General features: G+C 56.6%; 44 protein-coding genes and 2 pseudogenes (1 of these 46 cut by a window edge). 25 read left to right on the top strand and 21 right to left on the bottom strand.

Going from position 1 to position 57,671, the window contains the following annotated elements; all coding sequences use genetic code 11:
• Nucleotides 1-132 precede the first annotated feature (132 nt).
• Genes J3485_RS19635 through J3485_RS19655 form a run of 5 tightly spaced genes read left to right on the top strand, consistent with a single transcriptional unit; the run spans nt 133 to nt 6,141 of the window.
• Entirely contained in the window at nt 133-978 is an 846-nt protein-coding gene (locus tag J3485_RS19635; RefSeq protein ID WP_206956019.1) for a VirB8 family type IV secretion system protein, read from the top strand.
• Nucleotides 975-2,078: a TrbG/VirB9 family P-type conjugative transfer protein gene (locus J3485_RS19640; protein ID WP_206956020.1), complete on the top strand. Its 1,104-nt coding sequence runs from the start codon at nt 975-977 to the stop codon at nt 2,076-2,078. Before J3485_RS19635 ends, J3485_RS19640 begins: the two co-directional genes overlap by 4 nt.
• A gap of 6 nt (nt 2,079-2,084) precedes the next feature.
• A complete protein-coding gene (gene virB10, locus J3485_RS19645; protein ID WP_206956021.1) occupies nt 2,085-3,191 on the top strand; it encodes a type IV secretion system protein VirB10 in 1,107 nt (368 codons plus the stop codon).
• Nucleotides 3,133-4,272, top strand: a complete 1,140-nt coding sequence (virB11, locus tag J3485_RS19650; RefSeq protein WP_309477057.1) for a P-type DNA transfer ATPase VirB11 — start codon at nt 3,133-3,135, stop codon at nt 4,270-4,272. The genes virB10 and virB11 overlap by 59 nt, the downstream gene beginning before the upstream one ends.
• 18 nt (nt 4,273-4,290) lie before the next feature.
• Complete coding sequence (locus J3485_RS19655) at nt 4,291-6,141, top strand: type IV secretory system conjugative DNA transfer family protein (RefSeq protein WP_242538856.1); 1,851 nt, start codon at nt 4,291-4,293, stop codon at nt 6,139-6,141.
• Between the two features lie 41 nt (nt 6,142-6,182).
• Here J3485_RS19655 and J3485_RS19660 read toward each other — a convergent pair whose 3' ends face one another.
• A complete protein-coding gene (locus tag J3485_RS19660) occupies nt 6,183-6,818 on the bottom strand; it encodes a lytic transglycosylase domain-containing protein (RefSeq protein WP_206956022.1) in 636 nt (211 codons plus the stop codon).
• 2,176 nt (nt 6,819-8,994) lie between these two features.
• Between J3485_RS19660 and J3485_RS29040 the strand changes: the two genes are divergently transcribed.
• Nucleotides 8,995-10,569 carry a hypothetical protein gene (locus J3485_RS29040; RefSeq protein ID WP_242538857.1) on the top strand — a complete coding sequence of 525 codons (1,575 nt, stop codon included), beginning with the start codon at nt 8,995-8,997 and terminating at the stop codon, nt 10,567-10,569.
• An 811-nt stretch (nt 10,570-11,380) separates the two neighbouring features.
• On the opposite strand, the gene J3485_RS29585 is transcribed toward J3485_RS29040, so the two are convergent.
• From J3485_RS29585 to tnpA, 12 genes are all read right to left on the bottom strand, one after another.
• On the bottom strand, nt 11,381-11,731 hold the full coding sequence (locus J3485_RS29585) for an ankyrin repeat domain-containing protein (RefSeq protein WP_206956023.1): 351 nt from the start codon (nt 11,729-11,731) through the stop codon (nt 11,381-11,383).
• A gap of 158 nt (nt 11,732-11,889) precedes the next feature.
• The gene (locus tag J3485_RS19675; RefSeq protein WP_206956024.1) at nt 11,890-12,852 is read right to left on the bottom strand and encodes a DMT family transporter; all 963 of its coding nucleotides are present in this window, start codon (nt 12,850-12,852) and stop codon (nt 11,890-11,892) included.
• Complete coding sequence (locus tag J3485_RS19680; RefSeq protein WP_242538858.1) at nt 12,849-13,580, bottom strand: HAD family hydrolase; 732 nt, start codon at nt 13,578-13,580, stop codon at nt 12,849-12,851. The genes J3485_RS19675 and J3485_RS19680 overlap by 4 nt, the downstream gene beginning before the upstream one ends.
• On the bottom strand, nt 13,577-14,704 hold the full coding sequence (locus tag J3485_RS19685; protein ID WP_206956025.1) for a hypothetical protein: 1,128 nt from the start codon (nt 14,702-14,704) through the stop codon (nt 13,577-13,579). Before J3485_RS19685 ends, J3485_RS19680 begins: the two co-directional genes overlap by 4 nt.
• 25 nt (nt 14,705-14,729) lie before the next feature.
• Nucleotides 14,730-15,902, bottom strand: coding sequence for a transaldolase family protein (locus tag J3485_RS19690; RefSeq protein ID WP_206956026.1), 1,173 nt, complete (start codon nt 15,900-15,902; stop codon nt 14,730-14,732).
• A 748-nt stretch (nt 15,903-16,650) separates the two neighbouring features.
• Nucleotides 16,651-17,610 (bottom strand): Csu type fimbrial protein, encoded by a 960-nt coding sequence (locus tag J3485_RS19695; RefSeq protein ID WP_206956027.1) that lies wholly within the window; start codon nt 17,608-17,610, stop codon nt 16,651-16,653.
• Nucleotides 17,607-19,946, bottom strand: a complete 2,340-nt coding sequence (locus tag J3485_RS19700) for a fimbria/pilus outer membrane usher protein (RefSeq protein WP_309477058.1) — start codon at nt 19,944-19,946, stop codon at nt 17,607-17,609. The genes J3485_RS19695 and J3485_RS19700 overlap by 4 nt, the downstream gene beginning before the upstream one ends.
• 98 nt (nt 19,947-20,044) lie before the next feature.
• Entirely contained in the window at nt 20,045-20,779 is a 735-nt protein-coding gene (locus J3485_RS19705; RefSeq protein ID WP_206956028.1) for a fimbrial biogenesis chaperone, read from the bottom strand.
• Between the two features lie 17 nt (nt 20,780-20,796).
• Complete coding sequence (locus J3485_RS19710; RefSeq protein WP_206956029.1) at nt 20,797-21,321, bottom strand: Csu type fimbrial protein; 525 nt, start codon at nt 21,319-21,321, stop codon at nt 20,797-20,799.
• 1,490 nt (nt 21,322-22,811) lie between these two features.
• On the bottom strand, nt 22,812-24,365 hold the full coding sequence (gene tnpC / locus J3485_RS19715) for an IS66 family transposase (protein WP_206955942.1): 1,554 nt from the start codon (nt 24,363-24,365) through the stop codon (nt 22,812-22,814).
• A gap of 30 nt (nt 24,366-24,395) precedes the next feature.
• Complete coding sequence (gene tnpB, locus J3485_RS19720; RefSeq protein WP_206951009.1) at nt 24,396-24,740, bottom strand: IS66 family insertion sequence element accessory protein TnpB; 345 nt, start codon at nt 24,738-24,740, stop codon at nt 24,396-24,398.
• A complete protein-coding gene (gene tnpA / locus J3485_RS19725; protein ID WP_309477054.1) occupies nt 24,737-25,165 on the bottom strand; it encodes an IS66-like element accessory protein TnpA in 429 nt (142 codons plus the stop codon). Before tnpA ends, tnpB begins: the two co-directional genes overlap by 4 nt.
• Here tnpA and J3485_RS19730 point away from each other — a divergent pair.
• Nucleotides 25,152-25,544, top strand: a complete 393-nt coding sequence (locus tag J3485_RS19730; RefSeq protein ID WP_206956030.1) for a hypothetical protein — start codon at nt 25,152-25,154, stop codon at nt 25,542-25,544. The genes tnpA and J3485_RS19730 overlap by 14 nt on opposite strands.
• Before the next feature lie 422 nt (nt 25,545-25,966).
• Here the strand turns inward: J3485_RS19730 and J3485_RS19735 are convergent, their stop codons facing one another.
• Nucleotides 25,967-26,536: a recombinase family protein gene (locus J3485_RS19735; RefSeq protein WP_206956031.1), complete on the bottom strand. Its 570-nt coding sequence runs from the start codon at nt 26,534-26,536 to the stop codon at nt 25,967-25,969.
• A gap of 529 nt (nt 26,537-27,065) precedes the next feature.
• Here J3485_RS19735 and J3485_RS19740 point away from each other — a divergent pair.
• The 11 genes from J3485_RS19740 (at nt 27,066) to J3485_RS19790 (ending at nt 40,444) form a co-directional block, all read left to right on the top strand.
• On the top strand, nt 27,066-28,208 hold the full coding sequence (locus tag J3485_RS19740) for an EAL domain-containing protein (protein WP_206956032.1): 1,143 nt from the start codon (nt 27,066-27,068) through the stop codon (nt 28,206-28,208).
• Nucleotides 28,209-28,324: 116 nt separating this feature from the next.
• Nucleotides 28,325-28,747 (top strand): ESPR domain-containing protein, encoded by a 423-nt coding sequence (locus J3485_RS19745; RefSeq protein ID WP_206956033.1) that lies wholly within the window; start codon nt 28,325-28,327, stop codon nt 28,745-28,747.
• 313 nt (nt 28,748-29,060) lie between these two features.
• Entirely contained in the window at nt 29,061-30,203 is a 1,143-nt protein-coding gene (locus J3485_RS19750; RefSeq protein ID WP_206956034.1) for a DUF2827 domain-containing protein, read from the top strand.
• The gene (locus J3485_RS19755; protein WP_206956035.1) at nt 30,200-31,321 is read left to right on the top strand and encodes a DUF2827 domain-containing protein; all 1,122 of its coding nucleotides are present in this window, start codon (nt 30,200-30,202) and stop codon (nt 31,319-31,321) included. The genes J3485_RS19750 and J3485_RS19755 overlap by 4 nt, the downstream gene beginning before the upstream one ends.
• A 20-nt stretch (nt 31,322-31,341) precedes the next feature.
• On the top strand, nt 31,342-31,938 hold the full coding sequence (locus tag J3485_RS19760; RefSeq protein ID WP_206956036.1) for a hypothetical protein: 597 nt from the start codon (nt 31,342-31,344) through the stop codon (nt 31,936-31,938).
• Nucleotides 31,935-33,086 carry a DUF2827 domain-containing protein gene (locus J3485_RS19765; RefSeq protein ID WP_206956037.1) on the top strand — a complete coding sequence of 384 codons (1,152 nt, stop codon included), beginning with the start codon at nt 31,935-31,937 and terminating at the stop codon, nt 33,084-33,086. The genes J3485_RS19760 and J3485_RS19765 overlap by 4 nt, the downstream gene beginning before the upstream one ends.
• A 78-nt stretch (nt 33,087-33,164) precedes the next feature.
• Nucleotides 33,165-33,494: a hypothetical protein gene (locus J3485_RS19770; protein WP_206956038.1), complete on the top strand. Its 330-nt coding sequence runs from the start codon at nt 33,165-33,167 to the stop codon at nt 33,492-33,494.
• A 62-nt stretch (nt 33,495-33,556) separates the two neighbouring features.
• Nucleotides 33,557-34,282 (top strand): hypothetical protein, encoded by a 726-nt coding sequence (locus tag J3485_RS19775; protein WP_206956039.1) that lies wholly within the window; start codon nt 33,557-33,559, stop codon nt 34,280-34,282.
• Between the two features lie 90 nt (nt 34,283-34,372).
• Nucleotides 34,373-36,022: a tetratricopeptide repeat-containing glycosyltransferase family protein gene (locus J3485_RS19780; RefSeq protein WP_206956040.1), complete on the top strand. Its 1,650-nt coding sequence runs from the start codon at nt 34,373-34,375 to the stop codon at nt 36,020-36,022.
• 67 nt (nt 36,023-36,089) lie between these two features.
• On the top strand, nt 36,090-38,528 hold the full coding sequence (locus tag J3485_RS19785) for an AfsR/SARP family transcriptional regulator (protein ID WP_206956041.1): 2,439 nt from the start codon (nt 36,090-36,092) through the stop codon (nt 38,526-38,528).
• Between the two features lie 65 nt (nt 38,529-38,593).
• A complete protein-coding gene (locus tag J3485_RS19790) occupies nt 38,594-40,444 on the top strand; it encodes an OmpA family protein (RefSeq protein ID WP_206956042.1) in 1,851 nt (616 codons plus the stop codon).
• 27 nt (nt 40,445-40,471) lie between these two features.
• Here J3485_RS19790 and J3485_RS19795 read toward each other — a convergent pair whose 3' ends face one another.
• On the bottom strand, nt 40,472-41,692 hold the full coding sequence (locus tag J3485_RS19795) for a glycosyltransferase family protein (protein WP_206956043.1): 1,221 nt from the start codon (nt 41,690-41,692) through the stop codon (nt 40,472-40,474).
• Nucleotides 41,693-42,049: 357 nt separating this feature from the next.
• Between J3485_RS19795 and J3485_RS19800 the strand changes: the two genes are divergently transcribed.
• The 7 genes and pseudogenes from J3485_RS19800 to J3485_RS19825 form a co-directional block, all read left to right on the top strand.
• Nucleotides 42,050-42,592 carry an NAD-dependent epimerase/dehydratase family protein gene (locus J3485_RS19800; protein ID WP_206956044.1) on the top strand — a complete coding sequence of 181 codons (543 nt, stop codon included), beginning with the start codon at nt 42,050-42,052 and terminating at the stop codon, nt 42,590-42,592.
• A 58-nt stretch (nt 42,593-42,650) separates the two neighbouring features.
• A complete protein-coding gene (locus J3485_RS19805) occupies nt 42,651-44,000 on the top strand; it encodes an IS4 family transposase (protein ID WP_206954153.1) in 1,350 nt (449 codons plus the stop codon).
• Between the two features lie 14 nt (nt 44,001-44,014).
• A complete protein-coding gene (locus J3485_RS19810) occupies nt 44,015-44,425 on the top strand; it encodes a Rossmann-fold NAD(P)-binding domain-containing protein (protein WP_206956045.1) in 411 nt (136 codons plus the stop codon).
• Nucleotides 44,422-45,669 (top strand): methyltransferase domain-containing protein, encoded by a 1,248-nt coding sequence (locus tag J3485_RS29455; protein ID WP_309477059.1) that lies wholly within the window; start codon nt 44,422-44,424, stop codon nt 45,667-45,669. Before J3485_RS19810 ends, J3485_RS29455 begins: the two co-directional genes overlap by 4 nt.
• Before the next feature lie 10 nt (nt 45,670-45,679).
• On the top strand, nt 45,680-46,525 hold the full coding sequence (locus tag J3485_RS19820; RefSeq protein ID WP_206956047.1) for a glycosyltransferase family 2 protein: 846 nt from the start codon (nt 45,680-45,682) through the stop codon (nt 46,523-46,525).
• 197 nt (nt 46,526-46,722) lie between these two features.
• Nucleotides 46,723-46,854 (top strand): annotated as a pseudogene (locus J3485_RS29045) (IS21 family transposase); the annotation flags it as partial.
• A 796-nt stretch (nt 46,855-47,650) separates the two neighbouring features.
• Nucleotides 47,651-47,909 (top strand): annotated as a pseudogene (locus J3485_RS19825) (transposase); the annotation flags it as partial.
• A gap of 287 nt (nt 47,910-48,196) precedes the next feature.
• Here J3485_RS19825 and J3485_RS29590 read toward each other — a convergent pair.
• From J3485_RS29590 to J3485_RS19855, 6 genes are all read right to left on the bottom strand, one after another.
• Entirely contained in the window at nt 48,197-48,433 is a 237-nt protein-coding gene (locus tag J3485_RS29590; protein ID WP_206956048.1) for a transposase, read from the bottom strand.
• 1,055 nt (nt 48,434-49,488) lie between these two features.
• The gene (locus tag J3485_RS29595) at nt 49,489-49,854 is read right to left on the bottom strand and encodes a hypothetical protein (protein ID WP_374192490.1); all 366 of its coding nucleotides are present in this window, start codon (nt 49,852-49,854) and stop codon (nt 49,489-49,491) included.
• Between the two features lie 75 nt (nt 49,855-49,929).
• The gene (locus tag J3485_RS19840) at nt 49,930-50,460 is read right to left on the bottom strand and encodes a GNAT family N-acetyltransferase (protein ID WP_206956049.1); all 531 of its coding nucleotides are present in this window, start codon (nt 50,458-50,460) and stop codon (nt 49,930-49,932) included.
• Nucleotides 50,461-50,852: 392 nt separating this feature from the next.
• Complete coding sequence (locus J3485_RS19845) at nt 50,853-52,115, bottom strand: hypothetical protein (protein ID WP_206956050.1); 1,263 nt, start codon at nt 52,113-52,115, stop codon at nt 50,853-50,855.
• 62 nt (nt 52,116-52,177) lie between these two features.
• Nucleotides 52,178-53,437 (bottom strand): ATP-grasp domain-containing protein, encoded by a 1,260-nt coding sequence (locus tag J3485_RS19850; protein ID WP_206956051.1) that lies wholly within the window; start codon nt 53,435-53,437, stop codon nt 52,178-52,180.
• 1,818 nt (nt 53,438-55,255) lie between these two features.
• Nucleotides 55,256-57,671: the 3' portion of a DEAD/DEAH box helicase gene (locus J3485_RS19855; protein ID WP_206956052.1), read on the bottom strand. It continues 935 nt past the right edge of the window; 2,416 of the gene's 3,351 nt are visible here — the last part of the coding sequence; its start codon lies off the right edge, out of view — the gene reads right to left on this strand; its stop codon occupies nt 55,256-55,258.

The raw sequence follows: 57,671 nt of genomic DNA on the forward strand, positions 1-57,671 counted from the left end.
AATGTTAAGAGCTATCTCGATTTTTCTGTGTATCAGCATGCTGGCGGCCTGCGCTTCGCCGAAGCCCCTCTTGCCTGATGGCCAGAGCCGCGTGCCGGTCAACCAGACGATTCCAACCACCGGGATGGGTTCATGATGGGTAAGACCACTTCGGATGATGCAGCAGGCGTGGCTACGAGTGACGCGACGTATTACGGTGAGGCGCGTAGCTGGGAAGATTCGCGCGTGCTGATGATCGAGCGTTCCGAGCGCCGTGCGTGGCGGGTTGCGGCGGCGTCCGTGGTGGTGGCCGTGGCCGCGGTCATCGCACTTGCGCTACTTACTCCGCTCAAAAGTGCCGTGCCTTTTTTGGTTTACGTCGATCGCTTCAGCGGCGATACACAGGTGCACGAAGCGATGGATGCACGTGTGCAGTTCAGTGAAATCATCGATAAGCATTGGCTGTTGCAGTACGTGACTTCGCGGGAACGCTATTACTGGAACCTGCTGCAGTCGGATTACGATCGTACGATGGCGCTGAGCGATAGCGTGCCTGCGCGCGAATATGGCCGCCAATTTGATGGCCCAAACGCTTTATACAAGAAGCTCGGGCGAATGCAAGAGTACGCCGTGAGGATCATTTCGATTACGGTGATGCCTCATGCGCCAGGTGCGCCTGGTTTGGCAACAGTGCGCTTCGAGAAAACCCTGCGCGCCCTGGATAGCGATCAACCGGGCGAAACCCAACACTATGTGGCGACGATCACGTACGTTTACCGCCCTGCGCCGCTCAGTTCGGAGAAAACGCTGATTTTGAATCCGCTTGGATTTACCGTGACGGCTTATCGTGTCGCTCCTGAACTGGCGGAGGTGTTACCTTCCGGTCCGGCACTCCCACCTAGCTCGTCGGATGCAACACCCGGAACAGCGCCTGGCGCAATGATGTCGACAATGGCTGCGCACGGCATGGCAGCGACACAAGGCGGAGGCGCACGATGAAGCGGTTTCATGCATTTTGTTCTTCTGCTGTTTGCTTGATGCTGGTTGCCTCCGGGGTTGCCCGCGCGGCTGACCAGGATTCGCGGTTGCGAATGGTGCCGTTCGATGATGAACGTGTCGTGCCGGTATATGTGGAAGAAGGCTATGCCGTGCAGATTGTTTTAGGTAGCAATGAGCATATCGAGGCAGCTGGTACAGGTGCGGATTCACACTGCGACGATCCCAACGCGGCATGGTGTGTCGTGGCGCATCGGGGTGATCATGATGTCTATATCAACGCGCATCGCGGCGCTACGAGAACGAACTTGTTCGTGCAAACGAATTTGCACAACTACAGTTTCGATTTGATGACTGGCTGGTCCGGCCGGCATGTTTATCGCGTGCAGTTCACCTATCCAGACGAGATCTTAAAACAGGCCGCTGCGCTTCGGGCCGCGCAACGAGCTCAGGATGATCGCAAGCTGTTGCAGGACCGTCTCGCGCAACCACCCGCGGTACGCAACTGGAACTACACCATGCAAGTCATGCCCGGCAGTGATGGCATCGCGCCGACCATGATGTACGACGATGGGCGCTTTACGTACCTCAAATTTCCGAATAATCGGGAGATCCCATCGATCTATATGGTCTCCGCTGACAACAGCGAGAGCATGGTGCAATGGCATGTTGAAAATGACGTCATGATTGTTCACCGCGTTGCGAAGCGCTTTGTGTTGCGCGATGGCTCCGCCGTTGTTGGATTGTGGAACGAAGCCTATGACATGGATGGCGTGCCGCCGCACGATGGGGTGACGGTGCCGGGCGTGGATCGTGTGATCAAGGAACATGTGAGCATGCCGGATAGCACATCCGGTTCGCAGAGCGTGTCAAGTGCGCCCGTGGCTGCAGCTCAAACCGCAACGGACGCCGCCGCGACAGGTACAAATGCGGTTGCAGATGCGATAGCGAAGGCAAATGCCATCGCAAAGGCAATCGCAAATTCGGCGGCAGCGGCAGGACGTACCGCGGCTACGCCTCTTGCGCCGCTAACTCCTTTGCTTCCCGCTCCGTCGGGCAACGTTGGAGTGCCTACGCAGCGCAATGACGATTCGGACAACTAAACGATCATGAACACTCCTGAATTCAACGGCCGTGGTTTACCTAGCGTGAATGAACGCCGTGTGCGCAGGGCTCGGCTGTTGCAGTGGCTCATGGTAATCGTGGTGTTTGCCGTAGTAGGCCTTGGCGTATTTTGGCTCATTCATAGTGTCCGCTCGACTTGGGGTAATCGAACTTCCGACGCTGATCAGGCAAATGCGATGGCGAATGCTTGGTCCAAGCGTATGTTCGAGTTGCCTGCCGTTACAGCGCCAGCGCCGCCCAAGCCGGTGGTGTCGCGGCCAGCGCCGATCGCCGCGGTGCCTGCCCCTGCACCCACCCCTACGAACAACCCCGGTGACAGAATGATGTTGACGGGAAGCGATGCAGAACGCGGTATTGCGCTTCCCTCGCTTGGCACCGGTGGCGGTAATTCCGTTGCATCGCAGATTTTCGGCAAGGGGGGGGGGAGTACGAGTTCCGCAGATAGTGGGCCACTCCAAGGGATGCTGGCAGGCACACGCACTGAGCGGGCGCGCGCCGGATTGCTGGGTGACCGCAATATGATCCTCGCCAAAGGTGCGACGTTCGACTGCATCTTGAATACGAAGATCGTATCGACGGTTCCGGGCATGGTCAGTTGCACCGTGGCACGTAACGTCTATTCCGACAATGGCAAAGTGGTACTCATCGAACGAGGATCGATGGTCACGGGCGAATACAAGTCGGATCTGCAAACGGGCCGTGAGCGTATCTTCGTGCTCTGGGATCGCCTAAAGACGGTAAACGGCGTCACCATCGATTTGGGTTCGCCGGCCACCGATTCGCTTGGTGAAGCGGGCGTCGGTGGGTATATCGACAATCATTGGTGGCAGCGCATTGGTGCGTCGGTTCTGCTGAGTCTCGTGGAAGACGCAGTTGCCTACAAGACGACTGAGGAAGCCTCGTCGGGTAATGGTAGTTCGGTCGTGATACTCCCCAATACGTCGCAGCAGACGCAAACGCTTGCAGGAAAGATACTGGATAGCACGATCAATATTCCCCCCACGTTGACGCGCAATCAAGGTGAGAGGTTAAGTGTGTTTGTTGCGCGGGATCTTGATTTTGGCAGTGTCTATGAGCTACGACCGGAGTGACAAGACGCTTGATGCGAGGCTTCCCGACGATGCGTCGGTAGGGCAATTGCTTGCACCGTTGCGCCCCTTTTTGGAAACGCCGGGCGTCACGGAGGTTTGTGTGAACGAGCCGTGCGTCGTGTTCGTCGAGTGCGATGCGCAATGGCAGCGCCACGACGTTTCGGAGCTTAGCTTCAAACATTGCTTGTCGCTGGCCGTAGCGATCGCCTCATACACGAATCAAGATATCTCGCCGGAGCGGCCGCTGTTATCGGCGACGCTGCCGGGCGGTCAGCGTATTCAGGTGGTGATTCCGCCGGCGAGTACTCGCGAACGGGTATCCATTACGATTCGGATGCCCTCGCGTGCCATCAAGAGCCTGGATGAGTTCGAAAGCGAGGGTATGTTTGAACGGCTCGCATGGCGCGGACGTGAACGCTACGCGTGTGCGGGTGAACGTGTAGCGCGCCTCGATGAAAGCGATCAGTGTTTGCTGCATTGCTTGGAAGACGGACGTTATCGCGCGTTTTTTCATGAGGCAGTGCGTGCGCGCAAGAATATCGCGATTGTGGGCGACACCGGTTCCGGCAAGACCACATTTATGAAGACGATCTGTCAAAGCATTCCGACGAATGACCGGCTCGTGACGATCGAAGACGTGCGCGAGCTTTTTCTGCCCAATCATCCCAACTGCGTGCATTTGCTGTACAGCAAGGACGGACAAGGGCTTGCGAATGTCACGCCCGCATCGCTCATTGCATGCACATTGCGGATGAAGCCGGATAGAGTGCTGCTTGCCGAACTGCGTGGCGCGGAGGCGTTCGATTTCCTGAAGCTGCTGACCACCGGGCATGCCGGCTCGATCACGAGTTATCACGCGCAGTCGTGTTCACTCGCCATCGAACGCTTTGTACTGATGGTGAGAGAGCATGCGCAGGCAAGCCGCAGTGATGACGCGGCGCTGTACCGCTTGCTCTACCTGACGGTTGACGTGATTGCCCATTTCGTACGCGAGGGCGGACGTCGATATGTTTCCGAGATTTATTTCGACCCGTTTAATAAGCTCGAGCAATCACGTGATGCGCTTCGAGAACGGGCGTGATGCGGTGGGAGGAGGTAGATGCGCACGTTGTTGAAGATCGTGGCCTGCGCGATCGGTACGTTGGTGGTAGTGGCCCCAGCCGGATTGTGGCTGGCTGGCGCGATCTATATGCTCGAAAGCAAGCTACCGATTCGCGGTAGCTCGGTAGTGAGTTGGTATGAGTATTGGTATTGGTACCGAGGCGATCCGATTCAGGCCTCGCACTTATATGCCGCGCTCGGGAAAGCTGTCTTTATCGTCATCATTCTGATTTTCTTCCTAATCTTGGCGGTGACTCGTCGCCGTCGCTCGCTGTATGGTGACGCACGCTTTGCTAACCGCTCGGAAATTCATCGGTCTGGACTTTTGGGCACACATGGCGTCATTGTTGGGAAGTATGGCGACCGCTATTTGACGCTTGGCGGTCAACAGTTCGTCATCGTGGCCGCTCCAACGCGCTCCGGGAAGGGGGTGGGTATCGTGGTGCCGAATCTGCTGAATTTTCCCGATTCGGTCGTGGTGCTCGATATCAAGCAGGAGAACTTCAACATTACCGCGGGCTACCGTGCCGCGCACGGGCAACCGGTGTTTCTGTTCAATCCGTTCGCATCGGACGGGCGAACGCATCGATATAACCCACTCACCTATATCAGCGATGATCCGCACTTGCGTATCCGCGACATTTTGACGATAGGTACGATTCTCTTTCCGCCCGAAGGCAAAGATGGATCGGGCAAGGATGCATTCTGGTACGACGCCGCACGCAATCTTTTTCTTGGACTGACGCTGCTCGTTTGCGAAACTCCGGAACTGCCACGGACGATGGGCGAAGTCATGCGGCAAGCGTCCGGCTATGGACGTAAGCTTCCTGATCACCTGAACGCGGTGATCCAAGGGCGCTGGGCGCAGGGCAGACCGTTATCGTCGTCGTGCGTCGACGCGCTATACCGGGTGTTGGACAATGCCGAAATCACTTTTGCGAGTATTGTGTCCACCTTCAATACGGCGCTTACGAACTGGGCCAATCCGATTTTCGATGCGGCTACGAGCGAAAGTGATTTCCTGCTGACCGACGTGCGACGCCGGCGTATGAGCATTTATCTGGGCATCACGCCGGATCATCTGCCCGATTCCGCTGCGCTAATCAACGTCTTTTTCTCTCAACTCGTCAATTTGAACCTACGCGAGCTCCCGCAGGCCAATCCTGAACTGCGCTATCAATGCCTTTTGATGATGGACGAATTCACTTCGATGGGCAAGGTCAATATTATTGCCAAAGCGATTGGGTTCATGGCGGGTTATAACATGCGGTTGATGCCGATCATCCAATCTGTGTCGCAGCTTACGGCTGTGTACGGTCAGCAAGATGCGCGCACGTTGATGACCAACCATGCGTTGCAGGTCATTTTTGCGCCGCGCGAGCAGCAAGATGCGAACGAGTATTCAGAAATGCTCGGCTATGTAACGCAAAAGAACACGAGCATTTCGCGCCCAGCGGGGTTTAGCTTTCAGAAGCAGGCTTCGCGCAACGATACGACGTCGGATCAGCGGCGCGCGTTGATGTTGCCACAGGAGCTGAAGGAGCTGGGACAGGATCGCGAAATCATTATGCTCGAGAACACCAAGCCGATCCTTGCTGAAAAGATCCGCTACTTCATGGATCCCGTCTTCAAGCAGCGCGTGCGTGCAGCGCCGTCGATTTCTTCTGTGAGTATGCAGGCACACGAAGCGGTGGTTGCCAATTGCCGTGCGTTGATGGCGCAATATGTGTTCAATCAACCGGCGCCGCAGCCGCAGACAGAACCCAACAATAACGCGGGGGGTGAGGCGCCAGTAGCCGTTTCGCCGCAACCGACGCCGCAGAATGCGCCGGTTCAGGGAGGAGGGTAGTTGCAAATCTCGAAGTAATGGCTGCTCGTCGAGCGCCGATGCTAAAACACCTGTGCATCGCGTGGATCACGTGTGGGCGCATCGTTTGCCGGGTTATGGTTCGTTTCGGTGCTATCGGTTGTGTTGTGTTGTGTTGTTGTATCGGATGATGCCTTCGATTGCTGTGGCGAGTTGACGGATGGTTGCGGTTGTAGCGCGGGCACGAGCGGAATCGGCATCGCGCTCGTATTGTTCGCGGCCGTGACCACTTTCTGCACGTATCCTTGCGTAAAACCATCGCGCTTATTGCCGCTGTAGTAGCAGGACAGTGCGATACGCAATGCTTGCTGAGGCTGCGGATTCGTATTGCGCGCGCCTTGGAAGCATGAGGCGAGGATCTTGGAACTCGCCCACAGGTTTGTACATGGCTCGAATCCGCCTTCAAGAGACAGGCCGTAATGCGCTAAGTTGGTTCGCTTGATTTGCGCGAGGCCGACACTGTAGGTATAGCCTTGCGCGTCGAGGGCGTGGGCGGTGGCTAGCGCTTCGGCCAAATTGCGCGGTTGCCTGACCAGTCTTGCATGCACGATCCCAATCGCGTAAGGATTGAAGCTGGATTCGACTCGCACGACCGCGGCCATCGTATGTGGATCGACGACGGGGGCGCATTGCTGTGCCAGTGTTAAAAAGTCGATCATGGTTCATTCCTTGCTGGTTGGAATTGCTGATCGAGCGGAGACGCAGGCGTAGTGTGTTTCGGCGAAGACGTAGGGGTGCTCTCGATGCGGGCGTTAAGGATGGGGGCGGTGGAGAACGTCATTGTCCTTGCAGCTGGGCAGGGGCATGGGGCGGGTACCTTGGGCTAAAGGGGGAGGATGCCCCGATAGCAGCGAGGGGCACGGGACTAGGGGGGCGCGTGCTATGGGGCGCTGGGCAAGCGCTCACTGTGATGTTGCCCTCTCTTAAAAGTTCCTGTCGGCGAGATGCGGCCGGGTTTCCAGCAGGCGGGCGAACGCGAACTGCGCCGTGCAGCCGATGGAGTTCGGCGTCCATACCTAGTTGCAATGCTCGGGCCCCTCGAGGGGACCATACAACACTGGGATTATCGGGTAGGCATACCCCGTACGCTTGTTCATCTCCCACCATATATCGATGAGTTGGACTCAGACGTGCTGGCGCTCGCGGGTGTGGTCTGCCGGCTGCATAGGGGGGGGCTTCTCGTGCAGCCGGTGCCTGCTGCGCTGAACCTGGGCTAGCTGAATGTGCAACAACGGCTGGCGATGGGGAAGCGGCGTCCGGCTCAGGGCCGGCTGATGCCGCTGGCGGTGGGGGGGCGGCGCTAGAAGCGGCTGCCACCGCCGGTGCTAGCGCTACCGCTACCGCAGCAACTGGTGCCGGCGCAGCAGGGCCAGCAGGCCTAACACCACCCGGAACCGGAGTCACAGCTCCCCAGATTAGAAGCAAGAGTAAGTATGCGCCTGCCGCATCGGTGGTCGCAGCTAAACCCGGAGCACCTTCTGCAAAAGCGGTAGCTGCACCAATGCCACCGCCAAATGCGTCGCCTCCTAAAGTTGCGGCAAGATAGGCGCCGAATGGGCGGCTCGCTTGCTCCCACGAAACCTTCCCACGACACAAAATATCCGATGGGCCGGGCTGGGGTGGCCGGAGCGGCAATTCGCTGTCTAGGCCGCGCGTAGGCAATCTGAGTCGATTGACCATCCGCGCCCGTATCGATAGCCCGCCGGCCTCGATGTCGTCCTCGCCCTCGAATATCGTTTTGGGATTCAAATAAGTCGGTTGTCCCGCGCGACGCCCATATCCAAATAGCACTCCGCCCGCGCCCGACGCGACCGGTCCGAGAACACATCCAGCTGCGGCGGAGGCCCATTGGCGCCCCAGCCACTCTCCGCCTGTCACTGCCGGGTGCTCAAAGGCGCCCGCAATGGCCGCACGGGCTACGAGCAGTGTTCCGGCGGGTAAGCCATAGCCCGCCAGCGCCGTAAACATGCGCCAGGGTGCCGAGGCAATTGCTGGTGTGGTTGCCAGTGCATATTTACCATTTGGGTCATTAAATAGCTCTGCCGCTCGCGCACCACCCCGCGCGGAGAGCCAGCTTGCAAGGCTATCTGCGGCGAACGTAGAGAGCTTCGAGCCAAGCCAAGCGGCCAAGGGCCCCCCCGCCGACGCACCAATTGCGCCTCCAACTGCACTAGCGCAGCCTCGTGCGACGCCGAACGCACCTGCGGCAGTAAAGCCAACTGCCCAATCGCGGACAGCCCCTTCGTCGCGCGATATCTGCTCAAAGCGGCGCTCGAACTCTTCGGTATGTAACCGTGCTAGGGCATATTCGGTAGCCAGGGCCGTTGCATAGAGCTGCCGCTTGTCGATTGGCAAAGCAGGGTCAAAGCGCCCATGCACTGCATCCAGCAGGGCGCGCCAACTTCGCACCTGTTCGTCCTGCCCATCCCGAACTGGGAACGGCGGGGAAGGATATCGCTCTGGTTGACTTGCGTACGGCATGTATGCATCTCGTGACACGGGCTCATGAATGTGCTGCATGGTGCGGCACAGAGCCTGGAAAAGGGTGGCAGTAGCGTTGTGGGATCGCTAGATTTCTGCTCTACGTTAGTTGCGGTGGCCTTTCCATTCCCATACCAATTGCGACAGGGCTTGCGAGTGCACGGGCCATTCACCTGCAGTGCTTTATCCCGCGAAGCTTTCGAACTTGTGAGCAAGCACTGGAAGCGACCTTGCCGGTGTGCTCCGCCATGTTCCGCACGATTGGTATCGTTACCGCGAGTAGGTCATCGGTATACCCCGTGCCGATATCGTTGGAAGCAAGGAGTAGGTCGGTTATTAAGGGGGATGCGTCCAATGCCCAGGTCGCGCGATGACGATAGAGCGCCGCTGATTCAGGGGGCGGGCAGAGCTTTGCCGGCGCGTTTTCCTGCTCCATCCTTTGTCCTTCCTCCGACCGGTAACGAAAACGTCGATGCTATTGCCGATTGCATCCTCAGCAAAGTCGGCGACTTCGATAAGTTCCTGCGTGCACAAGATCTGAAAGGCAAGGACGGGAAGCCTCAAGCGTTTACCGCGGAGCAAAAAGCGAAGCTGGAGAAGCAGTTCCAGGCGGCAATTATTGCAAGTGCGAGAGCCTTCCACGAGAAGGGCTGGACGCCCGCTCGTGTTGCCGAATTCGCGGATAAGGCGTGGCGCGCGGATGTGGGCGCGACGTTCTTGCAAAAGATGGTTGGTAACGCGGTTACCTATTGGCCAATGAGCGCAGCGGGTATTGCGGCGAGTGTCTTGCTCGCCCCTCTCGTCCCTCTTGCCCCGATTCTGGTGATCGGCGCAGGTGTATTGGTAGCGATGTGCGTTGCCTTTGGGTGGTCTGTGCGCGCTATGACAGCCGCTGGTAAGGTCGACGGGCACGTCAACAACGCCACGGATGGGCGAGGGCGATTCTGGCAGGTATGTCCCACCAAGGGGCTGGGAGAGGCGCTTGGCAAGGAGGTGCTTGCGGATCTGGCTGGACGGACTGGGCCGCGCGCGTTGGTGACGTGGCCGTTGCGAGGTCTCGAGTTCGCAGGGGTTGCTTCGGCGCTCTCTATCTTCATCAGTCCGATCGCGATGTTGATTGGGCCGCCCACCAACGCTTGCATGCAGGTGATCAGCCAGGTGCTGCGCGGTAAAGGTGGACAGCGTTCGGCGGCACCGCTGTTCGGCATCAGGATGGTGCCGGACAAGCTCGAAATCCGTACTGATCCAGATGCGATCGCGAGCGACGTTAACCGCAATATCGACCGGCTGGGTAAGCCTGTCGTAACGCGGTTCGGCAGCATGGTGAAGAAGATGTGGGGGGGGTACCGGGATGTATTTCCTGGGGCGTTGCATGATCAGATAAAGGCAGGCTTCACTCGGGCGCAATGCGTCGAGGGCGTTTTTGGATCCAGTGCGATCGGCTCCGTGTCCGGCGGCCTTGCCGACCTGTTAGGCGTTGTGATGCCCGGCGGAGGGGGGGGCATTGGCAGTTTTGTAGCAGGCTTGGTGGCTAGCGCCGTTGGTTGGCATGGGAACGTCTTTACTCGCTCGGAAGTGGGAAGGCACGTGCCTGTGTTGGCGAAGTCGAAAGCTGAGAGAGAGAAGGCGAAGGCGGCAGCACCGGCAGCACCGGCAGCACCGGCAGCACCGGCAGCACCGGCAGCACCGGCAGCACCGGCAGCACCGGCAGCACCGGCAGCACCGGCAGCACCGGCAGCACCGGCAGCACCGGCAGCACCGGCAGCTCTCCCGCCGGGACCATTGCCCGCAGCAGCGCTACCACGGGTAGCATCACCGCCAGCATCGCCTACTGGATCTGGATCGATGGGTTACACCAGCGACGGCGGGTCTCCTGTCGCGCATCCCCCCCGCCACTTCCCTATCTCTGCCGCCCGCCAGATGTCATGACACCTCCGATGTAATTTTTCTCACCAGCGATTGATATCCATTTCCCATTATTCGAATTGGACATCACAATAATGAATAGAAAAATTAGCCTGTCAAATAAGCCACTAAGCTACTGAATCTTGGCCATTGCTGCTCCTCGTATCCTGAGCGAGGACAACCTTAGCTTGAAGCTGTGATGGCGGTTTGTATATCGGCTGTGGGTCCTATTACTTTTCAATAGGGGAGTTGCAAGGCAGCTTTGCTTTGTGTCATGGGGAGTTCGATCATGGGTGTTGGTTTGAGAATACAGCGAATGCGCTCGTCGACCCGTAATTCGAACTTATGCCGCGGAAGTGGAGTAGGCGGCCAGAGCCGACAACACTCTATCGGCGCGACGGCATGGAAGTCTATGTGCATGGGTTGGGCTTTCGTTGCCGCGATTGCATTCGGGTTTGCGCCGGCCACTGCAAACGCCGGTCCGTGCGAGGTGCTTTTGTGCTTGAGCGGTTGGCTCGAAGGAGGATCAGGCGGTCCAATGTGCAACGTGTGGACTTATGATTACTTTGCCATTCAGGTATGGGACCCGTTCTATGATCCCGGAAGTACCGCCGCCTTGCGCGCTGGGTGGTTAGCGGGGTGTCCTGCACCAATGGACTATGCCTGGATGGCAGCGGTCGATAGTGCGTTTGGCACATCGCTCAGTGGACCTATATTTTTTTGACGACGTCATTCGCCCTCCCACGGGCGACTTGAGCTTCCCTCGAAATTTCGCCTGCAATAGGTCGTCAACTATGATGGTCACCTGTGCTGCCTCAAGCGATGCATCCCACCCTTAGCGAACCGTCGAGGCGGCGACGGGCGGCCGTCGGGAATGGGGGTAAATACTCGGTAATTTCACGACGCTGGGAGATGGTTGCGACTCCCAACATGTTTCGGGTGTTCTCCCGTTGCGATCTGGCAGCGAGGGATTTGCGCCCAGTTCGATCAGACGGCGATACACACCGCGGTTCTTTTTCTCCGCGGCCAGATGCGCAGGTGTTCGGCCCAACGCGTCACGAACATTCAGATCGCCACCCATTGACGCCAGCTCCTCGATGATCTCCGCATGGCCGCCTTGAGCCGCGAGGTGAAGAAGCGAAAGATGCAATGGGCCATCGACGACGACTCTATCCCACCGAGTCATGACTCCTCTGCCCCAGAGGACCCGTGGAGGATCCGCGAGCAACACCGTCAAGCTGTATCGATCTCCTTCTCGCGCTGCATCAACGAGGCGCCTCACATACTTGTGCTCGTCAAGTAGCAATTGCACTCTATTTGGCACGAGAATTCCCCCAACAATGATTACTCGATTGAACGTGCTTCACTGATACGAGCGCTACGTGAAGTGTCGGTAACGTGCCGAAGCTGCGCGTCGCGGGTCGACCACTGCGTGCGCAGCGTAACCAGTACCCCCATCATGAACAGCGTAGAACCGAAGATCTGCATCGGAGTAGGAAAGTGTGCTGTCCATAAGCAACCATAGAGCAGCGCAAACATTGTCTCGCTCACAATCAGTTGTCCGCAGCGGCTAGGCCCTAAGCGTCGGCTTGCGATGTTCCAGCAGATCGTGGCAAGCCATGTGGAGCCGATGCCCGTTAAGAGCGCCAATGCAGCAAAAGTGCCTAGCTGAGGTGAGTGCAGCAACGATTTGGCGCTCGATCCGCAAAACAGCCAGACGAACGCGCTGCTGGCCGCTGCACCGATTCCCAGCCAGTGAGCCCAGTCCATCGCGCTCATTTCAGGGTGACGAGCAAGCCATCGCGCATTCAGTACCGCAAAAGCGGTCCAACAAGCAAGTGCCGCGACAGATAGCTGAATACCCTTTGTCACATCGGTGACCGGCGCTAGAGGCGCGGATGTCAATCGCCCAGTGGTGAGCACGATGCCGAGCAGTGTGGCGGCAAGCCCGGGTAGCAATTGACTCCACCGCAAATGCCGGGATTTGCCGCACACCATGACAGAAACGGGCAGCATTCCGACAATCAGTGTCGGTAAGGTACTTCCCGACGTATCAATTGCGCAGGCCAGAAAAACGTAGAAGGCCGTGAAGCCCAAGATACTCAGGCCAAGGGCGACGGTAGCATGCGATGCGGTGAGCGGCGTACGTCGTCCGACGATCAACGCGATGAGGGAGAGGGTGCCGTAGACCATAAATCGCCCTGCTGCCAGGTCGATAAACCAATGACCTGGCAGCAGGGTCGGTGCAATAAACACCAAGCCCCAAAGCGCGCCGGAGGCTACCCCGGCTAGCACGCCTGCAATCATACTTGCAGAAGGAATCGTGTCACGGCGGTCATGTCGGTGAACACCATGTCCGCACCCGCTTCAAGCAACGCGGATCGATTGGCTGAGTTCTGCGGGGCGCAGTATGCAAGCACCGTCGCGCCCGCACGCTTGCCCGCCGTGACACCTGTCACCGAATCTTCGAGCACCGCGCAGCGACTGGTGGCGACACCCAATGCCTGTGCGGCTGCCAGATAGACATCTGGCTCAGGCTTGGTACGGGGCATCTCGGGCCCACAAAATATTCGGCCTTCGAAGTATGGCATCAGCTTAACCTTGCGTAACTGCAACTCAATCTTGGTTCGGTCGGATCCCGATGCGCAGGCGATACGGCCGCCACATTTTTCGAACGCGGTATGAACGACATCGCCCACGTGTGTCACCGCTTGCACTTCCCGCTCCAACGCGGTGTTGCGGCGGCTCCGGTAATCCTGTAGCCACTCAGTTGTCAGCGGCTTACCGGTGTGCGCCTCGATCAATGTGGCCTCGTCTTCAGGGGCCTTGCCGACGAAGAATGTCATGCATTCTTCGTCACTTAGCGCCCAGCCTTGCTCGGCAAGCATCTGGCGCAGCACGCGTTTTGTGATGTTTTCGGAATCGACTAGAACGCCGTCGCAATCAAACAGCACGGCATCAATGCCGGCTTCCTGATTGATTCGGGGACGGTTCGATGCATTGCTGAATGAAAGCTCGTGCGCACTTTCCATCATGCCGACACCCGCGCTGCGAATTCGCGGTACTTTGCACCAAGTTCGGTTGCCCACTCGTCGACTTCGGCTAGAGGCATACGCTCGCATTGGTACCCGAGCATGTCATGCATGATCTGCATTTGTGCTGGTGCAAATACGGTTGTGCCGTTAGGTTCGATCGACTCTATGCCATCGTAGCGCTGACACTGCTGATTGATTTCGATCAATTGAGAAAGCATTGCACGTTGTGGAACAACCACGTCGATTTCGCGCGATCCGACGCGCACGCAATAGCCGCCGGGTAGACCATCCGGTGCGGGGGCGTGCACTTCCGCATGACGACCGCGCAGCAGGGGCATCAGGACAGACATCGCGGATGCGGCTGTGATCAGTTGACGAAACGCGCCACCGGTGCGTTGAAAGCGCGTCTGCACCAAACCAAAAGCCTGCTCGAGGTCGATGTCGCTGCTTACATCGCGGCCATTGCAACTCACTTCCGCGTAATACGGCGCACCCCCCGAATTTCCATAGGCCGGCACGCGGTGACTGAGGTAGTGCTGCGTAAAGAGCCTGACAGAAACATCGCGAGCGCGCTCTTTCAGCATCATCGCAATCGCGCCGCGTAATGCCGGAATGACGTTCGCCACGTTACCGATCCCGATGTGAGGCGCAAGCCCGGTCGTTTTTAGCACCGGTCCGACAGCGTCAGGGAATGCGGCATTCACCACGATGGGTTGCACGCCGCTTTGGCGCACAGCACGCATAAGCTTATGAACAAGCGCCAAGTGCATTGGCAACCACGGGCCGTACTGCGCCTCGTCGAGTTGACGAAAGATTGGTGCGGGAAGTTGCGTTATGATGCGCCACGATTGCAGCGTAGCCGTGTTAAAGATGATATCGGGTTTGACTTCGGCAATTGCCGCGGTGGCTTGATCTTCATTACGCAAGTCGAGCTGTACGCAATCGATGTTGTGAAATCGACCTAGCTGTGCGGAAAACAGCGTGGCAAGGTTGCGCCGCCGGGACATTTCCTCCATATTGCGCCCAGCCAATACGATACGGCCGAACTCTTCCTCTTGTGCCAAAAGATTTAGCGCCAAGCCAGCTAAATCACCTATGCCGATGATCATGAGGGTTTTTTGCATTGTGAATGCTCCGAAATGAGGAAGGTTATTCAAAGCGACACAAGCGCACGATATCGATACCTCGCCGCCATGCGGCGTGGACGTCCTGAAGGCCGGTGAGAAATGCGGGGTGGAAGCGGAAATTTTCCGGGGTCATTCCAGCCGGGTCCCATGCTTCCAGGAAATACGGAATCTGTCGAAGGAGTTGTAAAGCACGGGCTGGCACGGGTTCTTGGCCAGATGTGTCGCTTAAATTCCACTCCGTGCCAGGGTCAAGCAACTCCATGAGCAGTGCGGGAGGAATCGTATAGGCACACATCGAACGTCTGCTTTGCTCGATATGAAAGCACCGCTTGACTCCATCTTCGATATCCACGCGCAAGCTGCACAGGAGCATCTTGATAGGTAAGCCAGTGCTCTTTACTAGCGGTTCAATGCGTTCGATCAATGCCCATTCAGCCTGCCGCATTAGTTGCGGCGTGAGTTTGATGTCGCGCTCGGTTGCTTGTTGACGAAACTCGGGTTCTCCGCCGAAGCGACCAGTCATATGCGTAATAACGGCTCGCCACCGCGTCATATCAACTTTCTTTTCCAGCGCAAGCCGGTGCCCTTTGGAGAGTGCGCCTAGCGCACAAAGAAACTGTGGGACCGAGAAGGAAAGCGTGTTGTTGATCGCTACGCCTTGACTTACCAAGCGTTCGATGACCTGATACCCTTCAGCGCTACCAACGACTTTCACCATGACGTTGGGCGCGATTCGAGCAAGCTCGAGTCCTTGACGTTCCATACGGTCTACGTCGAAGCTCGAGGATGGCGGTAACTGTGCGCAAACCCAGCCGTGACGGCCAGCTGATGCTTCCCACTCGGCGCGCCATAATGCCGCTTCTTGAGCGTATGCGGCTTTGTAATATTGCCAATACAATTCGTCGTCCGTTGCGTTCGGACATTCGCTTAGAAAATCTCGGATTGAGGTTTTTGCAGCCGGAAGATCGAGTAAAACGTTTTCAAGAAACAGTCTTGGATTGGTTGTGGCACTTTTAATCAACCCTGAGCCCAGCCCCTCATGTTTCTTTAGCCCTTCCCAGTGGGCTCGAACTCGATGCTCGTGTTGTGCGGAGCAAGCCTCTACCGCGCGGTTGACCCATTTGGGTAGGCTTGTCGGCATGGAGTCCCACCATATCTCCATCTCCGGATGCTGACGCTGCAGATCGTGCAACATAGAACCTTCTCCTTGTTTTAATAGCGTGTCGCTTCTGCGGAATGGTAAGCGGGCACGAGTGGGGGAGGGTGGGATGGGGCTACATACGGATCACAAACAGATTGCGAATTATTCTTGTAAAAGTCGTATCTTAGTATTTTCGTGCCTCTTCGCTTGGTGAACGGGGCCTGGACAGATTGGGAAGGGAGCCGCGCGTTGCACGAGCCTCCGATCTGCGAGAAGTGCATTCGTGGTCGAATGAAGTGACATGACGACATTTTTTCGATATTTTTTCTTGCGTAATCCAAGTCGCGTTACTACCATGCAGTATGCTTAGTACCGAGTGAGCTTCGCTCAGCGAATTGCGTAAACCGCTTCACACCGAAGGCCATGAAAGGATTGTAGTTGGCCGTGTTCAGTGATCTTTTAGATGTTGGAGGGCATGCTATGGCAGAGTCACAGTTCGAGGCTTTGCACGAATTAATGTTGACCCCGAACGGGGAAGGGACGTTGATGTCCGTTGATGAGCAGAGGCGTATGGAGTTGCTTGCTGGGCTTGTTGGTTGTGCGAGTCGCGTTCCGCCGCCACAGGCCCATTCGCCGTCCGTCGGTGCGTCATCGCGATAGGTTTCACTAAACTCGTTGATGTCAGTTGCCCTGCATTTGTTCAGCGTTTGCTCCAACTCTACGCCCTTCGTTGACTGGAAACGGAGGGCGCTACAACTATCAATTCCACGCCAATAAGCCCCTTATAGCACCCGAATCGCTATCAAAAACTAATAGTGGCCGTAATCGTGTCGCTATAGCTACCCGGCAGCGGAGTTGTTTGCGACGGGACTTCGCCGTAGACAGTAAGCACGACCGAATTGCCGGTACCTGTTCCGGTCTCCATCGTGGTGCCGCTGGTGCCATCGCCCCATATTTGCGAATGCGTCGAATTGGTGTAGAGCTGATAGCTGATCGTGCCTCCGCCGCCCGATCTTTGCATCTCGCGCGCTGTGACGCTGCCACTAGAGCCGCCGTTCAGCGCAATCCGCCACGCGTCGCCGCTGGTGCACTGCGCAGTAATCGAACCCGTGGCGTTCAGTGCGGTAGTCGTCACGCTAGTTGCCGCGAAAGTAACATTTGTCGCGTTGATATTGCAGTCGTTGATAACGGTGGCAGAAGCGGTGAACGTGACGTGCTTCGATGAGGAAAGCGACGAGCAACTTGGCTCGGCGGATGAATAAAATCCATAGGTTATCGTTGCATTGGTACCGCTGAAGCTTTCCGTGTACGAGGTGCTGGCATTACCGGCAGTCGGAACCGTTGGCTGGTTGGCCGTGATCTGGCCGTATATCGTTACCGCCTGAGAGGTGCTGGTGCTTGTTGAGGGCTTGGTTAGCGTGAGTGAAATAGGTGTCGTCCCGTTGGAGACGGAGCCCCACATGATCGAATAGGCTCCATCCTGGTACAGGCCATATTGCATGGTGTTGCTTCCATGCTTGAGATCGAGGGGCGTCGCCACGTTCTGATTCAAGCACACCAGCACATTGGGTGTAGTGGTGTTTTTCGGCCAGGTGCATGTAACGGTGATCGTGCCGGTAGTGTCGACTGCGCTGAGGCTAATCGGACTGACGTTACCGAAGCTGATTGCGGATGCGGCGGCTGAGCAGCTTTGAGCGTTCGCCAAGCTAGGGAGGCAAAGCGTCAGCACACAAAGAATGAGCTGGAACGTGTACCGCTTCATTGCCGGCCTCCGGTCAAGCTTCGACACTTTAGCGGTCCGATTGTCCGCAACGAGCCGTCGCTCGGAGGGGTATACGTGAACTCTGTTGTGCACCTCGATGTGCCGCTGCCGATCAACAAGTGATTGTCATGCACGAGACCGTCAATGAAGGCGAGGCCGTCGTAGCCGACGATCGTGCCCTTTCCGCTTTCTTCATGGTGGACCTGTGTGCCAGGTGGGAGGATCTTGCCGTCCGGGCCGTCGAGGATCACGGAAGCCGCCTGGTAGCGTGTCATACCAAAGTGCGCGAGCACGCCGGACTGTGCCTGCGGCGTCAGGTTCATCGAGGTGGCGGCAAGCCGGACATTGGCGGGTAGATTCATGGGTTCGATGCTCACCTCGTTGTTCTGATAGGCGTTCAGATCCGGGATCAGCAGGTGCCCGGAGCCATCGGTGACGCCGATCAGACGGTTCTCGTGCAACACTGGAATTCCTGCGACACCATCCGTGGACACCAGCGCGAATCCATTATCAATGCGGCGCGAGAGTTGGACGCTTCGATCCATCAGCACCGCGGCACCGGTTATATCGAGCGATGCGTTAGTGACTTTACCGATATTCTGTGCGGCGGCGGTCACTTCGCCGTCGTTGCCCAGGTATTGCACTTGTGCTTGCCGGAAAGGCGTATTCCCCATGCCTTCAGCTTGTGCACCCCAGCCCCAGCCACCCGCATAGTCGGGCGAGCGTATCGCGTTGATGTTGTAGTTCGATTGACCATTTTCGCGTCCGACAGTGGTGCTGATCGAGGTTTTATGTAGGAATCCTAAGCTTAAGGTGATGAACGCGCCCGACCCACTATGTTGCTCGAAGTCTTTGTAGGCACTCAAACTGAGTGATGTCAGATGGCCGAAATTCAGCGTGCAGGAAATCGAGCCGATTTTCGAGGAGGGTGAATCCGGATATTTTGATCCGATGTAGCTTAGTGAGAAAGTTTGGTGTCGCATGAACGGGAACGAGAACGTCACCTGATCGGTTGCCGACGGCACTAACGAGCCCTGACTCGAGGCAAGGTCACCGAAATTGCCAAACGCCCGCACAGTTTGCGCGTTAATCGAAAAGTCACGCCGGATTAGTTGATAGCCCAAGCTCGCCTGGGTGCCGGCAAAACTGCCGGAACTAGCCGATAACGAGCCGTTGACTACGCCGAGCTGGCCGAACCGCATCAGCGCACCGCCACCGGCATTGACGAGGTTGTGCGTGGCCTCGGCATGACCTTCCAGTGTGAGTGTGCTGGTCAAGCCGTATCGCATGGTGCCGCTCAACACGGGATGGGGATCGTAGGAAAACGATTCGAGGCCGTAGGCACGGCGGACAAAGCCCGCTTCGAACGAGTAGCTAGAGAGGCCAGCCGCAAGCATGCGCGGGTCGACGTAAAGCGGCATCGACGTGGTGATCGTACGGCCGAGCGCATCGCGTGTGATGACCGTTGCTTGCCCCGCACCCGTAATCCCTGGCACGTTGTTCATGATGAACGGGCCACTGGGTACGTTGCCGCTGTACTGCTTCACGCTGTTGATATACACGTCGACGGCAGACGGTACGACAGCCGACCCATAGAGCGCCGGGACCGGAAAAGTCACTAAGTCGGGCCGCAACGCAAAATTACTGCCCCATTGGAATCCACCGATGCGAATCGAGCGAGTCCAAGCCAGTGATGCTGAAATGGTGTCGCCGATTTGAGTGGTGTTGTTCGTCAATACGTTCGAGTGACTCCACGATGTGTCGTACCGCATGTAGTGATGCTCGGCGCCTGACAGGTACGCGACGCCCGAATTGCTCAATACGCCCAATGGCATAAAGTAATGTTCGTCGTTTGCCAGCGCGAGCTGTGTGTCCGAACCCGTTTGCGTGAACGCGTCGTAGTTGATGAACAATCCGGACGACGAGGTTGCGTGAGGTGCTTTGGGTAGTATGCGCGTATCGAACTTGTAGGGCTTGCGGATGTTGTCCGGTGCTTGCAGGTCGACGGTTTGCTCGGCGGCGTTGTACGTATAGTGAAGGCCGGGAATGGAGTCTAGCTGTACATCGGTTGCTTGACTGATCCCAAGACGATCGACGTTCAACCCAACATCGCCCAAGTCCTTGCCTGCCACGGTGAGACGTCCATCCAGTTCACGAAAATGTACGATCAACGACGTGGGCTGGCCGTTCAGGTTGACTTCGAGGTAGAGGTCATGAACGGAATGCACGTTCGCATCTTTCGTGTGCGATGAGGCTGCAAAGCCCTCGCTTTGTGCGTGCACACATCCGGAGCTGATCAACGCCGCGGCAATGAGCACTGTGCGAAAGATGCCCACAGGTCGTCCCCGATAGCGTTTGATTTGTTTTGCTTGAATGGCAGCGCAGGGTATTCACCGCAGGCACTACAGAAGATAAGCGGTGGGAGCGTCATCTATCATTTCGTTTGTTCCACGGTTACCACCGCCTCGGTGTGGAGCGAATTGATAGCGGCGCGGACCTTCACGACGCCGCTCAAATCGGCCTGTGGAGGAAGCGATATCTGCCATTGTCGACCACGTCCGGCCAGTGCATAGCCAAGCAGTCCCTTATTGATCTCATAGACTTTGGCGTTCTGGTTCACGAGTTCAATCGCGGCAATCTGCGCGCGTCGCGTGCCGGTGTTGTCGACCCGCATGATCCACCCTTGGTCAGTGTGGATGAGATGCCATGAAAGACTGGGTTGGCCCATTGCGCCGGCTGGCTCGATAAACACCGGTAACGAATAGCGCAATCGAATCGTGATGCCGGTCGTGGGGGTGAGGTTGGGCCGTGGCAATTCGTCGACGACCATGCGGTAGCTTTGTTCAGTGGTAGGCGGTGCTGTTGTGATGCGCACCAGCCGCACCAATTGACTCGTTCGCGGAGCGATCTCGACGATCGGCGGACTTGCGACGATGTCTTGCGTTGGAGTGAGTGTGTCATTACCGTCAGCCTGGTCCCAACGGAACAGCCGCACTTGCCCATAGAGAGGCTGGTCGTCGGGGTTACGCAGCGTCAGGCCAGACGCATTTTCGCCTGCTTGGATCTCCACCATGACCGGTGAAACCTGAAGCATCCCGGCGACACTGTCTAGAGGTGAAAGGCCCGCTATGAGAAGAAGGGCGATCAGACATTGACGTAGCTTGTCCATGTAGATGTCACGTGTGATCAGAAATACACGGTCGCGGTGATCGTTGTTTGATAGGTATCGGGCTGCGGCGTCGTTTGAGCCGGCACTTGCCCATAGATCGTGATCGATTGTGCGGAGCCGGTGCCCGTGCCGCCGACAGTATTGCTACCTTGCGTATTGCCCCAGACAGTGCTGTGTCCCGAGTCTTGATAAAGCTGGAAGCCGACTGTCGTACTGGTATTGCCGCTGGCGGTACCGGCCAATAACCGGCTCGTAACGGTTGAGCCGGAGACGGTGCCGCCGTCCAGCCCGACGTTGTAGGGGGTGGTGTTCGTACAAGTTACGGATACCGTAGTTTGCTGATTGACTGCCGAGGAGAGAACTCCGTTCGTGCCGAAATTCAGCGGATTGGCGGAAATCGTGCAGTTGCCTTGCAATGTCAGAGAAACCGTGAACTGTGCGGTTGCTGTGCCATTGGTATAGGTTCCGGCGTGTGCTTGCGGCAGTAATGCCACGCATGCAAGTGTTGCGGCAATTGCCGATAAGGAAAGGTATTGTTTCATGCTGTTCCCCCTGAGAACGATACGGCAGTTTGTTGTAGGCCATAGGGAGATGCCGCACTCCGCGTCGTGAGCCCTGCTGATTGCATGGCTTCCATGCTATGGGAACAGAAGTAGGCACGCTATGAAGAATTGTGAATCGTATGTCGTGCGTAGGCCTAGTTCATTGCAGGCCATGGGGAGACGCAGCACTCTGTGTCGGGAGGATTGCTTGTTGGATTGCTTTTGCGTTCTGTGAATGGGGCGATGCCTTGCTGTGAGGGATCTCGATACGTATGTTTGGTATGGGCCAGGATTATCTCGGGATAGATCGCGCGCCTAGGCCGGGCGCGCTCGCGCTCAAAGCCTCCCTCTTACGACGATCGTGGGAGGCTAATGCTCGTCTGTGTAACATCAAACAGCCAATTTCGAACCACGCCTCATGTTGGTCTAACGACCCTGTGACCCTCCGGGGGTAGAAGCTGGGACATGTGACTGGATAACCCTATTGGGTGACTGGGCAGTCGGGTGTGCGGCCGGCGCGGAACATATGCTTGGCACTCGCAGGCTTGCGGGCGGCGGGATTGCCGATAATAGTCGTGAATATCGCGCGTCACCTTGGGGCACCGGAAAGGCAGAAGCGGCAGAAGCGGCAGGAGCAGCAGGAGCAGCAGGATGGACATCGAGTCTACTCTCCGAAGAGCGAGGTGGGCTTTCAGGAACTGCTTGAGGAGGATCTTTTTGTGAATCTGATGTGTTTAACATAGTGGGTTCCGCTAATAATTGGAAAGAGGATGACGCAAAGAATTGATGCCAGTGAGTAATCCGTTGAAGTGAACCCCGTGTACCTCTATGACTGAGACCGAGTGTCCCTGAACTCGCCACTGCCACTGTGTGACGATAACCTTCCCGCAATGAGCACCTGGTGAGATGCGCGAAGAGCTAGCGCTGGCGCGCGTACAACGGTACTTGTTGTAGGCGTAACGTACCTGCGGTTGACCTACTCATCTGGTTATTCCACAAAAAATCCAGTCGGGTCGCTGGCGTCTGTCGCCCCGAAAGCCCTGCATTTGCCTCTCGCAATCCGCCTGTTCTCCTAGTTGCGAGCGTCAACGTCCGCGTCCGCGTTTGTTGTCGCCAACGGGTTTGTGCGTGCTCGGTGGCATAGATCCAGGTGTATCGGCCGCAGGTTGATCATGCCGATGTGCAACTGGTTGTTGCTCTCGCAGAGCGGCTAGCCCCGCTAGCACAAATCTATCTGCCGGGGCTGCTGTCGCGCACGCGGTGAACGCATCCGTCTGGGTGGACTGCGGGCGTGCATGAGAGCGGTCGGTCGACCACTGTGGTGTCGAGGCCTTGTGATAGGCAAGCGCAAAACGTCGACCCAGTGCGGTTAAGTCGCGTTCGAGTGTTGGATCTCTTGCTAGCGCTTCTCCCGCAACGTAAGCACCTCGCGAAGGCCGTTCGCAACACGGCGCGCACGTGAGGCATGATTGGGTATCGGGCGCTGGCAATCAGCCCGTAGAGGCAGGCGGGCGGAACGTCCCTGGCAGCTTACTTGCCACGTTCCAGGGTAGTAATTCGTCGATGCGGTTAATGGGGTGATCAGCGATATGGGTCAGCACGTATTCGAGGTAAGCGCGCGGGTTGATCCCGTTCAGCTTGCACGTGCCGATCAGGCTGTACATCGCGGCGGCCCGTTTCCCCCCACTGTCGGAGCCGGCGAACAAGAAGTTCTTGCGACCCAGACTCACACAGCGCAACGCGTTTTCGGCCAGGGCGTTGCTGATCTCGGCACGGCCCTCTTCGCAGTACAGCACGAGGGCATCCCACTGGTTAAGCGAGTAATGGATCGCTTTGGCCAATTCGGATTTCTTGGACAGCGCCGCGAGTTTGCCCGTCATCCACGTCTTGATGGCCGCGAGCAGCGGGATGCTTTTCTCCCGGCGCACGCGCAGCCGTTCAGCGGTGGGTTTGCCGCGGATGTCGGCCTCGATCGCGTAAAGTCCGCCGATCAGCTCGAGCACCTCACGGGTCGCATCGGTCGGCGTTCGGGCATGCACGTCGTATATGTACCGTCTCGCGTGGTCCCAGCATGCCGCCTCGCGAATCTTGCCGCTCTCGTACAGTTCGTTGAAGCCGCTGTAGGCGTCGGCCTGCAAGATACCCTCGAATCCGGCCAGATGGGTCTGGGGATGAATGCCTTTGCGGTCCGGCGAGTAAGCAAACCACACTGCGGCCGGTTCGGTCGAGCCCGAGCGAGTGTCATCGCGCACATACACCCACAGACGCCCCGTCTTCGTCTTCTTCTTGCCCGGCTCAAGTACCGGGATAGGCGTGTCATCCGCGTGCAGCTTCGACGGCGCCACCGTGTAGCGGCGCAGTGCCTCGGTCAGCGCATCGCAAAGGGCCTCGCATTGACCAACCCAGCGGCCCATGCTGGCCGGGTCCAGCTTCACGCCGTCGCGCGCGGCTATCTGTGACTGCCGGTACAGCGGGGCGTGGTCGGCGTACTTCGAGACGAGGATGTCGGCCAGCAGGCTCGGATGGGCGATGCCTCGCGTAATCGGCAGGCCGGGCATCGGCGGCTGCGAGAAGTGGTGACCGCACGGGCAAACCGTTTTGCGCCGGATCGTACGAATCACCTTGAACACCGCCGCGACGCGGGCGAGCTGCTCGGACACGTCTTCTCCGAGCGGCTGCATCGCGCTGCCGCACTTCGGACACGTTGCGTCAGCCTCCAGTACACGTTCTTCGCGTGGCAAATGCGGCGGCAGCGCTTCTTTCGGCGATGCGTCGCTCACAGGCGTGCTCGCGCTAGATTGGCGGGCGCGCTGCACATCAGCGACGCCGCGCTCGCCCGTCAAGTCCTCGAGCGCGGTTTCGAGCCGTGCAACCTCCCGGTCTAATTGCTCGGACTTGCGCCCGAATTGCATGCGCCTAAGCTTGTCGAGCTGCGCCTTGAGCTGCTCGATCTCCAGATCGCGCTCGGCAAGCTGAGCACGAGCCTCGAGCAGCAAGGCTCGCAGCGTTTGAACATCGTCAGGAAGTTCGGCGCCGTTCGACATGCGGCGCAGTTTACGAGCCTTCTGCTCGGTTTACAACATCGACAGTGCAGCGGTGCGACGCGGTTGCCGCCAATCGATGCCTTCGAGCAACATGGACAATTGCGCCGCCGTCAGATGGACCTTGCCGCCATCGGCCTGTGGCCACACGAAGCGCCCACGCTCGAGCCGCTTCGCAAGAAGCCAGAGCCCGTCTTCGGTCGCCCACATGAGCTTCACGAGATCGCCGCGCCGGCCCCGGAAGATGAACACGTTGCCGCCCAACGCATTGTCTTCGAGCGCCGTCTGCACCTTGGCCGCCAGTCCTTGGAATCCGCAGCGCATGTCGGTAACGCCGGCCACCAGCCAGACGCGTGTACCCGTGGGAAGAGAGATCACGATCGCATGCTCCCCAGTACAACGCGTAGCGTGTCGGCGTCGACGATGCCGTCCACCTTGACGACCACCTCACCGAATCGAATCTCGATCGTCCCGCCTCGTGTAGTCCGGTTGCCGGCTGCCCGAGCATCCGAGGGCATGGTCACGCGCTGCGCCGGCGTTTCATGGACCACCGCCACGGGAATCAGCGACGTCGTTTGGGCCTGCAATTGCTCGCGATAGCGACGCCGCCACGTGAACAGCATGTTTGCATTGATGCCATTCTCGCGCGCCAGCTTTGCGACGGAGGCACCCGGCTCGCATGCCGCGACCGCGAGACGGCGTCGAAACTCGCGATCATAATTGGGGCGTCCCTTGCGGCTACCCGGCTTGGCTTCCAACTCCGTCACAGTGATCTCCATCAAATCGAAAATGATGGGCACCACTTTGATGTCGGTTCTCGCCGTCGTCTATGACGGTCGTCGTGAGGCGCTTACCTTGAAGCTGAAGCTGAAACCGGAGCACTTCTTCTTGGGCCAAAACGCCGATATAGCCGTTGTGCGCCGCCGCCTGGGCCTTGAGCAGGAGCGGGAGCTGCGCCTTGAGCGGGAGCTGCGCCTTGAGCGGGAGCTGCGCCTTGAGCGGGAGCTGCGCCTTGAGCGGCAGCTGCGCCTTGAGCGGCAGCTGCGCCTTGAGCGGCAGCTGCGCCTTGAGCGGCAGCTGCGCCTTGAGCGGGAGCTGCGCCTTGAGCGGGAGCTGCGCCTTGAGCGGGAGCTGCGCCTTGAGCGGGAGCACCCCCCCCTTGAACTGCAGCAGGTGGATTAGCGCTTTGCTTTTCGCCCTTATACGCACAATAAGCCCCTCCCGCTACTGCAAGCGCAACCGCAGCCACAACAGCAGGAAGGATTCCTAAGCTCAACACGCTGCCAGCGACGAGGAACCCGACGCCCCCACCGATGGCCATCCCAACTGGAACTTTCATTTCTGTGCCCCTTATCGACCTCGGCCTTGCAGCGTTGGCCTACACGCGCTATCTCAATGGTGCCGCCGAGCCGGTGTATGTCGCTCTTTCTTCACAGCAGAGAACATAGCGCCATGCGTCCAATAAATGACCTACATCTTCTCAAACCGGCCACGCGGCGTTTGCGGAAACCAGCACTCCCCCCCCTCATTGCAGATCATCGAGCGAATCACTCACGCTGCATGGGTGTGCAACGGACGCACTGATTGCTTGTCCTGTACACCTACTACTCGCAGGCGCCACCCGCTTGTTCCTCCTGCAGCATGCGTTTCAGCGTCCGATGATGAACGTTGAATTTGCGCGCCACCTCGCTAACTGGCTGCGACGAGAGCATGACCATCGCCTCGCGTCGTTGTACAGGTGTCAGCGAACGCCGTCGGCCTACCGATTTCCCTCGAGCTCGGGCCGCAGCCATACCAGCGCGCGTTCGCTCGCTGATCAGGCTGCGTTCGAATTCCGCAAGCGCCGCCATCATGTGAAAAATCAATACGCCCCCCGGTGAACTCGTATTAATTGATTCGCACAACGAAGTAAATTGGATATTCCGATTGCCAAGATGAGTCACGAGATCTACGAGCTTGCTCAGTGAGCGGCCTAGCCGATCGAGTCGCCAAACCACCAACGTATCGCCGGACAAGGCTCTGGCGAGTGCCTCGTCTAATCCGGGGCGACAAAACTCAGCACCGGATATCCCCTGATCGGTGAGCACGACATCGCAGCCGGCTCGATGCAAGGCATCGATCTGAAGCGCCAAATTTTGTTCTTCCGTCGATACGCGCGCGTAACCGATTTTCATCGGGCGAACCGTCTCGCGCCTCGTCGGTGCGCGGATTGTTCGTTCCGCTTGAAGTTGATGTTGAAGTTGACGGGTGAGTCATCAGCACATGAAACAGGGAAGAGAGTGTTGTTTTGTTGTGTCATGTTTTACCAGTTCGGTTTTGTTCGTATTCGCTCGCCACAAGCTGGCACACGATGAGCCAGGAATGGTATTGCGCCGACAGCTGGATTTGTCTGCCTACCTACCGATTGCATACCGGTTCCACGGATCGCGATCAGCTAAGCCTTCTAGATCTTCGGACTTACCCGAAGTGTACTGGACAAAAGGGGTCCTTTTTGTCCGCCCAAAAGCGAACAGCCCCGACCCTTGCCCGACGCGCGTTTGCGGCAGCCACTGATGCGTTTGTACAACGATGTCACAAAGGACCCTTTTTGTCCGCGTTTTGACCCTGATGCGCCGAATTGCCAAAGGTGAACGGCTGAATGTGATTCGGTGAACAGAGAGAAGCGTCCAGCCGCCGCAGAGACCGAGGATAAGGGGAAGGGAGATGAGTGCTCAAAGTGTACTCATAGAAGTCAAGAATCACGCTCATCTCGTCCGTAGCTACGGGGAGCATGTGGCCGAGACGCTTGAAGAAGAAATCGCGCAGCGAGCACGCGAGATTTGCGGCGAGCATGCACATGTCATGCCCCTTGGTATGGGGCGTTTGGCCGTGAGATGGGAGGAAGTGCGTAACCTATCCGCCTCTCACGGTGCCGTACAAACTTCGTGCGACGAGCCGGACGTCGATGGGTTCATCGTCGAATTGTGTAGCTGGGCATCGCGATCTTCTGGCTTTACATCTTTCGCAGTCCTAAGTGCCAAGCGAATTGCAGACGAGGACATGATCGCTCAAGCCGCTGGCGAAACGATCGCGCATTCGCTCGAGCAACCGTTTTTGCCCGCGCAAATCGTGTCCGACATGGATACGGTGGAAATGATCGCAGGTGCGATCGAAAGTGATCGGTTTCTATTCGAGTTTCAACCTGTTTGCCACATAGAGCGGCGGGACAGAGTGCTCTATCGCGAGTGTCTGTTGCGGCTGCCGTCGGAGCGGCCCAACGAGGTCGTGCTACCGGGTGCGTTTATTCCAACACTGGAGCGCCTTGGGTTGATGCGGATGCTGGATCGCTATGTCGTCAGGCGGGTTGTTGCGCTGCTCAGAACGCGTCCGGACTTATGCCTTGGGGTGAATATCTCCGCTCAAAGCGCTGTGGATGACGCCTGGTGGGGCGGCATGCTGAGCGATTTGTCGGCTGAGCCTGGGCTCGCTCAACGCCTCGTGATCGAGATTACGGAAACCGCGCCGCTGCGTGCTGGGTGCGGCAGAGTGTTTGCGAATCGCTTGCGTCAGCTTGGATGCCGTATTGCTATCGACGATTTCGGAGTGGGCTATGGCGTCGAGACCGGTATCGAAATTCGCTCGCCCGACATTATCAAGATCGACGGCTCGTTTTTGTATGGGATGAATACGGGGCAATACAACATTCATCCGCTCGCCGGTATGGTGAGGTTAGCGTCGAAGCTGGCGTGTGACGTGGTGGTCGAGGGGGTGGAAAACGACGCCGCGTTACGGCTGGCGCGCAAGGCCGGAGCGCACTGGGTACAGGGTCATTACGTTGGAGAGCCTGATATTTTGCCGTTGGCTTGACAAGCTGAACGCCAACATTTGACCGATGAATCGATTCGTTTTTCCTTGATCGCATTCGCGAGGGTGACGATTGATTTCACATAAATGTGTGAAACTATGGTATGTAGAGGGATATAATGAATAAAACATATCGGGTTATTTTTAACCGGACGTTAGGGCGAATTGAGGTGGTTTCGGAGCATGCTAGTGCCAAGGGGAAAGGAGGCGGGGTAGGTGCGATTGATCAACGGGTGAGCGTGAAGAAGGTTGCGTCATTTTCTCCTAATATTCGTGCCTGTGCTTATGCTGTGGTTGCTTATTTTGTCACGGCGAATTTTTCATATTCTTTCGCTGCTCCTAACGTCGCAGGGATGTGCTTTAGTAATAATGGTTCATCCTCAAGTGCTTATTCTGGATCTGGATCTGGAACTGCGATAACAAATGGTGATTGCACTAATGTGCCTAATCCATTTGGGGTGACAGCCGGTGCTGGAAATTTCTTTTCAATAGGAATTCAGAATGGTGCCGATGGATTTCAAGCGGGCATCGCTGTTGATTAGGATGCAGGTGAAATAGTGCTTAGTAATGGCGATGCGTCCATGACTTGGACAGGAAGCACGTGGACGTTTACCGGTGTCACGATTGCTGGCGTTAATGTGGGTTCACTGTCGGCAACGTCAACTGATGCCGTTAACGGTGGTCAACTATTGTAATGCGTTGAATAGGAGTGCGCTGGGCGCGGTGTTCACACCCGTGTCTAGAGAGAAAGAGTGTGGGTCAGTTCGATACGCGCCGATAACGTTTTGATGCTCTAGCGGTACGGAGTTTCGGGGAGTAGTTAGTGCCGCAGTAGTTTGGATTGCCGGGGGATATATGCGAGTCGGGATCTCAGTAATGACACACGCCGGTCAGAGCGTGTGGGAAAACGGGCTTGGGCAGAACGTCATTTTTTTGGGGCGGCTATTACGTTCACTGCCGGGTGTTGACGACGTGGTGTTTCTGAACTGCGGCGATCAATCCGGTTTGCCGGACGAGGTGGATGCGCTGGGCTTCGGGTTTCGGCTCGTTAAACCACGCGAAGCGACCGATATGATCGACGTCGCCATTGAAATGAGTGGAGGGCTAGACGTCGAGTGGCTGGACTATCTCAGAGCGCTTGGCAAGAAGGTAGTTTTTCACTGTTGCGGTCAGCCCTATGCGGCGCTGGCAGAACCGACAGTGTTCGACGTGACAGGGTTTTTCTCACGGGCGCAGCGTTGCGACGAGATCTGGATTCTCCCCAGTTATCGCGATTTGATGCCGATGTTACGAACGCTGCATCGGTGCCCAGTCGTTGAAGTGCCTTACCTGTGGGATGCGACGTTTCTCGAGCGACGTGCCGCCTTCGTTGGCGCGAATGGTTTTACCTTTGGCTATCACGCGCTTGGCGCACGAGAGTACACGTATCGCGCGCTGCGCGTAGGCATCTTCGAACCCAATATTTCGGTGACGAAGACATGCAGCATTCCCATGCTGATCGGCGATGCGGCCTATCGTGCAAACCCGGATTCAGTTGCGGAATTGCACGTGCTGAATTCGATCGGAATGAAGGACCATCCGACCTTTTCTTTTCTCGCGAACTCGCTTGACTTGACCCGCGCGGGCAAGGCGCGGTTTGATCAGCGCCACGATTTCGTGGGCTATGTGAGCCAACACCTTGATGCCATCGTCAGTCATCAATGGCACCACTCACAAAACTATCTCTATCTAGATGCGTTGCATGGCGGTTATCCGCTGATCCACAACTCGCCGTGGCTTCATGATGTCGGCTATTTCTATTCAGGGTTCGATGTTGCCAAGGGTGCGCAGCGTCTTATCGAGGCCTCGCGCGAGCATGATGCCAATTTGGAACGTTATCGCAGTCGTGCGCAGGCATTTCTCGCGCGTTTGAGTCCGGATGCTGCCCACAACGCAAGCGCATATGTGCGACGTTTGCTCGCACTGACGTCCGCGCCGCAGATGGAGATGGCGCAATGAAACCGGAACGTTTGAAGGTTGGCGTAACGCTGTTTGTCCGGGCTGGACAGCAATCGTTGTGGGAAAACGGCATTTTTCAGAACTGCTTCTTTCTGATCATGCTGCTGCAGCGTTCACCGCTTGTGGAGAGCGCATACCTGGTCAATGGTGGAGACGGTCGTCCAGAGGACGCCAAAGGCTTCCTGGAGCACGCGCCTGCCCCCGTCATTGATTTGCCTACCGCTCAAGAAAAGCTCGATGTGATCATCGAACTGAGTGCGCAGCTCAATCCAGACTGGGGCAGGTCGTTTCGCCAGCGCGGCGGTCGCGTGATTGGTATGCGCGTAGCCAACGACTATATGATCGACATCGAGCGCATGATATTCCAGCGCCGCCACGGAATGCTTGTTTCGGGCACGCCGTATCACACGGTTTGGATGTTGCCTGCGTTCGAAGAAAGCTGCGCGAGCTACTACGAGCATGCACTTCGAGCCCCGGTGCGGGCAATGCCGCATCTGTGGAGCCCGATGCTGCTCGAACGTGGCATTAAGGAGTCGGCGTTGCGCTCGCCGTTTGGCTATGCGGAGGGACGTAAGCGTTGGCGCCTCGCGATTCTCGAGCCGAATATCTGCATGGTCAAGACTTGCCATATCCCTATGCTTCTGGCCGACCTTGCTCATCGGCAGTCGCCGGAGATGATTGAAGTGCTGCGCGTATACAACTCACTTCACATGAAGGAAAACGCGCAATTCGTCGGTTTCGCAAAAAGCCTGGATCTCGTGCGCCATGGTATCGCCAGCTTCGAAGCGCGCTTTGCCACTTACGAGATCATGGCCTACGAGGCGGATGCGATTGTCTCCCACCATTGGGCTAACGCACAAAACTATCTCTATTACGAGGCCTTGTACGGGGGCTATCCCTTGATTCACAACTCCGCGTATCTCGGCGGTTGCGGTTACCGGTATCGCGACTTCGATTGCGAAGACGGCGCGCTCGCATTGCGCGAAGCATTCGTTGAGCACGATAAGCGTTTGAAGGATTACCGGCGCACGGCGCACGCGTTTATTGCCACGCTCGATCCGTGCGCGCAGCGCAACGTCGAGCACTATACCGCGGCGCTTGCGCAGCTATACGACTGATTACGCAATGGGATGGCTTTATGTTCAAGTTCATGTTTCGGAGATCGCTGACCGGTGACCTCACGCGGCTATCGCGGCGGGTGAGTTTGCTGGCGTTTGTGGTGGGCGCTGTGCTCGTGCGTCCTGCATACGCTCAGATGCTGCCGCCGGTACCGGCCCAAGGTGGAGCCACGGTCCTTGCTCGTGCTGCACAGACGCTCGGCATTCGGCAATGCTACAGCGCTATCGATCAGGTTTCGCAGCGCGTACTTACGGGGAGTCAGCGTCAGGATGTCGTGTTGGATTGGGATCATAACCATGCGGACAGCTCGCCGTTCTTTTCTCTTACAGGGTTTAGCGAACCAGGCCCTGCAGAGGTGCTATCGCTGACAACGGTGCCCAACATCAACGGTACTTGCGCAGTGCTTGCCGAGCGGATTTCGGCTAGCCCGTTACCGTGCCCGGATGTCGCACGCCGTGAGCTTGTCGGCTATCACGGTACACCGCTCGTGCCATCGGTTATGGTCTACACGACACCAGCACGCCCGCGCGAGACGGTCACGCTTGTCGAGAACGCCCATTCGTGCGTACTGGTGCGCAGGCAGGTCGAATACGGTTGGCCCGGGGTGACGAAATGACAAGCCACGCTGTCATCGACGAACGTGGGCCGTTGCGCATCGGGATCACCATTGGCCTGAGCGATGCGGCGGAGAGTCTATGGATTAACGGTATCAAGCAGAATGCGTTGTATTTGGCGCGGCTCTTTCAGCATTCGCCGTATGGCCATCAGGTCACGCTTGTCAACACAACATCGGTTGCCATCACCGATCGGCTGCCGTGGGATACACGTCGATTTCCGGTCGCTACGTTCGAAGATGCGAAGGATCGCCTCGATGTGCTTATAGAGTTGGGTGGGCAGGTGGGACTGGAGGCGACGCGGTATCTGAAATCACGTGGTACGAAGCTCGTGAGCTACTGCTGCGGCCCTGAGTACGTGCAGAACATCGAGGCGATGATTTTTGGTCGTTCTCAACATCGAGGCATTTTCATCAACCAGGAATACGACGAGATTTGGGTTGTCCCTCAGGTGATGGAAACGAGTGCGCACTTTTTCAAGGTATTGAGAAGGCAGTCCGTGCGGGAGGTCCCGTTCGTGTGGGACCCGATGTGCTTGGAGCAGCGATGTGCCGCACTGCCGCACCAAGGCGAGTACCGTCCTAGGGGAGGCGCGCGGCGTATTGCGATCATGGAGCCGAACGTCGACGTGCTGAAATTTTGCCTGTATCCAATGCTGATCGTTGAACAGACATATCGAGAAGCAGCTGGTCGCATCGCACAGGTGTATGTGACGAATGCTATGCATTTGGCCCAGCACAGTACCGACTTCATTGGTATCGCACAGTATCTCGATCTGGTGTGTGACGGCAAAGTGGTGTTTCTGGGCACGTTCGATACACCGACATTTCTATGTGAGAACGCCGATATTGTCGTGTCTCACCAGTGGGCGTTGCCGTTGAACTACTTCTATTTCGACGTGTGCTGGAAGGGCTATGCGCTCATCCATAACGCGAGCCTATGCAAGGAGTTGGGCTACTTCTATCAGGGCAACGACGTCGATCAAGGAGCGAGCCGCCTATTGAGCGCAGTTCACACGCATGATGAACATTGGGAGGGTTACCGGGCGCGTCAGCGGGACATCATCGCGCCGTTTCTGGCGACGCATCCTCCACTTGTCCAGCGCTATGACAACTTGTTGTACAACCTTCTTGCGGGTATAACGACGTGAATTTAATGATTGGTAGTACTGATTAATTGTGGTGTTGTTAAGCACAACAACGGTGTCGGCGAAACGAAGGAGAAAGCCATGAGCGCAATCGAAGATTCGGATCGATTTATTTCCAACATGCTATCCACAGCGTTGACCACGTTTGTGGTGATTATGGTTTTCGAGTTTATCGAGATGGCCGATCCTCAGATCGAGATCGCGTCACCGATCGGAGAGCTCGCCTACTGTGCGGGAATTTCCACCGTGATCTGCTTTGCGGGACCGTGGTTACGTCTCAAGTTGACTCGGCGGCCAGGTCCGATCGTCGGCAATCGAACGCAACGTTCAGGGGTTGTGCGTGCGCGGTTCGTGGGGTTGCTCGGAGGGATTTTCGCGGGTGCAATGATCATGATGAGTGTTCGCTACTAGGTCGATCTTTGAAGTTGCTAAATATCGTGACATAGAGCCGGGCGAAAAAAGGGAGAAATGGCATGAAGGTATCAATCGTTACTCCGATGTACGGGGGTGCCTGCATGGCCAACTATTGCGTCGCGATGGTCGATCTAGCACGTACGCTAACGCAGCACGGTATCGCGTTCGACTTCTTCACGTTGTCGAATGAGAGCCTGATTCAGCGCGCCCGCAATGTGCTCGTTCACCGTGCTCGTAGCGATGCCGAGGCGACGCACTTTTTGCTCGTCGATGCGGATATTGGTTTTCAGGTTCACGACGTATTGGAGCTGCTGAACTTGGATGTCGATATCGTGTGCGGGGCCTATTCACGCAAGGACATTCAATGGGAAAACGTGCGTCGAGCCGCGCTCGCCGGCGCTTCTCCGCTTGAGGAATATGCGTCGTCGACTTTCGTCGAGGGCCTCGATGGGCCGCTCGATGCGAAGGTCATGCGCGATCAGCGGCTCATCGAGGTTCGGCGTGCGGGTACGGGCTTCATGCTAATCAAGAAGGAGGTGTTGGATCTGCTCGAGGCCTCGCCGTTTATCCGACGCTATCGCAACAACATGACGATCTTGAGAGAAGCGTTGGCGGTGCATGAGGACTGCATCACAGCGTTTTTTGATTGCCCGATTGATCCGATAGAGGGCACGTTGTTGTCGGAGGACTATTACTTTTGCGACGCATGGCGTCGATTCGGCGGAAAGATTTTTGTTGCGCCCTGGGTCAAGCTGACCCACTTCGGTACGTATTGCTACGTCTAAATCGGCGCGGCCGGGCTAGGCGAAAGAATGAATCGGGGGTGTGGTATGGAGTTGGAGGCATCGGTTAACGATTATTTGGCGCGGTGCTGCTTGACCTTCCTACGTGAGGCACTTGCCGCACGTAGCGAGCGGCGCGATGAGGCATGCGCGATCTGGCTCTCGGCGGCCAACGTGCTGCGCGATTTGGATGACGACTCGATCTTGCAAATGTGCGAATCGTGGTTGCGGCGAGATCGTGGCGAGGATGCGGCTGCACTGGCGGATGTATTCGCACAGTTATATCCGGATCGCGCTGGGGCACAGTTTTGTCTCGGCTATGTGTTGCAGCGCGTGGGGCGACATGCATTCGCCATCGACGCCTACGAACGCGCAACCGTGCTTGATCCCAATTACCCGAGTCTCCGTAATAATTTTGCGGCAGCACTCAAACTTACCGGAGGCGATAAAGACAAGGTCTGCGAGCTGCTCGAGCAGGCTCAACAGGTTGATCCGGACGATGTCAATGCCGTCATCAACTTGACATGCGTCTATAGCGAACGCATGGATATCGCACGCGCGCTCGAAGCCGGAGCGAAGGCCGTCGAGTTAGCGCCACACAATGCGCTCGCCCTCGGAAACTATTCGCTCGCGCTTAAGGAGGCAAAGCGGTGGGATGAGGCCGAACACATGGCATTGCGCGCTTATCATGTGGCACCTCAGGATTTGGCGGGCGCATTCAATCTGAGCATTTTGCACCTCGTCCGTGGCAATTTTGCGGATGGCTTGCGTGAGTACGAGGCTCGCTGGGATGGCTCTGCGGAGTTGCGCGGGAAGCGTCCTGCGTTCCCCAAGGCTCCGTGGCGAGGGGAGTCGTTGCGCGATAAGACGCTGCTTGTGTGGGGCGAGCAGGGTTTTGGTGATGTGTTTCAGTTCTGCCGCTATATTCCGCTGATTGCAAATCGTGTGCGTGAGCAAGGCGGACGCATTGCGTGGACTGTCTTTCCCACATTAGCGCCTCTCCTCGCGCGCAGCCTTGGCGGTTACGTGGATACGTTCACAACGGGCGGCATCGAGTCACTGTCGGCGTTCGACTGCGAGGTAGGTTTGCAGAGCTTGCCCCTGTTTCTCGGTACCCGAGCGAACACGATTCCGGCTTCGATTCCGTACCTCCTCCCCGATCTCGAGAAGGCCAATGCGTGCCGGACGTGTTTGGCAAACGAGCGGCGACTCAAGGTGGGGCTCGCATGGACCGGCAGCAGAAAGCATCCACGCAATCCATTCCGTTCGATTCCGATTGAACGATTGGCTCAGGTGTTTGCGTCACTCAATCAGCAGGTCGCGTTCTATTCGTTACAGAAGGGAGAAAGTGCGGCCGTCGAGCGGGCCAGGCTGATGGGCTTGGACGTCGTCGATTCCACCCTGTCCTGGTCGAGTTTTGACGACACGGCAGCGTTCATTGAATCACTTGATCTCGTTATTACGGTGTGCACATCTGTAGCTCACCTGAGCGGGGCGTTGGGTAAGCCGACCTGGGTGTTGCTGGACACTAATCCGCACTGGGTCTGGCAGCTCGAGCGTAGCGATAGCCCCTGGTATCCAGATGTGCGTCTTTATCGACAGCCTGAGTTTGCTCAATGGGCTCCTGTGCTGGACGAAGTCCGCGCGGATTTGACGATGTACGCGGGGCAGCAACAGGGGGGGCTTGCAAGTGAACGGGGCATGCAGCCACTACCACGATTTGCTTTTGACAGAACGATGTAGCCACGATGTAACTATGAACCACACTTAAGGCTTGATTGCTTGCTGTTCCAGCCTGATGAGGCAGACCATGACTGACAACGAATTGGAAGTGTTTACTCCATCGCGGGGTGTGACGCACGATGACACGATGCTTCGACTGGCGCTCGTGCCGCGGTTTACCCTTGATATGGCGCAGCGCTTGAGTGGGCGGCGCGACATTCAAACGTTACTTGCATGGTTGACCGAACAGCGCTTCTGCGAAAGCAGCGGAGTTGACGACTCGATCCGATACGTGTGGGCACCCACTGTGCGCGAGACATTGCGCATGCGCGCGCAGTGCACGTTTTTGCCCGAGCACCTGGACATGCTGGAAACGGTGAGCGTCGCGCTTTTGGAGGAGCATGGTTTCGTGGACGAAGCCGTGCGCCAGGTGCTCGACGCTCATCATTGGCAGGCTGGCATTGAATTGATGTTGCGCCACGCCGGGTTCTGGCTCGAACGGGGTCGTGCTGGAGATCTGCTCGAGCTACTCGAATTGGTGCCACGTACGATACGTTTGTCTGACACGCGTTTCTGCTATTTGCAGGGCCTTGCACTACTGCATACGAAGCCTAGGCGTGCCGTTTCTGTCTTCCGCAGAGGCTTGGCGGTAGCAGCCAACTCAGGGGCGCAAGATGAGCAGGCGTTCGCGTGCTTGAGCCAGTGGATGACCACTTGCGTCCTCGTGCTGAAGATGCCGGGCCAACTTCCGCTAAGGGCCTGGGGGCAGGTGTGCCGTCCGCCGCTCGACGCGAATGCCCGTCTTGCAGCCAACACCGCATTTCTCTACGGCAGTTGGTTTCAGCCTGTGCGATCGATCGCGCTGGCACGTCGTGTCGTGGAACTCGAACGTGCGGCGCAAATGCCAGGCCCGGTACTGCCGAGGGTGCAGGCGGCGATTGCCGTTCTGTTATATCTTGCGTCCGGTGGCGCACTTGGGCGAGCACGTGCCTTCATGCAGGCCATCGCCCCGCTCGTGCTGGGCAATGAGTTACCCGCGTTGATTCGCGTTTGGTGGATGCTTGCCTGCGCGTTTTGCAAGCTGGTGAGCGACGATTCCACGGGCGTTGAAAGTCTACTGCAGCGCGCGAGCGCATATCTCGAGGAGACTGGGTCAGTGCGACTGACTCGCTATGTTGCGCTTTTGCAATGTGGTGTGTCGCTGGTTACCGGTGATGGTGCCGGTGCCAGAGTGCAGCTCTATGCCGCGCCTTCTGGGAACAATCCGGTCGATAGACTGTGGGCACTCGTACAGGTATGGCTGGCTTTACGAGAGGAGCGGATTGGCGATGCGCTTACCGGGGCTCATACCGCGTTGCGCCATCCATGTAGCACGGCACTGCCTATGCTCGAGCTGCATGTGCGTTTGACATACGGTTACGCCCTTCTCAGGAACGGCGATCAAAATGCCGCTCGCCAGGTGTTTGCGGTGGTGCGGGAAAATGCCGTGGGACGCGGTTCTATCCTTCTTCAATATCACCTGCTTTTGAATGAAGCACTGCTCGAGCATACGAGCGGGCACATCGAGTGCGCACGAGAACTATTACGGATGGCGTTTCGTTTGGCGCGCCACCATGGCCTGCTTCCGAAACCACCCTACTGGGCGCCTGCGGTATCCGCTCAACTGTGCGACTTTGCGTTGCAGGAGGAAATTGATACCGCGTTCGTGACGTCGCTCGTCAGCAAATATAATTTGCCCCCGCCTACGCGTGGCTGCACGCAGGCGTGGCCTTGGCCGATTCGCATCTACTCACTGGGGCCGTTCAGGCTTTTATATGATGGTGTGGCGACCGAGTGCTCGGGCAAGACGCAAAGGCGGCCCCTCGAACTGCTCAAGGCTATCGTGGCCTATGGTGGGCGGGCGGTGGATGCGCAGTTGCTGGGGACGATGCTGTGGCCCGATGCCGGCGGCGAGGCAGCGCAACGCTCATTCGAGATCACTTTGCACCGGTTGCGTAAGCTCCTCAAAAACGATGACGCTGTTCATGTCAGCGACAAGAAAGTATCGCTCAATACCGCATTTATCTGGTGTGATGCACTCGAATTCAAACGGTTGGTCAATACGGGCTTGGACATGCTTTTGCGCCCCCAGGACCAAATCGACGTACATGACCTGCTTGCTTTTTCACATCGTGCGTTGAACCTGTACCAAGGCGATTTCTTGCAACTGGAGGAGGCATCGCCGTGGATTCTGATGGCACGGGATAAGCTGCGCAGCCAGTGGTTGCGGTTCGTGCTCGGCGTGGGGCAGGTTCTCTCTCAGGAAAGGCAGGTTGATCTCGCCATCGGGCTTTATCAGCGGTGCCTGGAGAGTGATCCGCTGGCGGAAGAGGTGTATCGACGCCTGATGCAGTGCTACCAGGCGGCAGAACGTTATGCGGAAGCGATTCGTGTGTACCAGCGATGCCGGGAGATGTTCTCGATTGTGTTGGGCATCGCGCCTTCGGAGAATACGACAGCGGTCTATCGGGCCTGTCTCGGCCGATAGTGTGCTTGCGCTATCGGTGTAGGCCCCGATGGAGCGGGGTGTGAGATGAAACTGACGAGGTAGTCTTGAAGACGATTGATCTTGCGCATACGGTGAATGCCACTTTTTCGAATGGTGTGTTAAAGCAGTTATCAGAGAAGTTTGGACTCTCTTCGGAGATTCTTCAGCGTCTCGTTGCCCATACTGGATCGGTGCTGATTCTATCGATGATGGCTACGGCGGTGAGCGCTGATGGAGTACAGACCGAGACGCTCTTCGCATCGATCATTTCGGCCGATGCGAATGCGCGTATTTTGCAGGAACTACCGGACCTCGTGATAACGACGGAGGGCTTGAAGACACTCGAATGGGCCGGGCATACGCTGGTGTCGCATGGTACTCAATGCAGTTTCGTGATGTTGAGCGATTACATTGCCGGTCAGAATGGTCTGCCGGTGCAAGCGGTATATGCATTCGTGGGCTTGGTGGCGGCAGCGCTATGGGGAGCGATGAAGTACCACTTGCTGCTCGAGCAAGGTACCGTGGATCAAGTGCCTATGCTATTAAGCGACCAGTGGGTCGCGGTCAAGGGGTACATGAACGATGCTTTGGCTATTTCAATGAGGTTTGATAGTGCGACGGAATTTGCGGATGCGGTCCCCGGGCAGCTACGCGTGTTGTCCGGGAGGTTGAAGCGTGCGCGCGAAGAACGGAATGTAACGGAACTTGAAGCACAGGTTCAAGAAGCTGTCATTGCGTCCAGCATCAGGGAGCAGAGCCGCGATCACTGGGGTGTGCTGATGATCATGCTGCTAGGCTTGGCAATGACGTCAGTGGCCGTGTGTGCGCTCGCGTGGCTTCGCCCGGATGTCTTCGATTATGTCGTCAAGCGCGTGAAGGGAGCACCTCCAGATACCGCGATTTCCGCCGTTCCGGCTTCAGCATCGGTGGGCGCATCGATTGTGGCGCGGCCTCCCGCTAGTGAATCGCAAGTCGCTTCTGTCGCGTCAGGTGCTGTATCGGCTAGCGCGAGTATGAGTGGCGCGAGTACGTCTAGCGTGTCATCGGCTGCGTCGACTCCCACGGTTGCATCTATGCCTGTCGCGGCGACCGAGCCGGCATCGCAGGTTTCGGCAACGCCATCGCTCAAGGACACGCGTTTGGTGTGGCACGTCAATCGAATAGGTGCCCCGACGTTGGAAGCGACGGTTGCGAATGAGTCGGAAAAGGCCCAGCTTATCGACGTACTGAATCGCAAGCCCATCGCGGGCCATTTCGCAGCAGATATCACGGTTGACGCGAATACCAAGCGGGCTGACTGGCTTGCGCATATGGGCGATCTGCTGCAGCTCTTGATGTTGCCTGGCGTGGACGTGACGATCAGCGGCGACCATGTCGAACTGGGCGGGGTTGCCGCGGACGAGCGGTTGGGTTGGCGCAATTATCTGGTCACCCGCCTTGGATCGTCATACCACATCAACGACTTCAATGTGGATCAGGCAGTGGCCATGGCAACGACTCTGTTCGATCAAGCGCTCGATGATAGGCACCGATCCGGTGACTCATGTGTGGCCAGTGATGTGACGAAGGTGCTGATGGTGCAAGTCGTCGATTTTGCGAAAGGGAGTGGCAGGGTGCCTGCCGCGGCTGTGAACAACCTCAGTAAGTCGGCGCGCTTGCTCAAGGCATGTGCCGAGAGTGGGAAGCCGGTGAAGCTCGAAATAGCTGTGTTCTCGGACAATACGGGCGAGCCCCGGGCTAATTTGGATCTATCGAAGAAGCGTGCCGAGGCAGTGCGCACGCTTCTGGTCGAAGCTGGGGTGCCGGCGAACACGTTGAGTGCGCGAGGCTATGGTTCGGCAAATCCGGTTGCCGACAATCTGACGTCTAGGGGGCGTTTCTCAAACCGGCGGATCGAGTTCATTGCGACGCAGTGAACGTATCGTTGATGTTTATGGAATCGATCATCGACTGGCCACGATCCGTGCTGCGTGAATCAAGGTCAGGGCTTGCTCAATGGCATCGTCCCACTGTCCTGCACGCGAGGCTCTCACGATTTGCACGCTGGGGTAGAGGGCGGTCTGATGATCGCTTCCCCATCGCGAGTCGGGTTTGGGGCTGAGCAGTAAGATTGTTGAGATGCCGAGCGCGCCAGCAAGATGTACTTGCGCTGTGCACGTCGTTACGATCATGTCCATCGAGTGCATGAGCCCTGACAGATCGCTGAAATCTCGAATTGCATTGCCAGGGAATGTGACGTTTTCATCGAGGGCGTCGTCTTCTCCAATCGGGTCTTGATTCAGGCTAAAGCTTGCGGCGTTGGATGTTTGCGCCAGTGGCGCGAAATCGCGCAGGCTGCTCGCGCGATGAAAGCGCGCGTCACTTTCGGCTTTACCTCGCCAGTTCAGGCCAAGTCGCCACGCCTGTGTTGGATCGTGCCGATCGACCCACGTTCTCCATGTCCGACGGTGTTCCTCAGGGCAAACGAGATACGCACCCTGCGGTATCCCCGCAGGGTGCGGTTCGAAACTGAAGTGCGCCGCCAGCGTGATGAACGTACACCAATAGTCAAAGGTAAATGCACTTCCATCCATCCATGCGGCTTGCACGGTTGCTACCGTGATTTCAGGGAAATTGTGGCGTAGCAGTGCCGTGAGCCCAGGATGCACTATGACGGTCAGTTGCGCGGCCGCTGCTCGTAGCGGATACAAATAACGACAGTGTTGAATTTGGTCGCCTGCTCCGCCATAGCTGACGATAAGCAGGCGTTTGCCAGCGAGGGGTTGCCCAAGGTATTCCTTATGCGGCGGTAGCCCGATGATCGGTGTGCTCAGAAGCCGTTCACTGGTCATGCAGGCCGCCGCCGCTTCTACATGGCGATCTCCTCGCAGCAGCAGCCATGTGCGGACATGCTCGATTCGTCCACGCAGTTCAGCGGAGATCGATTCATCGCTTGCCAATTTTTCGAGAGATCGAAGCCCGGCGTCGACCTGACCGGCGTAACACAGGCACCAGGCCATCTGCAGCGTAATGGTGACATCATCGAGACCCTTGCCAAATGCCCGACGCCAATTTTCGAGCGCGTGCCCCCATTCGCAACGTTCCTCATGTGCAAGCGCTCGATTCCAGTATTCTGGCGCCTGTTCGGAGCCGTCGGCAACGACGTTGCGATTTAGTGTATCCATGATGGCAAGGGAGTAGCACGAGAGAGGTTACTGCGCCTGCCGGATGACAACGAGGCGCTGGGTATATAGCGTGTTGTACCAGATCGCCTGGCCCGGCTCGGTTTGAATGCCCTTAGGGTAGCTCGAATAGCTTGCGTTAAGCCAATTGGCATGCCTAAATTGGTAAGCAATCGGTAGCGCTTGCGATCCTACCATGCTTATGGCAAAGCTCACATTGAGTTTCCGCGTGGTAATCATGAGAATACATCCCAGTTCAGGGTAGATGATTTCGCCTTGAATCAACGGACCTCATGAACCGACTAATCGAGCTACTTGAAAATATCTCGCGGCGACTGCGGACATCATCCTGAAAAATCTATGAACATCCTGCTTATCGGAGGGTGCGGGTACATCGGGGGGTTTCTGTATCCGCGCTTGCTGAGCATCGGCGCGTCGGTTACGATCTGCGATCTGCTCAAGCGTGGAAATCCGAGCGGCAGTCCTGTTCTCGAGTGCGACTATGCACAGTTGGATATCTCGTTCCTCGAACGCTTCGACACGGTGCTGTGGTTTGCCGGTCACTCCAGTGTTGGAGAGTCAGTGCTCTATCCGAGCCAAGCAGTACAAAACAATTGCTTGAATCTGTTTTCCTTCGCGAAGCGTCTGCCGATAAAAACCCGACTGATCTATGCGTCTACAGGCAGCTTATACTCGACAACGGGCGATTTTACAACTCCCGCGAGAGAGGATTCACTAGTCAGTATTCCGTCACAGAACGCCTACGACGTATCGAAGTTTGCGTTCGACTACCTTGCTAGTCATTTCCTCGCAGGATGTTACGGCCTTCGAATCATGTCGTTATACACAACGTCGCGGTCACGCCGAGCGGGCGAGAAAGCCTGTTTACTTTCAATGACATAGCGCGGCGCTTGTAAACTGTCGGCGGATGTCGTTTACTTTGCGCTTTTGAGCGCACGCCTTGGTCACCGAATCGACGCCCTGGACACAAACGGAATTCGAGCAACTGGACCTGGGCGACGCGCGCCTGAATAAGCGAGCGAGGCTTTTGATGGAAAGAATGTCGGCCGAGCCGACGGCCAGTGTGCCGCAGGCATGCCATGGTTGGGGCGAAACGATAGCGGCGTACCGCTTCTTCGATAACGAGAAGGTCCAATGGCATGCGATTCTGGAGCCGCATTGGCAGCAGACGCAAAAGCGGATGCGGGCGCATCAGGTCGTGCTCTGTCTTCAAGACACCACCGAGCTTGATTTCAACGGTCAGGAGGCGGTCGGACTGGGTCCGCTGACGTATGAGGCGCAGCGCGGGATGTTCGTTCATCCGACCTATGCGGTGACGCCACAGCGCGAGCCGTTGGGCATCCTGGACGCGTGGATGTGGGCTCGCCAGAAGAAGGACGAGTCGGGAAAGCGCGGTGGCCCGAAGGAAAGTTTGCGTTGGATCGAAGGCTACGAGCGCATCGCCGAGATGGCGCCGGATATGCCCTCGACTCGCCTGGTATATGTGGCGGACCGCGAAGCGGATCTGATGGCGTTGATGGAGCGCGCTGATGCATTGGGCAACCCGGCCGACTGGCTGGTGCGTGCCTCGCATAACCGCAGCTTGCCTGAAGGCGATAAGTTGTGGGAGCGCACGACGTGCGGCGAAGCGGTGGGCGAAATCGCCTTTACGATGGCCGCGCGCCAAGGCCTGAAAGCGCGCACGGTACGCCAGCGCCTGTGGCTTGAGCGTGTGCAGTTGCCCGCCAGCAAAGGGAAAAGCATTGCTGCAACGTGCCTGGTTGCGCGCGAGTTCGACGCGCCTGCCGGCGTCAAACCGATCGAATGGCGCTTGCTGACTAATCGTGGGGCGAGCACGCTCGATGAAGCGATCGAACTGATCGAGTGGTATAGGGCGAGATGGGAAATCGAGATCCTGTTCAACGTTCTGAAGAACGGCTGTGAGGTCGAAGAACTGCAGTTGGGTACGATTGAACGGCTCGAACGCGCGTTGGCGCTGTTTCTGGTGGTGGCCTGGCGTGTGGCTCATTTGATGCGGCTGGGCCGAACCTGCCCCGATCTGGACGCCCATCTGTTCTTCGATCCCGATGAAATTCGCGCTGCCTACCTTCTCACGAAGACCCGTCGCACAGCGCAACCCAAACTCAACGAGGTGCTGCGCTTGATTGCTCGCCGAGGCGGATTCCTAGCACGCAAAAGCGACGGCGAACCCGGTGCGGAAACAATCTGGAAGGGACTCACTCACGTGCGCATCGCCGCAGAAACAATGCGCTTGCTACGCGACGAAGGCGGTGACGAGTCTTATGTATAACGAGGTGCCTTCGAATGGGTACGCTCGCTGGCTATAGCTCGAACCTCAGACAGGAACTGGTCTTCAACGCTATGAATATCACGGCGATTAAGCAAGGCTGCGTCCGTTTAAAGAACCCCGACGCTTGCCGTACTATTCTTTTCCTGCCCGATCTCTGGATGCTTATCGAACAGTTGCTGAGGAAGGAGCATGAGCCTGGATTTTACAACGTCGGAAGTATTTCATTGACGATTGGCGAACTTGCGAGTCGAGTGGCATCGGTATGGGACGTCCCTGTGATCTACGAGGGGACGAGTGAAACCTATTCATTCACACTGGACTGTGGAAAGATGCAAGCGGTATGCGGTGAGAATAAAGCATCGATATCGCTCGAGGAGCGATGCCGGGATTTCATTTTCAGCTATAACTCGAAGGAGGCAACGTGAGGACAAGCGGTCGGACTTTACTCAATTGCCTTTGTTGCGGTTCGTCGGACTTGCGCGTTGTTCTCGATCTGGGTAAACAACCATTGGCGAATGGGTACACTGATTCGCCGGATGAGTCCGTTGAACACTTTCCGCTTGAATTGAACGTTTGCGGTAAATGCTGGCATGCGCAATTGAGTTATTGTGTCGATCGGCATGCCATCTTCGATCGCTATGCTTATACCAGCGGCACGTCTAGCACGTTGAATCATTTCTTCGCCTGGTTCGCACATGCGGCGGCTGTCTGTCTGAAGCGCGGGGCGCGCGTACTCGAGCTTGCCGCCAACGACGGCAGCCTTATCCAAGCATTGCTTGCCAACGGCCTCGATGCTTTCGGTATCGATCCCGCGCAAAACATCGTCGAGTCCGCGCAGTCGCGAGGCCTGCCTCTGCGTTGTGGCTACTGGCCACAGACGTCCGATATCGCCGAGGGCACGTATGATGCGATCGTTTGCATGAATGTTGTAGCTCATGTTGACGACCCGCAAGCGTTTGTCGCGGCGTGTTGCGATAAGCTCTGCCCTGGCGGCGTACTCTTGATACAGCCTTCTCAGGTCCGCATGTTCGGCAACGGTGAGTTCGACACTTGTTACCACGAGCATATATCGTTCTTCAATACGCGTTCCATGGCTGTGCTCGCGGAATCCTCTGGCCTCAAACTATATGGCTCTGCGCTCGTGCGTATTCATGGAGACAGCCCAATTTATATCCTGGGCCGTTCGGATGCTCCACCGGCCATCGATAAATGGGTATCGTCATTGGGTGACGGCGCATTCGCGATTTCTGAGCGCTTGTCCGACTACGAAGCAAAGATTGGCCTTTATGAATGGGACACCTACCATCGCTTTCGGAAGCAAGCGCAGGCGACGCTCAATGAGCTTGCGTGCGTCGTTGCTGCTCATCGCAGCGAGGGCTTCGATATCGTGTTCGTGGGCGCTGCTGCCAAGGCAATGACTGTCATCAACGCCGCGGGAATTCGACCTGATCGATTTCTCGATGAAGCAGTCCTCAAGATCGGACTCTGTGCTCCGGGCATCGGAACGCGAATTGAACCGCTCGAGGTGTGCACGACACTTCTCCGACCGGCGCTCTTCGTTATCACGGCATGGAATTTCCGCCAGGAGCTGCATGCCAAGCTTTGCGATCGCGGCGTTCCGGTCGGTTCGAAGTTTTATTGCTACTTTCCAGTACCCGAGTATCTTTGATGCGACAAGTATGAGAACAGTCATTTCTCACTTCTATAACGAGGCTTATCTCATGCCGTGGTGGTTAAAGCACCATCTACCGTTGTTCGATTACGGAATCCTAATCGATCACGGCTCCACGGACGAATCTGTCGACATAATTAGGACCATGGCGCCACATTGGCGTCTTGTTCGTAGCACGTTGCTCACATTCGACTCCCTTTTAACCGACTTCGAGGTGATGACTTATGAAAGGGACGTGCCAGGATGGAAGATCGTACTGAACACAACCGAATTCTTGATGCCTGCTTGTGATCTGGCTGCCGTGGAGGCGCAAACGCTAGGTGAGGGGCGTAAGGGGCTGGCTTGCTCCGGCGTGATTTGTGTCGATGAAGATCCGTCCACCGCCCCTGATCCAGCAAGATCTTTATTGCTGCAAAAGCATTGGGGCATCGACGACAACCTCATACTTGAGACCGAGGATCGACTGGCAATCGGCCTTACATTCGAGCCCGAGAGAAACCGCTTTTATCACTGTAGCCCTATCGGTGCTTATCAGCCCGGTCGTCATCATTCATATCATGTGGATTCCGCGCATAGATATTTGGATTTGATGGTGTTTTATTACAATTATGCACCTTGGAATGACAGAGTAATCGCCAGAAAACTCCAGATCAGGGCAAGATGTAGCCGTGATGACTTGAAGCGAGGATGGAGTGCAAAACACACTAAGGATATCGCGTCATTGGAAAAGGATTACGACAGAATTCGCCCTCATGCTGTCGATCTCTACTCGCATCGATATTGCGCAGATGCGCTATATCGACTTGCGGAACGTGAAAAGTTGCAGCTAAGCTTATCGGCACGGCAGAGTTGACTGGCAGTTGAGTTGCATTTCTAATCTTACTGTACCAATAAATCGATCTTGAAAGCGGAGCAAAACGGACTTTACTGAACCCGACGCGCGATGTAGGCCGCGATACGCTGGCGCAACGTGGTAATAGAGTCAGTCACGTGGTGCCGCGTACGGTGGGGACCCTCGTAGTACGTAACTGTTAGCGCCGATGTAAGCTCGATAACGCGTGGTCGGTGATTGTCGAGCGCGACGCGCTCGGTGAAGACGAGCATCGATGGAATATGTCGTTGCTCGCACTGACGGAAACGTACGGCTTCACACCGAAGGTGTGGAGCCTCCATCGGGCTAAAATAGCCCTGTGTCATTGATCGCGTACCCCTTGTCGAACAAAGCCCGGCATCGGCAGGGGTAGTGTAAGTCGCAGCAAGCCACACTTGTGGCCATTAGCCAACGAAAGGGGGAGGATGCCGATTCTTGATGGGGAGACATGTGGTGGCGCTTGCTCGAACAGATCGTGCCAATCGCACTCCCTGCGCGTTCCAGTCTACGGGAAAAGGGGATTGTCGGATGGCGATACGGTAACACAGTTGCTCATTAGCAAAAGAACGGGGAACTCTTATGAACTATATGTATGTCGACATGGCGGGGCTTTTGCAACGGTTCGACAAATTATGCCCGAAGGCCCCGGGCGTCTCGGAGGCTTTTGTGGGAGAAAAACAGGTAGCAGAGGAATGCCGTTCTCGTTTGCTAAGCCGCGCGATGTGCATGTGAGAGTTGCGGAAATGAGGTTTGTTTTAACGTCGCTGTTTGGCAAGGATGCGGCAAAGGTTGACATTCGTGCTGCGGATGCGGATCATTCGGCACTCGGACTTCGAGAAAGAAGCAGGGGCTATTATTTGGGTGTGCCAGCCGGCTTGCTCTTGGCCGACCCAAGTACTCGAGCCGGGTCGACAAAGCCAGCGTACGAGCGAATCACGGATTGGTTAACGCAGTGTGGTGCCGTCGTCAAAGTAGTTACTCCTGAGATTACTGTTTCGCCTGCCGCCGCTGCTCCGGCTGCTGTACTTCGGTCATCCAGTCCTCTACCACAACCACAGGTGGGCGGGCCAGGTCGCGTATAAACTCGACCAAGGAAGGAAAGAAGAGATGTTCAAGGTACCGTATCAGGTGTACACGGCAGAATTCAAGGAAGCGGCCGTGCAACGAGTTAAGGACGGGCAAGGCATGAGCGCCGTGGCGCGCGATTGGGTATGCCGTACAGACGCTACGCAACTGGCTCAAGGCGTCGGAAGCCGCCAAGCTGAACGGCTCGGGGGCGAAGGTCGTCACGGCGGAACAGCTGGAGCTCTCGCGCCTGGGGGCAGAGAACAAGCGCTTGCAGATGGAGCTGGAAATCGCAAAAAAATGTATGGTCCGCCCCGGTTTTGCAAGCGAGCCCTTGGACGATGAAGCAGTTTGCGTAAATGTATCCGGCCTCTCGCGAGTCAGCCGCTTTTGACGGCAAGGCCATGATGGGATATGCGCGCCCGGTTCCCAATAAGTGGCTCGGCCTCGAGCAGCCGTTTTTTGCCCCGGGTTTACCGAACGCCGTAGCACAGTTTCGTCATCAGGTATCAGCCTGCAAACCTGGAAGGATGTTCACTGCGTCCTATTGCTGTTTCGGTTGCCGGAGATAGAGCGCCCCCGGTCTGGTCAGCACGGGCCACGCGATTCGGGCGAGCTTGTTTGCGAGGGCAACGATGATCTTGTTGCGATGTATGCCTCTGGCTTCCATCCGACCGATCCATGCGCCTGATGATCTCTTGCGCGATCAAGGTGCAAGACGCAGGAGCGAGCGCCATGCACAAGCAGCTTGCGCAAATAGGGATTGCCACGCTTGCTGATTCCGAGCAAGCGCTGCTTGCCGCCCGTGGAGAACTCTTTCGGCACGAGACCGAGCCAGGCGACCAGACTGAAACTGTATTCCTGTGCCGGCGAAAGCGGTAATAGCTGTCGCCGTCAGTTGACCAATTCCCGACACTGATGTCAGCCGTGTAGCGGCATCGTCGGCGCTGCGCGGGCAAGAAATTCGATGAGGCGGTCGCGCGTAAATCTACTTCTGAACATCGGCTTGCCAGCAAAATCGAGACCGGCGGGCCCTCCGCAGCTCCTGGAGGTCTTAGCGAGCTTGGCAACCTAGGGCCAAAAATCGAGGCCACCGCTTGTCGGTGGCTTTCTTGCAAATGTTTTTCCGCTTCTCTTCGGCAATGCTGTTCAAACATTAGCCGCTCGTCCCGGCGCACGACCGCAAAGGCGCGCACCTCATGGTTATAAGGGGAAGGCTCTACGACACCAGGTTCACTTGCTGCACATACTTTATCGGCTGCGCTGTCCAGCACCTTGTTGAACCGATGGCTCTCGCGACAGGGTATGGCGTATCCATTTTCCTTGAGTGCAATTATTCCTATTCTTTGGGCTTCCGACGCTAGCCAATCTGTTTGACTGCTTGTCCTCCCGTATTCGCAAACGTAAGCTGCGTGCAGAAGTCGGGTTATTTGCCAATGAATCTCATCAGGAGACCCAGGTGAGGGATGGCGCTTGTCGGCTGAATAAGTCGACGCAAAGACCCTGTCACGCGCAGCGACCGAGTATAAAAGACGAGCGTCCCAAGAGGTAAGGTGAACGTATTGCTCTTCCCCGATTGTAATCGCACTCATTATCATTATAGATTCCCTGTTAATTGTAAACGGTTGTTCATAGCATTGGCTTATACAGAAGTGCCTGTGTTCACGCGACTACATAATGCATGTAGGGCTGTAGATTAGATGCAGTCGACGTACATAGGTTATACGAATCGCAGGACTTTCGGCACGAACCTCGCGGCGATTGCGTTTGACTTTCCGATGACTAACGTATAGTGAAGCAGCGTTTGTAAGCTGTTGGCCGATTTCGAATGTAAGGAACTTCCCCGTCCCGAGGCTGCGGCGGAAGCCGCAGCCTCGGCATCAAAGTGCCATGATGAGGTCTCGGCCTTCATCAAGCACCAATAGGTGAGGAAGTCCATGTCCATTGCTACCGTCGGCATCGATCTTGCCAAGAACGTGTTTGTTATCCATGGCGTGGATAAGGCTGGCAAGGCGGTATTGCTCAAGCCCATAGCATCTACATAAGTCATTAGCCGAGGCCTTCACGGAGGGCACGTAACGTGTCAGCGGCGGCAAGCACTTTATCAAGGCCGCGCCAGATGGTCCTGGCGTTCGTTGGGTGATGCGATTCATACGCCGCTGTGCGGCGCTAGCCACAACCTGCGGATAATTTTGCGCAAACTGCGGCTTTTTGCCCTGATTCTCGTCGCTTTGCTCAGCTTCCAAATCGCCGCGTCGTCGAAGGCGCAGCTACATCTGCGCGACAAAACGAATTGTTCGGGGGTCGACTTCTTGCGCAAGCTAATTTCCCGTCTCTATTTCAGCCCGTGTTACGGAGTTTTCTGAGACTCGCCCCATCAATAGCGCATCTTCAAACTTTCCGTTTCGACGTGCAATGCATCGAGCGATACCTTCAGTTTTAAAGCCGGCTCGCTGATAAATTCGAATAGCATGCTCGTTATCGGTGTAGACCATCAGACCTAGTCTTAATATGCCGAGCCAATTCTCGGCAAGGTCAACCCCTCGCTCTAAGAGAGCACTTCCTATGCCCTGTCCTTGAAATTCCTCATGAACTAGCAGGCCAATCTCGGCAGAATGTGAGCGGCGACCAGACATTGGGGAAATCGATATCGTCCCCAACACGCGTTCGTCGGACGTCCGGACGGCGATTAATCTGGTCACATTGGGCGGCGACTGCTCGAGCGTTTTTCTTATCGCATCCCGTGACTGTAGTGGCATTTGTAACCCACCCCATTGACAGCTTGGCGATAGCCAAATGTCGGCAATGCCATTCCAGTATTTCATTTCAAATCCAATTATCTCGTATTTCATGTAACCTCCTTTGTTGCGTATGGTTTAAAAAAGAGCCCGATGGGGCTGTGAACTTGCTCAAACCCCAATCGTCGTGACAGAGGATCGAGGGTATACGAAAACGAATCATTAAGGGTGAATGGTCGATGTTGATTGAGTTATTTCTTCCTCGGGCAAAAGCCACGCTGCCTCAAGTATTTCGGCTGCAAATCGGTGCTAGACAGGGCTGTATTAGCAGGCATTCTGTTTGTAAATGCGGATCGGGGCTGCGATCACGACAAATACCGTCGCGTCTCTCATGAGTGTAATATCTCTAACTACATTATTTGATATGGTTATTTGCATGAAAATTGCCATGGGAAAGTACAGTGGACCATCAAGCGTACGCATGCTGGGTTGCATTATTTCTATATTCAACGTAGCGCTTCGAGCATTGCTCCGACATTTATGAGGCATTTCTCAAACTTAGCTGTTACTTGATCTGGTGGAACACCTTCAGGCAGCTCAGCAGTCCTTATGAAACCGTCTCCACCATGACTGCGCGAAGCTAAATCTTGCAGTACAAGAACCATGGCGATCGAGACGGATACGACTACACCGGTCAATACAAACATCAGCTTCGGATCCACGGTAAGATATGAAATCGAAGAAGCGAAAAATACTGGTGCGATCGCTCGTCCCATTTGATTTACTAAGTTAAACCGGGCTGCCCAGTCAGATCCCTCCGCCTTCGACGAAACATGTTTGAAGAGAAAGGCGCGTTGCACCATTCGCATGAGACTATTTCCTGCCCCCATAAAGAGTGAACTGAAGCAAACGACAAAGAGCAAATTACTTGCTACCAAAAGACAATGTGCTAATAGATATCCAATGCCAATCGATAGTTGCAGCAGTCGACTTGAATGGGTGAGAAATTTGCAGGTGTATCCGATTAAAATGGCACCGGCCGCCGCAGTAGCGGATGCGAGTCCATAGCTTGCAGCACTCCATCCTTTCGCGTTTAAAAATATCAAAGGCACCAGAAAGTTGAAGGCCCCCACTTGAATTGCAATGAGTCCAAGGATTGCTAGGCTTCCCATCATGCTGATGGAGTTTTGTAAGCTCCTAATGCCTCTTCGACTCGTATCCGTGGGAGGCGATGTGCAGATTGCGTTGTTAGAACGTAATTTTGCAAAATCGGGAAACAACGATGGTATCCAAATGCCAACCCACATAGCTAAGGCAATCGCAAATAATTCGATACCCAGTCCCGTGCTTCCTAGCAGCAACCCAGCTAGCAGAGCACCAAAAGAAGCACCCAACTGAATGCTTGTCTGCAAAAGGCGTGATGCCTCAATTTCGGGTAGAACACCATCAAATGCTGCAAAGGAAAAATGAGTTTCCAGTGTTTGTTGAGCTAGACTTCCGAACGCAGTGCATACAACCAACAATATGTACAGGACCCATAACTCGGTGACGAAATATGTCAATATATAACTTCCCGCGATCGCCAATGCGGAAAGTACTCGTAGGCGCTGAAATTTGATGAGTGGGCGGTGTCGTACGCTCATTGCTAAGCGCCGCGAGATTCTTTGAGCAATAAAAGGGATTAGGGTAATTAATGTAAGCACAAGTCCGAGAACGGCTAATGACCGGTGATTTTTGAGCAGACGCCATACGACAATAAAATTCATCATTGAATCGCCGCACAGCGTTATTGCCAAAAATACTGTCAGCGATATCCTCTCTGCGCGGCTCATCATTCGGTGATTAGATGAATTTCTTTCGAGAGATCCAAAGCTAATTTCTCAGCAATCGCCGCATCAGGAACCCCTTCGCACTCGATGCCAACAGACAGAATAGCGGCAATATCAAAGCCGTTTGGTGCCGAATGCACTTGCGCCCCAATCGGCGCCAACGGGTAATAGTCGATAAAACCGGACTTGGTCTTTGCGATTCCGGGAGAATTGCAAATAATTCTTCCATCACAATACATCAGCTTCATGCACGTCGCTCGCGTGGGGGTGTGGCGCCTCATAAAGCCCGCAGGGGTAAATGATAATTGTGGCATGAGCGACGCGAGGTGAGCGGAAACCATATCTACCCCGTACACATCAAAAATATTGCGGTAGACGCGACCACCTGACAATCGACAGCTAAACTCTACCACTCGAAAATTCCCATTAGCATCGCGTCGCAGTTCGACGTTAAACATTGAATTTTTGACGTCAAGTGCGTCGCAAATCGCTGCAGCAATGCTGGATAGCTCATTTTCGCGCTCAGGTTCTTTAAACGGTAAGGAATATAAATCTTCTTCAAAATATGGGCCACCCATGTCCTTTTTATTATGAATGCCACCTAAAAAGAATGTGCCGTCAATTACTACACCATCTAGCGTGACCTCGGTGCCAGGGAGGTATTCCTCGATGATCATACTGCTTGAGTTATCTGACTCCTTCGAGAAATATAGCCCTTTACTGGTTCCCATGAAATTCTCGATCGACTCTACTTCATTTTTCAGGGAGTCTTCATTTTGAGCAAGACTTACATTTATACTTGAGGCAGCTCTGGTTGGTTTTATGATGACAGGGAAGCCAATTTCCCTTGCTGCTGCCAATGCTCCTTCGATATCTTTGACGGGTCGATACTTTACGCTAGGGATGGCGGCGCTCGACAAAAGCTTGCGTTGCATGGATTTGTCTCGACAAATTTTCGCTGCCCATACGGAGGCACCAGGAACCCCTAGCGCTTCATTAATATGGGCGCACAATATAATGTCTGTTTCTTGGAATGTAACGGCGCAAGAAACGCCATGCTTCTTTGCTATTTCAATGGAGTGATCAATTTCATTACTCGTGACATCGCCGCCAATATGCTCGATGGTGTAGAAGCGAGACGTATCCTCGATGTCGTTGCGCGCAGTGAGGGCTACTATATTAATGCCTAATCGCTTGATTTGAGCGATGTTCTCGCCGTGTACAGCGCAACCTTTTCGCATTACTAGCAAAATTGTTTTCATTTGAGTTTGCGTTTAATGTTTTATGGAAATTTTATGAATCAATAAAGCCATATAAGACCGTAATGTGAGCGGCGCGAATTCCACTGCGATTTGTTGAATAAATCGCGGTTTCAACCCCGATTGCTGAAGGTTACGCCATGCAGTAAAGTCGCACGGGGCGGCTTTCCCATGGCTTACTTTTTGCGAAAATATTCCTGCCGCTTCAGGGCTTTGTTTGGTAGAGGTATGCGATCAGATGGTTGGGTGCGGGTAGAAAGGTGGGGGCGATCGATCCACTTTATGAGCTTTTCGTGTCGTACCAAGCCTGTCTGCAAGCTGGTGAAGCGCGTAAGCGTGCCAAACCGGCGTATCGGGTGACTAGCGCACGGGCCTATAACCGGAGCCTGAAACGGCGTGGCCACTCGGCTTGTATTGCCCGAACGGCGATCTGAAGGCGTTGTTCATCAACCCAGAGCTGTATGTGCCGGGCGTGTCTGGCGCAATCCGACCTAAACGAACGCCTATATCGAGTTCATCGAGGAGAGCGTATCCGTCGAGGTGGCCCTGGCGAGCGTGCTGGCAGTCGGCGAGCGTCGACTGCGTGATCGCTGACGGCGCGTACTACAGCATGAGGCCTGGCCGAGCGGTGGCGTGCTACCGGTGTCCGCCGCCAACACCAGCCAACGCCATTGTTCACAGGGTGTGATCATCATCGCCAACCTCGTGAACCTGTGGGACAGCTTCGGCAAAGCCGTCTGGGTCAAGGTTATATAGTTGCGCCCGCAACTAAGTGGATGCGTACCTTACCGAACAAAGCCATTGGCTTTTTTGTTAACTGGAGGTGATGATGTTAAGCGCCGCAGAGAAGTTCGCACGCGGTCGGGCAGCCTGGGAAAGCGGGAGCGAGGCGTACCGCGCTAGGCAGTATGACCAGGCGGCACAGCTCTTTGCTCAGGCCGACCGGGCCTTCACAGCTGCCGCGGACGTGGGTGGTGTGCCCGCGAATATCCGTTTCTCAGCGCGCGGGTTGGCGGGGATATTGCGTGGCCAAGCAGACTGCGCGCGCGGACACGCGGCTGACTGCGCTGAGCAGTACGTCGAGATGACAAAGTTCTTTGCTCGCGCTCACCAAATCTTCACAGCCGCCGCGACCGTGCACGATATGCCGGCGGATCTGCGCGCCGAAGCACGCAGGCTGGCGAGCGGGGCCCGGGGTCAGGCAGGTTGCGCGAGCGGGCGCGCGGCTTACATTGATGGGCACTATGCTGCAGCGGCAGAGTTTTTTGATGTGGCCCACAGGTTCTTCGTAGTTGCCATGGCTGGTGTGCCGGCCGGGCGCGCCGAAGCGAGCATGTTTGCTCACATGGCGAACGGCCAGGCAGAATACGCGCGCGGATGCGAGGCGAGCAGCGTCGGGCGGCATGACCTGGCGGTTAAGCATTTTAATCATGCCAACTTGGCCTTCACTGTCTCAGCGGGCATGGATGGAGCATCGCCGGATTTGCGTGACGAAGCGCTCAGGCTGGCGAGAGCGGCGCACGGGCAGGCAGCAAGCTCGCGAGTCAGGGAGACTACTAGTACGTTGGATCCGAGTTACCAAGCGGTGCAAGACCTGTTGGGTCTAGCAGGCAGTGGACGCCCTCGTGCTTCAAAGAGGCCCCGGGGTGCCGACGTCGCAGCTCCGTCTGCAGCGGTCGCTGCCGGTTCGCCATCACGCACACCGGTCCCGCAGCAAGGCGGTGTTCGATAATATTTCAGCGTATTGCCAAGTCGTCCGTGCCGGAGTTCGTCGAGAGAGCTGGATCATGGCGACGGATGTTAAAGAGGCCCGCGCCTGCACTACGTGCTGATTCGGGCATGCGAGCGTAGTTGGGTGGCCGGTGCATGTGCGAGAGCGCTCGGAATGGGCTCAAACAACGCTTCGAGATCGCCGGCCGAGAACTTGGCTGTGCTGGCGGCATCGTTGGAGAGAATCGCGTCGGCAAGCGCGGCCTTCTGCTGCTGCATGACGACGATTTTCTCCTCCACACTGCCCGCGGTGATCAGCTTGTAGACGAACACGGGCTTGTCCTGCCCGAGCCGGTGCGCGCGATCGGTAGCTTGGTTTTCCACGGCTGGATTCCACCACGGATCGTAGTGAATGACAGTGTCGGCCGCAGTGAGGTTCAACCCCACGCCTCCGGCCTTTAGGCTGATGAGGAAAAGCGGCACTTCACCCTGCTGGAAGCGTCGGATTGGGGCGGCACGATCGGTCGTCTCGCCGGTCAAGACGACGTATGGAATCTGTGCATTATCGAGCGCGGCTGCGATGAGATCGAGCATGCTGGTGAACTGCGAAAAGAGCAGGATGCGGCGGCCTTCCTCGATGAGCTCGGGCAGCATCTCAAGCAATAGCGCAAGTTTGGCCGATTCCTTCACCCGAGTGGCTTGCGTGGTTTTGAGCAACCTCGGATCGCAGCAAACCTGCCGGAGCTTAAGCAACGCGTCGAGCACGATTAGATGGCTGCGTGCGAGACCATTGACGGCGATCGCATCGCGAACCTTCTTCTGCATCGTGGCGCGCACAGCCTCGTAGAGATCACGCTGTGTGCCTTCGAGGTCGACGGTACGAACGATGATCGTCTTGGGTGGCAGTTCAGTGGCGACCTCGTTCTTACGTCGACGCAGCATGAAGGGACGGATGCGCCGAGCAAGCAGTTCGCGCCGCACCGTATCGCCGCTCTTTTCGATCGGGGTGCGCCAGCGTCGCGTGAAATCGTCACGAGAGCCGAGAAACCCGGGCAGCAAGAAGTCGAACTGTGCCCACAGCTCGCCCAGGTGATTCTCCAGCGGCGTGCCGGTCAGGCATAGACGGTGCTTTGTCCGCAGGGAGCGGATGGTGGCGGCCGCTTTGGTGGTCACGTTCTTGACGTACTGGGCCTCGTCGAGGATCAGCAGATGATACGGGTGCTGAGCGAGCATTTCCTCGTCGCGCCAGGCGAGCGCATAGGTGGTGAGAATGAGATCGTGTTCTGCGATCTCATCAAATCGCGTATGGCGTTGTGCACCATGCAGGTTGAGTACGCGCAACGCCGGCGCGAAGCGTTGCGCTTCGTCGCACCAGTTATGCACAAGCGTGGTGGGCACGACGATAAGCGCGGGTTGGGTGAGTCGCCCCGCCTCCTTTTCGGCGAGGATATGTGCGAGGGTCTGCACCGTCTTGCCGAGTCCCATGTCATCGGCCAGCACGCCCGAGAGGTTGTGTTCGCGCAGGAACTGCATCCAGGCGAGCCCCTGACGCTGATAGTCGCGTAGTTCAGCCTGCAGCCCTTGCGGCACAGGCACCTCGGTGACACCGGGGCCGGCCATCAGATGCTGTGCGAGTTGGCGAATCGACGCGTTGCCATGAAACTGCCAGCGGCCGGTATCATCGAGCGCCGCGAGGCGTGCGGTGTCCCACTCGGAGATTTGCATGCCGCTGCCGACATGCTCGAGCAGGTCGATCAGTACGCGCACAATTGGCTTCAGGCGTCCGGCTGGTAGACGCAGCCGCTCGTTGCGTGCGGTTTTCAGTTCAATACCTTCATCATCGGCGATGGTGTTCAACTGCCCGGAAAGCCAGCGCGCATCGCGCGCAAAGAGGTCGGCCAGCAGCGGCTCGATACGCACCCTCTCGCCGTTGACCGTAATACCCATCTCGACATCGAACCAGCCTTCATCCGACTGCCGCAGGCTGCCCTCGATTACGTCGACCTCGATCACGTTGTGACGGAATTCGGCTGACATCTCGACCTGCCAGCCTTTCTCGCGCAACGCTGGCAGCGTGTGCTTCATGAAGCTCGGCCAGTTATTTTCCCTGGACGGTGCGAGCATGCCTGCCGGGAAAGCGCGGGGACCTTGGGCTTGACCGGAAGGAATCGCGCATAGTCCGGCGCGCTGCAATTCTGTCAGGTGACGCTTCTCGCCGACGGCATCGCGCTGGATCTGCATAAGTTCGCGGTGCGCGCCGAGACGGATGAGCGTCGTGTCTCCCTGCGCGGAGACACGTTCGCCCTCGTAATCAAAGTGGAGGGTCGCGAAATCCAGTGCATTATGAACGTTCGTCGACGACCAGTTTGAGTTCCACGCTGGGAATGTATCGAGCAGGAGCACAGGCACAGGCGGGGATTCGATGACGCGTACGGTCGATTGGTCATACGCTGGCGGCAGCGGTAAGTCTGGCACCACTTCGCGCAGCACCTTGCCCACGAGCGGAGCTTCGTCAAGGGTGATGGCG

It is taken from the genome of Trinickia acidisoli (assembly GCF_017315725.1).
Taxonomy (GTDB): Bacteria; Pseudomonadota; Gammaproteobacteria; order Burkholderiales; family Burkholderiaceae; genus Trinickia; species Trinickia acidisoli.

Excerpts from the sequence above, each read along its gene's own strand:
- J3485_RS19635 (WP_206956019.1), top strand. The coding sequence starts at position 133 with ATGATGGGTAAGACCACTTCGGATGATGCAGCAGGCGTGGCTACGAGT.
- J3485_RS19640 (WP_206956020.1), top strand. The coding sequence starts at position 975 with ATGAAGCGGTTTCATGCATTTTGTTCTTCTGCTGTTTGCTTGATGCTG.
- virB10 (WP_206956021.1), top strand. The coding sequence starts at position 2,085 with ATGAACACTCCTGAATTCAACGGCCGTGGTTTACCTAGCGTGAATGAA.
- J3485_RS19655 (WP_242538856.1), top strand. The coding sequence starts at position 4,291 with ATGCGCACGTTGTTGAAGATCGTGGCCTGCGCGATCGGTACGTTGGTG.
- J3485_RS19660 (WP_206956022.1), bottom strand. The coding sequence starts at position 6,818 with ATGATCGACTTTTTAACACTGGCACAGCAATGCGCCCCCGTCGTCGAT.
- J3485_RS29040 (WP_242538857.1), top strand. The coding sequence starts at position 8,995 with ATGCCCAGGTCGCGCGATGACGATAGAGCGCCGCTGATTCAGGGGGCG.
- J3485_RS29585 (WP_206956023.1), bottom strand. The coding sequence starts at position 11,731 with ATGACTCGGTGGGATAGAGTCGTCGTCGATGGCCCATTGCATCTTTCG.
- J3485_RS19675 (WP_206956024.1), bottom strand. The coding sequence starts at position 12,852 with ATGATTGCAGGCGTGCTAGCCGGGGTAGCCTCCGGCGCGCTTTGGGGC.
- J3485_RS19680 (WP_242538858.1), bottom strand. The coding sequence starts at position 13,580 with ATGATGGAAAGTGCGCACGAGCTTTCATTCAGCAATGCATCGAACCGT.
- J3485_RS19685 (WP_206956025.1), bottom strand. The coding sequence starts at position 14,704 with ATGCAAAAAACCCTCATGATCATCGGCATAGGTGATTTAGCTGGCTTG.
- J3485_RS19690 (WP_206956026.1), bottom strand. The coding sequence starts at position 15,902 with ATGTTGCACGATCTGCAGCGTCAGCATCCGGAGATGGAGATATGGTGG.
- J3485_RS19695 (WP_206956027.1), bottom strand. The coding sequence starts at position 17,610 with ATGAAGCGGTACACGTTCCAGCTCATTCTTTGTGTGCTGACGCTTTGC.
- J3485_RS19705 (WP_206956028.1), bottom strand. The coding sequence starts at position 20,779 with ATGGACAAGCTACGTCAATGTCTGATCGCCCTTCTTCTCATAGCGGGC.
- J3485_RS19710 (WP_206956029.1), bottom strand. The coding sequence starts at position 21,321 with ATGAAACAATACCTTTCCTTATCGGCAATTGCCGCAACACTTGCATGC.
- tnpC (WP_206955942.1), bottom strand. The coding sequence starts at position 24,365 with ATGTCGAACGGCGCCGAACTTCCTGACGATGTTCAAACGCTGCGAGCC.
- J3485_RS19730 (WP_206956030.1), top strand. The coding sequence starts at position 25,152 with ATGATGGGCACCACTTTGATGTCGGTTCTCGCCGTCGTCTATGACGGT.
- J3485_RS19735 (WP_206956031.1), bottom strand. The coding sequence starts at position 26,536 with ATGAAAATCGGTTACGCGCGCGTATCGACGGAAGAACAAAATTTGGCG.
- J3485_RS19740 (WP_206956032.1), top strand. The coding sequence starts at position 27,066 with ATGAGTGCTCAAAGTGTACTCATAGAAGTCAAGAATCACGCTCATCTC.
- J3485_RS19745 (WP_206956033.1), top strand. The coding sequence starts at position 28,325 with ATGAATAAAACATATCGGGTTATTTTTAACCGGACGTTAGGGCGAATT.
- J3485_RS19750 (WP_206956034.1), top strand. The coding sequence starts at position 29,061 with ATGCGAGTCGGGATCTCAGTAATGACACACGCCGGTCAGAGCGTGTGG.
- J3485_RS19755 (WP_206956035.1), top strand. The coding sequence starts at position 30,200 with ATGAAACCGGAACGTTTGAAGGTTGGCGTAACGCTGTTTGTCCGGGCT.
- J3485_RS19760 (WP_206956036.1), top strand. The coding sequence starts at position 31,342 with ATGTTCAAGTTCATGTTTCGGAGATCGCTGACCGGTGACCTCACGCGG.
- J3485_RS19765 (WP_206956037.1), top strand. The coding sequence starts at position 31,935 with ATGACAAGCCACGCTGTCATCGACGAACGTGGGCCGTTGCGCATCGGG.
- J3485_RS19770 (WP_206956038.1), top strand. The coding sequence starts at position 33,165 with ATGAGCGCAATCGAAGATTCGGATCGATTTATTTCCAACATGCTATCC.
- J3485_RS19775 (WP_206956039.1), top strand. The coding sequence starts at position 33,557 with ATGAAGGTATCAATCGTTACTCCGATGTACGGGGGTGCCTGCATGGCC.
- J3485_RS19785 (WP_206956041.1), top strand. The coding sequence starts at position 36,090 with ATGACTGACAACGAATTGGAAGTGTTTACTCCATCGCGGGGTGTGACG.
- J3485_RS19795 (WP_206956043.1), bottom strand. The coding sequence starts at position 41,692 with ATGGATACACTAAATCGCAACGTCGTTGCCGACGGCTCCGAACAGGCG.
- J3485_RS19800 (WP_206956044.1), top strand. The coding sequence starts at position 42,050 with ATGAACATCCTGCTTATCGGAGGGTGCGGGTACATCGGGGGGTTTCTG.
- J3485_RS19810 (WP_206956045.1), top strand. The coding sequence starts at position 44,015 with ATGGGTACGCTCGCTGGCTATAGCTCGAACCTCAGACAGGAACTGGTC.
- J3485_RS19820 (WP_206956047.1), top strand. The coding sequence starts at position 45,680 with ATGAGAACAGTCATTTCTCACTTCTATAACGAGGCTTATCTCATGCCG.
- J3485_RS19840 (WP_206956049.1), bottom strand. The coding sequence starts at position 50,460 with ATGAAATACGAGATAATTGGATTTGAAATGAAATACTGGAATGGCATT.
- J3485_RS19845 (WP_206956050.1), bottom strand. The coding sequence starts at position 52,115 with ATGATGAATTTTATTGTCGTATGGCGTCTGCTCAAAAATCACCGGTCA.
- J3485_RS19850 (WP_206956051.1), bottom strand. The coding sequence starts at position 53,437 with ATGAAAACAATTTTGCTAGTAATGCGAAAAGGTTGCGCTGTACACGGC.